The following is a 50,878-nucleotide window of genomic DNA, read 5'->3' as shown; positions in this document are numbered from 1 at the left end:
CCTGGACATCCTTTTCTCGTACAAATAACCTGAGAATACTTTGAAATTGTTAGCCGATACCCATTAAATGCTGATCGATTACAGTGTCTCATTCTAACAACAAGATCATTATGGTCGCCTCTTTTTCTGCCACATATGCATCTGGTATATGCACTCATTCTTTTCCCTTCTCCAGTTTACTCAAAAAGGTATCCTTGGCCTTCTTTTAGTTTAAAATTGGATACTAATAGTTCCTTACCAATAAGCGAATCGGTTTTGGCTAATGAATAGGGGACTTCAACTTCTTTCATATGAAATCCTTTAAAGACATGCCGGATTTGTGGGTGGTCATTAATACTAAGAATGAATTTAGCCTGGATGTTGCTCAAAATATCTGACATCGCCTTATAGTCATCGATACTGGAAAAATTGTACTTATAACAGGGTGCCGAAAAGTAAGGCGGGTCAAGATAAAAGAAATTTTCAGCTTTATCATACCTGATTATAAGATCTTCCCATGACAGATTCTCAATGATTACGTTACTCAATCGAAGATGCACTGCAGATAATTCTTCTTCCATTCGCAATAGGTTGATCCTGTTGCCGCCGGAGGAATCAACACCAAAGGAACGATTAAGAACTCTACCGCCAAAACATAGACGTTGCAGGTAGTAATATCTTGCAGCTCGCTGGATATCAGTCAATCCTGATTTTTCCATCTGGCCTTTGTAATTATCGAATACTTCCCGGCTGGTAAGTAACCACTTAAATTGCCGAAGAAACTCTTCAAGGTGGTTCTGAATCACTCGATAGAGCGATATGAGATCTCCATCTTTATCGTTAAGTACTTCTCCGTTCGAATACTTTTTTCGGAAAAAGATCCAAGCACCTCCTGCAAAAACTTCGATGTAGGTTTGGTGTTCCGGGATAAAATTGATGATTGTATCTGCCAGTTTGCTTTTACCACCGACATAAGCAATAGGACTATTCAACGCTTTACTCCTCATATGAAGCTGCCGATAAAAGTATGGAGTAGCAGCTTCGGTTGTAATTTGCGTTGGGTTAAAACGCGAATTGGTAAGGGTGTTGGTAGCGCCCTTACCTGCTCATTGATCATTTACGTAAGCAACCAAGGCTATAACCAGCGAAGAACGCCAAAAGGATACTACCTGTCCTGGTTAAGACTGTTCGCAGTATTGACTTGTTGGACGATTTCAGCGAGTTTTCGTTGGTTTCTTTCATAATTTTTAACGAGTCCGTTGAGTCGTTCAATATTAGCGTTTCGTTCTCTGTTGATTCGCTCAAGTTCTTCGATGTATTTGTTAAGCTGTTCGATGTTTCCACCAAGTTTGGTAATATCTGAGCTTCGTTCTCTGTTGATTCGCTCAAGTTCTGTGTTGTTTGATTCAAGTCGGCTAATAGTAGCTCGTTGTTTCCTGAGATTCTCACGATTTGCATCCAGGTTTCGAGCGGTATGGTAATATAATCCCCATCCGCAAATGCAGAAACAGAAAAGGATACTAATACCAAAAATGCCGTTAATTTTTTTAGTTGCCACACCTATGTCAACCTTTTGTTGTTGCGATCTTATTAGCTTCGATTCCAGATACAAAAAGTGAGACGACGATCATAAATCCAACACCGATGGAACCATAGACACCATCAAGATTGCGATCATATACCTTTGAAATGATAAAAGCCTCTATACAAAGTAAAGCGAAAAAAATAAGTGCCAAAATGTACCGGCTTTTTCTTATATCTTGGTATTTACCGTCAGGAAGGGACGATGTATCTTTGATCATTTTTACCAGATCAACTCCGAGAAATGATCCGATGATGAATACAAATCCAAGGGAAACAGCCGTCAAGACTGATCCAGACTCAACGAATAATATGAATCCACACATAGCGATAAATGCAATAGCGACCCACAACATCTGTTCCGTCTTAATTTTCATAATACGATATGCCCCCATTTATATAGTTTTCCGACCGGTTTTACATGGCGGAGAAAGTTTTCTTGTGTCATAGACACGTTGTATCCAGAATGGTTTTTATATCCTGTCTTGAAATCGCCCCATGGATCTGCGAGCTTCAATGATATGGCAGAATCTCGTTTTACTCGTCCGACGGCATCGAAGGCGTGCCCATCAATTCCTGGAAACGATCCGGAAGTCATGATTACTTGCCCTGTATCAATTCGATCGACATAGTCATCGAATGTGAGATCAGTCATAAAATCAGATACTCGACGACCACAGACAATCTTGCTAAGGTATGATCCATACATGCCATGAATTTCATTAGGCGGAATGTCCGGCAGAATGTTTCCTTTCTTATCTTTTCGGTTGATTGACCAGGAATATTTTTTTGCGGCAAATTCCCATGCGGCTTTGGTTATGAGTAAAGACGAAAAATAGGCATCGTCTGGAAGTCGCGTCAGATTTGTATATGGGATTTTATTACCGATGAGAAACATTACGTACGCTGTAGGCATGCACTGTGCATTTGCTTTCAACAGATAGTCTTTTTCGCCGTCAATACGAGGATTATCTCCATAGACAAATGGATTGTTTCTCTGTGTGTAATAATCTTCAGGGGCGAGGTTCATAATTTTGTTCATCTTCGCCCCTTCTCATATTGTTCTTTCCGTATTATCATGGCATACCCTCCTAAAACGAGTATCCCACATACAGAGATCAAGACATAATAACCACTGTTTAATTAGTTCATTCTCCTGACATGGTACTTTGCAGAAAGTAGGAGGGGGAATGGATATCGCAAAATTTGTACTTGCTGCAATTGGGACCTTTTTATCCGTCTCCGGATTATCATTTACTGTTTTCACTTATTGGAAAAAGAAGCAAGAAGAAAAGGATGCAACCTTTAGGCAATCAATATCTGAGTTGATCCTTGTTGAGAAGGAAGCACGTATCGAAGACCATCGAAAGTTAGAGAAACGTGTTGATTATTTGGAGAATACTTTACTTAGCGAAATGCAGCGAAGAATGGGTGAGTTCGGAGGTGAACTCAAGGGAATAAAACCGATTTTACAGTCAATACAGAATTGGTTTATCAGCAATACGCCGGGGAAGTAGGAGAAAAGATGGAAACCATTTTTACACCGAATCAGCGGATGCTCATATTGCAGGGTTTGAAGAATGATGCTGGCCATAATCTATCCAATGAAATGCTACAGCGGTTGCTGAAAGAATATGGTCATGCTGTAGGCATATCAGAGGTAAACGAACAGATTAACTGGCTGGAACAAAGAGGATATGTCAAAACCAAAAGGATGGGAGCCACTCCTTTGGTAATCGTTACCATTGCACGGCCAGGGCTTGATGTCGCTGAGGGATTTATTCGGGCAGAGGGGATTGATCCTCCACTGGAGGAATGATGGGACAAAAAAGCGCTATTGACCGATTGCCAGCGCATCTGAGAACCAAGTTGCAGGAGATGCTCGCTGATCCAGCGGTAACACAGACGGAAATTGTCGATGCCATAAACGATGAAGCAGGAGAGAGTCTGGTATCTAAAAGTTCGGTAAATCGTTATGCCAAGAGAATGAAACGATTTGCGGAAAAGAACCGCCAGGCTAAGGAAGTGGCCGATGCCTATATCGAAAAATTTGGTGCCGAGGGCAGGAACAAACTTGGAAAAGTCGTAAACGAGCAGATCCGTCTTGCCGCCTTTGACTTGATATCTGAGATTGATGATCTCAAGGAAGAAGGAGAAATCGCACCGGAACTGGTTACCGATATCATATTCAAAGTTTCCAGAGGGCTCAAGGATTTGGAAACGGCTGAAAAATTGAATGCCGAAAGAGAATCGGAAATCAGAAACCGTACTCTTGCCGAAGCCGCTGAAGTTGTTGATAAAACAGCAAAGGCCAAAGGCCTTACCCCCGCCACGGTGGACCTGATTAAACGCGAAATTTTAGGGCTATGATATGACCGAAGATATTCTTCTGCCCTATCAAAAAAGATGGATAGAAGACGAATCCGAAGTAAAAGTCTGGGAGAAAAGCAGACGAATCGGAGCGTCTTATGTTGAGGCCTTGGCATCGGCTATGGATGCGGCAAAGAGCAAAGAGGCGGGAGGCCAAAGCTCTTACTATCTTTCCTATTCCAAGGAAATGACTCAGCAATTTGCCCAGGACTGTGCGTTTTGGGCACGGCATTTAAATGCTGCCGCATCCGAAGTAGAAGAGGTCGTCCTGAAAGATGAGGATAAAGATATTACCGTTTACCGGGTGCGGTTTGATTCCGGCTTCGAGGTTTGGTGTCTGCCATCCGTACCCCGATCTCTGAGGTCAAAACAGGGCCGGGTAATTCTCGATGAGGCGGCCTTTGTCGACGATTTGTCGGAACTGCTCAAGGCGGCCCTTGCCCTTTTAATGTGGGGTGGATGTGTGAGAATCCTCTCTACGCATAACGGAGACGACAACCCTTTCAATGAACTCATTAAGGAAATACGAGAAGGGAAAAAATCCTACAGTTTATATAAAACAACGCTGGATGATGCCCTGGCCGAGGGCCTGTATAGACGGATATGCCTGGTAAAAGGACGGGAATGGACACCGGCAATAGAGGCTGACTGGAGAGAGAAACTGATCGTCGACTACGGGGATGCTGCCGAAGAAGAACTTTTTTGTATACCGGTAAAAGCGGGAACCAGGTATTTCCCAACCAGTCTCTTGGAATCGGTTGAAGATCCGACCATTCCGATTTTAAGGAAAGTCTGTGATGCCAGCTTTACCTTCCTGCCTAAAGAGAAGCGAATCAGAGAATTTGATAAATGGTTCAAAAAAGAGGTACGGGATATCTTGCTGGCTCATACCGGCCCGGTATACCTGGGAGAGGACTTTGCCCGTTCCGGAGACCTGACCTGTATCTTCCTTGATGAGCTTTTGCCGAATGATAAGCAGCTTACATTTTGTGTTATTGAATTACGAAATGTTTGTTTTGATCAACAATGGCAAACTATCAAAATGGTCATGGAGAATCTTCCAAACTTTTCCGGTGGGGCATTCGATGCCCGTGGTAATGGTCAAATGATAGCAGAAAAAGCAGAACAGGAATGGCCAGGATTTGTTCACCAGGTCATGCTGACCCAATCATGGTATGGGGAAAACTTCCCGAAACTGAAAAGCCGTATGGAAGATGGAATTACCACAATCCCTGGCGATGGCTTTATTCGGGATGATTTCCGGGTCGTTGGATTAAAGGCCGGAATTCCCCGAGTACTTGATCGTACCGGCGGACCGAGAGAACGACGCCATGGGGATGGAGCTATTGCAAAAGTGATGGTCACCTTTGCCCTCTTAGAGGACGAAGACGGTGGATATCAACCATACGATTATGATGCAGTACCGGCAGAGAATATTTTCCGAACGGGGGTGCGAGATCCATGGGACGATTGATCAACCGATTGAAAAAGCCAAGTGAAAAAGATCTAAGGACCGAACAGGCCTATGTTATACATAATTCTAATCGATCGATCTGGAGTGGTGGCCTTGTAGCGGGCCTTACTCCTGATCGCCTTGGTTCGATTCTTAATGCTGTCAGGAATGGTGACTGTCCAGCCGAATATTTGGAATTGGCGCAAGAGCTTGAGGAACGGGACTTACATTATCGATCTGTCTTATCCACACGAAAACATGCGGTTGAGGGATTACCCTTATATGTGGAACCGGCAGGAGATGCTGATCAGGAGCTAAAAATTGCCGAGGCTGTTACCAGGGATATACAAAAACACCCTGATATTATGGATCTAAAGAAAAACGCTCTCGATGCCTTGGGAAAGGGATTTTCTGCCAACGAAACTATGTGGGATACCAGTGGTTCAGTATGGAAACCCGCAGAGTTCCGATTTCGTGATCCCCGCTGGTTTGCATATGAGAGGGAAACGGGCATATTAAAACTCAGAGGAGCCTATGGATCTGATCTGATTGAACTGAAACCATATCATTTCATTATCCATGAACCGAACCTGCTTGCCGGAAAACAGATTACCGGTGGGCTCTCCTTTTCCGCTTTGTTTTATTGGTTGATTAAACACTATGATGTAACGAGCTGGGCAGCCTTTGTTGACCGTTTCGGCTATCCTGTAAGGCTGGGGAAATACGGGAAGAAAGCGACGAAAGAAGATATCAAAACTCTGCGGCGGGCCGTTGCCTCTATCGGAACGGACGTAGGTGCGGTTATCCCTGAATCGATGCTTATTGATATCGTCGAAGCAAAGAATACAGGGACCAATGCAGATGTGTACGAGAAATACGCCGAGTGGGTGGATAAACAGTTTTCCAAGTTAGTACTCGGCCAGACAGCAAGCACGGAAGGAACGCCAGGAAAACTGGGAAATGAAACATCCCAGGAAGAGGTGCGTCAGGATATTCTCAGGGCTGATGCTGCTCAGCTGGAACAAACTCTGAACCGCGACCTGGTAATCCCGTATGTAAAATTAAATTTTGGAGATCAGGAAGTCTATCCGCGTCTCAGACTCAAATACGTTGAAGAAAAGAATGTTGAGCTCATTGTTAATTCAGTAAACAAGCTTGTACCCTTGGGACTACGGGTAAAAAAAGATGAAATGCTCAGCCTATTGAGCTTGTCCGTTCCTGACGAAAATGATGAAGTTCTTGAGTCTCAATCTACATTGCTTTCTCCCGGAGGTTTGAATTCGGCATGGCCGCGGGACCATAGGACTGCGTTAAATACCCAGAGCGTTGCAATGAGCAAGGCCTCGGCCACAGAAGAAGAACTTGTTGATGAAGCTACTAAAAGTGATTTTATCGAAATATCCGATGAAATAGCCTCCATCATAGAGGAGGCATCGAATAAAGCAACCGACTTTAAAAGCTTTCGGATAGAACTGGAAAAACTGGTGACCGAATGGAAACCGGACAAAATTGCTGAATTGATGGCCATCGCATTTTTTAACTCCCGCGCCACCGGAGATTCTGAATTTGATGGTGAGGATGATGGATGAGTTCCCCGAACATGGTGCCAAAGCAGGCTCTTGATTACATAAAACGCAAAAACCTTACCCCGGCATTTAGCTACAAGGATGTCTGGAATGAAGAACATGCCACAGCTTTTACCGTAGCAAAAGCCATGCAGACGGATGTCTTGGCGGATATAAAGGGCGCAGTGGAACAGGCGATCAAGAACGGAGAAACCTTTGATTCGTTCAAAAAGAATCTGGCTCCGACTCTGCAGGGAAAAGGCTGGTGGGGCAAAAAAACAATGACAGACCCCGTAACAGGACGGGAGGTACATGCCCAGCTTGGGAGTGACCGTCGGTTACGTACCATATACAGCACAAACCTCCGGAGTGCATACCAAAAGGGAACCTACGACAGGGCCATGGACAGCCCCGCACACCCATATCTAATGTATCGGCTGGGACCAAGCCATACCCATCGGGAACAGCATGAGGCCTGGGAAGGATTGATTCTTCCGAAGGACGATCCGTGGTGGAATAGCCATTTACCGCCTAACGGATATGGCTGTAAGTGTTATATCACGGCGGTTTCAAAAGCCCGTAAAGAACGGTATGAACGCGAAGGGATAACGATTCCGCCACGGGCGGACGGTACCGGGGGAGGCACTCTGCCGGTAAAAACCACGGCTCCGAAAACCGTATCTAAACAGTATTACAATGAGCGGAAGGGAATTATCGAACACATCCCCAAAGGGATTACTCCAGGATTCAACTGGAATCAAGGATTGACCGGCCGCGTTGCACCGGTATTTGAAGAGGCTCTGAAAAAAGGATCACAGAAATTCCCTGCACAATTTGAGGAAATAGCCCGGTCACTGGTGCACAATACCGTCTTTCAGGAGGCCCATAATAGTTTTGTTTCACGGGCCGCCGCCGGTTCCATTAAAGGTGATTATCTGTCACCGGTTGGGTTTATTGATAGGACAATAGCAAAGTGGATGAAGCAACATAAAAATATTAACGTAGGAGAAACCTCTATTATTAATATGCGTGCCGGTCTTATTAATGGGCCCAAGGGGGCCAGACATGCAAAAGCGGCCGATGCATTAAGTAATCTGGAATGGTCAAGAATTATTGATTATCTATTGGATGCCTCTGTCTATTTTGACCCAGACGGTAAATCTCTGTTATACGTCTATGAACAGGATGCTGAACACTTTGTAAAGATTGCCGTCCAAGCCCAATATAGAAAAAGTTCTCACGGAACTGTTCTAACAGCTGCATCGCTCAGAAGCGCCTATAAAATTGGTATTGATGAGTACAGCAGAATCAGCGCATTGCAAAAAATAAAATAGCAGGTCGCTGTCAACCAGACATATAACCGTTACCAGTCATACCGTTACACCTCTGATCAGCGCCTGCTTTCTTTTAAGATAACGCTTTTAACCATTGTTAGCAAGCTTTCGGGAATGTCTTTGATACTGTTATGGCAATGACGTAGCCATACGATGCCTGGATGTCCCGCAAGCGGACGCGAGCTTGCACCATCTTGGAATAAGGCTGTACACAGTTTCAGCCTTATTCCTTTTTTATTTGGTATCTTCGGAAGTGCTAATGCCCCTCATAGGTAGGCCGTTCAGGATTATCAAGCACTATTGTTCTTGCAATATCTTCAGAGACTAACCAACTTAGATCATCATATATAGCAAATTCGATGTCGCCTCCAGGTTGTGATAATAGATACGCATTATTATCCATCTTAATAAGTACTGCATTTTCTTCATCATTGAGCTCTGTGTAAAACCCCTTTTCCGAAAGAGAATACTGAACAACTGTATAAGATTTTGGTTTTTCATCAAAATTAATTATTTTTTCTAATTTATATGTTCCGTCATCATTGAAGGTGTATTTCCCAACTAAAAAACCATATAGCCGTCCGTCTCTTAAAACCTCCATATGTTCAATTCGATAGAGGGTTTTTCCGCTAAGTTCATCAGAGGAAAGAAGCGTTCCCACCAACAAGAAAAACAAAACTGCCATAACCATTTTTTTCATTTTTTCCTCTCTTAAGTTATTTTCTCCCCTCCCTTGCATCCCGGGAAGTCTATTATCCAATCTCCTTTTTCTGTATAGGTTGACTATCATTTTCAACGTACTGATTTTCTTGTTTGACAATCATTGGTTCCTGATCCCAGACTCTGCGGATAACAGCACGAACAAGTCCTACTACATCATAGATTTGAACTGGTTCTGGTTTTATTTTACTTAATTCGCAATATGCCATATATTGGGAATCTTCTCTTACTAAACGACGAATAACAACCTTGCCATTCAGTTTTATTATATGAATACCTGCCCCATAACAACCAGTTGATTCATAGATAACAATATCACCACTATAAAAAAGAGGAGCCATACGATTATCAGGCACTTCTATTGATCGAAGATTAGGGCCATATCTTTTTAACCAGTCAGGTATTGTGATTTTGATATCAGCATCAAAATGGTCAATAGCTTCCCAATCTGGATCAGGCTTTATTTTAATCACTTCATCAGGCTGTGTAAGAAGGGGAATAATGATATTCGCTTCGTTTGAGGATGTAGCGTTTCCTTTGCCCGTTTGAATCCACAAAGGACTAATACCAAGTTGATTTATTAACGCTAAGGTGAATTCTGAGCCAGGATTTTTTGATTTTCCAGATTTTAGATCTGAAATATATTGCGAACGAACTCCTAAAATTTTTGCTAAATCAGCTTTCGGCAACCCTTTTTTAAGTACTATCTCCTCTGCTTTGTCGATTATTCTTATCCAATCCATATAATATAAGATTTCTCCTTAATATTGGTCGATATTTCTTGATTAATAAAGAAATATCGACGATAATCATTTTATCGACTACTTTCTGCAAAAACTGTAGCAGTCGAAAAAAAGCTGGCGAAGCAACAATTCGCCAGCAAAAAACAACTCCCGAAAATACGGGAAAAGGATGGTATAAGTATGGCACGGAAACGAGTACAAAGCAAGCCGCTCCAAACTGGCCTACTCAGTACTCCAAAGGATGGATGCTGGATTCGGTATCAGCTCAGTCTGAAAGGCTTAAACCTAACGATTATGGGCGAGAGGCTTGGGGTAACTCAGCAAGCCGTCGGCAGAGTTACCGCGGGAAAAAGCCGGTCAAAACGTATTGAATCGGCCATTGCAAAAACGCTGGGATATCACTCCTTTGAAGAAATGCTTGCTGATGCAAGAGGGAAAGGGAACGTGGCATGAATAATCCTATCAGGCGGTACTGCCGTCGACGGCACATAGAGCCCCTTGACCTTGCCTATGCTCTTGATGTCTCACCTTTCGAACTACTGGAAGCTATCTACGATGACGGTCATCGAGCGCTCAAGAATCGGATAGCTGATTATCTGGGTTTTACCTGTTGGTCTGATCTCATCTTTGATAACCAGCTGACCTTGGCCAGGCAGAAAGCAAGCTTTTTGATGTATGTTCCGGCCTCCCCCCGCATTGGACGATCTGATGATGGCATACAGCTGGTACAACGCTATCGGAATATCAACAAAACAGGTAGGGATGAGACGGTCCTGCTTTGGAAGCATGATAGGTGCTGGTATGTAGAACAGAAATCATGCAGACAAGTAAAAGAACGAATTCAGCGTTTCCAAGAAAAAGAGGCGCAGGCTTTGTACGAAAAAAAGGTAAAGGAGATACAAGCATAATGGAATATATGGAAGATGCCCAGGGAAGGCAGGTCCCTATAGACTTGGTATCGGAAATCGACAAGTTACGGGACCAAACGGTAAAAGAAATTGCATCACGGGCTTTAAAAATGCGTGATGTCTTACAGCAATTCAAACAGCACATACGTGATGATATTTTTACCTTCATTTCCTTGAGCGCTGAGAAATATGGGAAAATATATGGAGGGAAAAAAGGTAATATTACCCTGATGAGCTATGACGGAAAATACAAGCTCGTCATTGCCATGAATGATGAAATTGTGTTTGATGAGCGGCTACAGATTGCCAGAGAACTGATTGCTGCCTGCATTAATAAATGGAGTACAGGGTCCCGTGATGAGATCAAGGTCCTGGTCAATGATGCTTTTCAGGTAGATAAATCCGGAAAAATCAACACGGCTCGAGTCCTTGGTTTGCGTCGTTTACAGATAAATGATCCAGACTGGGAAGAAGCTATGCGGGCAATAACTGATAGCATCCAGGTTACAGGCAGCAAGCAATACTTAAGGATCTATGAGCGTAATAGTCAGGGCAAATATACACAGGTGCCACTTGACGTGGCGGCTCTGTAGGAGAGGTCTATGACAGGACGATTATATCGTTGCGCGATAGTGATCAAGGATGCCGGAGTAAAACTCCGATGCGGACTCTTGGTACGATTTGGATTGTTCCTTGAGGAGGCTGCCCTGCATGGAAAAGTTAAATAGTCAGGAACGGATTATTGAAATTGTAAAGTTGTTGGCGAAGAGACACTACAGCGGGATGACCAATAAACAACTTGCATTTGAGATCAACACATCTGAAACGAATATCTGCAGGGACATGGCAATCCTTGAGGGGAAGCAATGGATTATACGAGGCAGCGCTAATGAATGGAGGCTGTCTCCACAATTCGGAGGTATAGCCAACGAGATCATGAAGGCATATCAGACTGCTCGTTTACGACTGACAGAAGAAGAGGCCCGGTATGCCTCTGCCATGCAATAGGGAGGTTATCAAAATGGATATGAATGCTTTAGATAAAAAAACAGCAGAAGCAATACGATCTGTTGGAATACGAGAAAATATCAGGATGTTCAAGAGCGGCATGGGTCTACTCAAAAAGAAAGTCCAATTGAATGATAAAGACTTTGACGTAGTACTCGAAAGCTACAAGCTTACCCGTGAAGAAGCAATAGTAAACATGACCACCGCCATAAGGGCGGCTGAATATTACACCATACACTCTCTGGAACAGTCGTTATGGAGTTGCCATGCGGGAGAGGATGCAGAGTAATGAGTGATGTAATAGAGAATGCAGAATATGAAGTAATGGAAAAACAACCATCCAAAAGAGGCCGCAAGCCCAAGGGTGAGATTAGTAAAGACGTGCAGGGTATAGAGCTTATTGCTGCGGATTTTCAGAAAAAGCAATTGAATGCACAGGAGGCAGATGAGCTATACGGTAATGGTGAAATATACGACCGCGATAGTTGTATGGCTAAGGCCAGATTCTTCATGAGGGTGGCTCAAGAATCCCTTATTGAAGTTGGAAAGCAGCTAATACTTATTAAATCTCATGAGGAGCACGGGGCTTGGTATCCGCTACTTGATCAAATAGGAATCAATTATAGGACTGCTTCACGTGCTATGCATGTCGCACGACGATATGGCAAATCGGACAAATTGACCGATTTAGGATACACACCATTAAGTGTTTTGGAAGATTTTACAGAAGATCAGTTGCAGGATTTAAATGACGGGGAAGAGGCTCGAGGTATTACTATAGATGATCTTCATTGTAGAACAAAAAAAGAGCTTATTGAGAAAATTAAGGCAGACGACGAGAAAAATAAACGTCAACGGGCGGCTCAGGAAAGTGCCATCCGCCAAAAGGAAGAAAAACTTAACGAGCTTGAACAAAAATTGCGGTATAGAGAGCCACCGACAAAGAAGGAATTGGCAGAGGGACAACTCGAACCAATCAGAAGGGCTTTTGCAACGGAAGTGGCATCCGCGGTTGCCTATCTTGAACGGGCACTTGCACGCCTCAAAGAAGGACAGGAAATAGAAGGCATCGAGGTGGACCAGCTTGATGCCTGGATGCAGGAGACCTGGACAGCGGAGGTCCTTGGGCAGCTGCTTGACTTCTACGAAACTCTCGAAGATGAAGTGCAGAACATCCGTCCACTCTGGAAGCCTGGAAGGGAGTAACACATGTATAGCGAATGGATTGATGAATTGTGCCATGCCGATACTGCGAGCCAGAGATCAAACCTTGTTAAAGAGTTCGCCCGCCTCCATGGCCTGAGCCTGCCCACTGCTTACCGAACGTTGGAGGCAGCAGGATGGGATTCTGGGCGGAAAAAACGCCGGGATGCCGGAAGCTCTGCCATAAACCAGGATACCGTCTCGTTGATTGCAGCCATGCTAAAAAGCGGTGTAAGGAAGAATGGGAAGAAAACAATGCATGCCAATGTTGCACGCACTATTCTACAGCAGAATGGCTATGATATCCCTGTGAGTGATTCGACTATTCGCCGTGCATTGCGTAAAGCGAAACTGGATATAGCATCAATGAGTCAGGCCGCTCCCTATCAGCGTCAAAGAACAGAGTATCCAAACCAGGTGCACGAATGTGATCCGTCTCTGGCATTGATCTATTTTACTCCCGGTCAGCAACATCTCCTGCGCGATGATGAAGTGTACAAAAATAAACCCTTTTTGGAGGGGCGGGAAAAATTAAAGTGCTGGCGGTATGTGCTGACAGACCATTATTCCAGTTCTATCTGCGTCCGGTATTACGCCACTGCTGGCGAGAGTGCTGCAGTCTTGTGGGATTTCCTTTTGTACGCCTGGGCGCCAAAGCCTGATCCCATCTATGCCTTCCATGGGTTACCAGACCTTTTGATATGGGACCCAGGAAGTGCAAACAAAAGCAGGGCCATTACACAGGCATTGAAAAGTCTGAAGGTTGATACAAAGCCGCACCTTCCGGGGAATCCACGGGCAAAAGGCCAGGTCGAAAAGGCAAACGATATTGTTGAAACACAGTTCGAAAGTCGGCTACGCCTGGAAGAAGTCCATAGTCTGGATGAATTGAACGATGCAGCAGAACGATGGTGCACGGCATGGAATGCAGACATGATAGATGGCCAGGATTGCCGCCTGACCAGAATGAATAGGAAGATAGGCTCACGATTATCTATCTGGCAGAGGATCAAAGAAAAGCAACTGAGGGAGTTACCTGATCCTGAAATTTGCCGACTTTTGTTAACCACAGGAGTGGAGACGCGCAAGGTCGCTGGTGGTATGAGCATGAGCTATGCCCATCCATCAAAGAAATATAGCCAACAATATAGCTTGCAATCCTGTCCAGGTCTTATCATCGGGCAGGACGTAAATGTACAGCCAGTACTGGTTGGCGGTGGTAGCAGCCTGCTTATCTCTTACAAAAGCAAAGGGGAGATATTGACCTTTGAAGTCGACCCCATCGAGACCGATGAGGTTGGCTTCGACTTATCTGCTCCGGTGATAGGCAAGGAATACAAGCGTTTACCGGAAACGGAAATTGAACAGCACGCAAAAATCCTGGATGAGATCGCACCGGAAAAACAAGGGTTTGTCGCACACAGTTTTATCAAACCGCGGACAGACATTGCACCAAAAAGAAAAATTGGCGTACAGGTGCCTGTGGGTATGGCTGATGTTGTAACATCCCAGGACATTTACCTTTCCCCCATTGAGACAGCAAAACGGATCAAGGCCCGCCTGGGCTATGTACCCGAAGGTTTCGTCCCAGCAATAAAGCGGGATTACCCTGATGGGGTACCTGCATCATTGATCGACGATATCGCTCATGACTATGAAGAAGGTGGGGAGGATACTGCCCTCTCCGTCTAAAGGAGTATAGCAATGTTAAACCAGGAAGCACGGAAAATGTTTGGATTGTTCCGAGATCCGTTTGTTGACGATATCACATCGGCTGAAGATGTATACCTGACAGATACAGCAGCATTTGCAACTGAATACCTCTACCAGACGGCAAAGGTCGGCGGTATGGTGGCCCTAATCGGCGAATCAGGAAGTGGGAAAACAACAATACGTCGTCTGGCAATCGACCGTATGCAGGCGGACGGGCAGAAAGTCCGTATCATCACCCCAAGAATTATTGACAAGGGGCGGCTGAATGCAAGTCTGATTTGTGATGCGGTTATTGCTGACTGCTCAACGGAACGCCCAAGGCGCAGCCTTGAAGCAAAGGCACGACAGATCGAAAAGATACTTACCAATTCCTCGCGTGCCGGCTGGAGCCATGTGCTTATGATTGAAGAGGCACATGACCTGACCATTAGCACGCTGAAATACCTGAAACGGTTCTGGGAACTTGAAGATGGATTTAAAAAGCTCCTGTCCATTATCCTGATCGGCCAGGTGGAAATGAAAGGAAAGCTGGATGAGTCAAAAAACTGGGAGGCTCGGGAATTGATACGCCGTATGGAGATTCTTGAGCTTACGCCGCTTGGCGGAGGAGATGAAGTCAGGAAGTACCTGGATGTGAAATTTAGAAGACTTGGAAAAGAGCGATCTACCATTATCAGTGACGATGCCTGTGAAGCTCTTGCCGCAAAGCTCAGGCGCCAGACAAGAAACAAAATCACCTACTCTGTAGCATACCCCTTGCTTGTCAATAACTGGAGCCGCAAGGCAATGAACCTGGCCGCTGAAATGGGTGTACGGTTAGTTGATGCCGATGTGGTGAACAGTCTGTAAAGGAGAGAGACATGGGGAGGAAAATAACCATAACGGTCGAGGATAGAGAGTATGAGCAGTTGTCGGAAAAGGCAAAGGAAATGGGTTTCGCTCGCGTAGCCGGTTTGGTCCGTTTCTTAACGATTAACGGAAAACCGTCTGAAAAGAAAAACCTATTACTGGTCCCAGTTAACAACTATGAAGAACTGCGATGCTATGTTGAACAAAAGAAGCTTGGATCAGTAGAAACTTTTGCCTCATTCTCTATGGAAAAAGAAATGTCCCGGTATCCGCTGACAGCGGCGCAAAAGAGGCGGGCCGGGTTGTTTGTCGATGAATAGCAATATAAGCCCAGGGCTGTACAGCCCTGGGCCTTTGAGGGGGTTTATCATGTCGGCGGTAGAACAACAAAGCAAGCGATCACGGCTTATTCAACTTATTCATATTGGCAAGTCAGAAATGGGGGTGCCAGAGAAGGAATACCGAAGCTCTTTATACAGAATTACCGGAAAACAATCGTGCACCGAAATGTCTTTGAATGACTTGGAACGGGTCTTATCAGCAATGAAACAAAGCGGCTTTACGATCCGCCCTAAAAAGAACCAATCAGGTATGGCGTCAGAATCGGCTCGTACCTATATCCGTGATTTATGGCAAGAGGTTGCCAGAATTAAAACAGAAAAGGCTCTTTGCTCGTTTACTATGCGGCTGACAGGGATTAGTTCTCCAGATTTTTTGGATCGATATTCCGCTCAAAAGGTGATCTTGGCATTGCGAAAGATGTGCCGGGATGTTGGTATTGATCCTAATAAAGTAAAAAGGAGATATTCATGAGTTTCGAATCAGAATACAGCTTAGTCGCAGAAATGATTGACCTTTGTTCCGGATCAGTACTTGACAGATCGATTGCAGTAGAGGCTATACGACTATTGTGTAAATGGTATGGAGGTCAGCTTTTGTCCATGCCAAAATCACCTGAAGCCGAAACGGCAAAGGAAATTCGCGGAGTCTTGGCGGATGCAATAGGAGATAGCGATGCTGATAAAATCATGGAATCATTGACGACATTTTTTGGAGGATCACAGCTGTACATCCCGATGGAGGCAAGGGCCTTTCGGGACGATATTGCCAATGAAATATATGAACGCTATGATGGGACCATGGAATCTATGCGTGAACTCTGTCGGGAGTATAGAATATCCTACACGCAAGTGTATCGGCTCTACCATTATGCTGCCGAAGAACGCACTCAAAAGTTGTTTGAATTTTAATAACCGTTGTTAAAGGACTGGCAACTGCCATGTGAATAGACTGCCTGTATGAAGCACGGCAGTCTTTTTTTTGCACTAAACATTGAACAAGGCAAAGCTCCCCAGCGTATCCAGCTCTTACCTGCCGGTAATGAGATAAAAGGCAGAGATGGACGGCGGTGGACCAATCCAAATCCAGAAGCTGTCGTTACCGCATCAAATGCAGATCTGCCACGTCTGGTAATCGATGTTAACCATGCTACAGATTATAAAGCGCCAAAAGGAGAAGAAGCCCCGGCCATGGGGTGGTTTTTCAGCCTATCAGTCAATGCATTAGGAGAAACCTGGGCTGACGTTGAATGGAATTCATGGGGCCGCAGTTCAGTTGAAGGTCTTCTTTATCGCTATATCTCTCCTGTTTTTGAGTATGACGAAAACGGTCAGATTACAAAAATAATACGTGCAGCTCTTACCAATGTACCCAATTTGCGTCTTGAGGCGCTTAATTCCGAAATGCCGCCAACCGGGCGGGAGGAGAAAAGTATGAAAGAAATTCTTGCCGCACTTGGCCTCGCTGAGACGGCAACGGAACAGGATGCTGTGCAGACGATCTCTGTCTTAAAGACAGCCAACAATGCACAGGCAAACGGCAACGCGACAGCTCAAGGAGTTGATCTTACCAAGTATGCTCCGCGGGCAGACCTCAACCAGATGGAACAGCGAGCACTCAATGCTGAAAAGCGGTTGAAGGATATTGAGGATTTTCAGCAAAAAGAAAAAGCCACGGCAGCCGTAGACAAGGCTATTGCCGACAGAAAGATATCCCCGGCAAGTAAAAAGGAATATCTTGCCCTGTGTTCCACTCAATCTGGCCTTGATTCCTTTACCAGGATTATGGAAAAAACTCCGGCAATTATCTCCAAAGCCCCGCAGGTGCCTGATGACACCCCACCTGAAGGGGAAACAGCGCTAAATGCCGAAGAGGTATCTGTCTCAAAGTCGGCAGGTTACTCGCCAGAGGAGTGGAAGAAAATCAAGGAGGCTGCTAAATGATTATAACAAACGAAACTCTCTCTTCGTTGCGCACGATGGTGCGCGGCGAATTTCAGAGTCGTCTCACTGGGTTGAAAACTCAGGCACTTTACAAAACGCTGGTGACAATCATTCAGTCAAACTCTTCGAGTAACACCTACGGTTGGCTTGGCAAATTCCCTCAAATGATCGAATGGGTTGGCGAACGGGTCATTAAAGATATGAAAGAAATGGCCTATGAACTGTTTAATAAGAAGTACGAGGCGACCTTAGGCATTGACCGGGCCGATATTGAGGATGATAACCTCGGCATCTACAGGACCCTTTCTCAGTCCTATGCAGATGAGTTTGTTTCGTTCTGCAATAGGAAAGTTTTTGCATTGCTTTCTGGTGGCTTCGAAGGATTGTGTTACGACGGCCAACCTTTTTTCGATGCCGAGCATCCGGTATATCCCAATACCGACGGTACCGGAACGGCAGAATCGGTATCGAATATTCAGGGAGATGTGGCAGCAACCGGGACACCGTGGTTTCTTGTTAATCTATCCGGAGTCCTGAAGCCCTTCATCCTGCAGGAACGCATTGCTCCTGAAATGGAATCCATAACCGACACAAAAAACGATCATGTATTTATGAACGATGAATACCTTTACGGTATTCGTTACCGTGGCAACTTCGGCTATGGATTCTGGCAACAGGCGGTAGCCAGCAAGGAAACCCTGAATGCTGAGAACTACAAGGCTGCCGTGGCAAAAATGAAGGCCTTTAAGCGTGACGGTGGTGACAAATTGGGAATTGTCCCAACACATCTTGTCGTAGGATCATCTCTGGAATCCGCAGGCCGGGAGGTTGTAGAGAAAGAGAACCTGACAGGCGGTGAATCAAATATTAACTACCATACGACCGAGCTGGTTGTTTCTCCCTGGATGGAGTAAAGAAAAAATCATATTGCATTGATCCGCGGGTGATGAGCCCGCGGTATCGATGACAAAAGGAGATACCATGGCAAAAAACAAAGATAGTGAGGAGAAGACTACCGCAGCAGCTTCAAAAGGTGACACTGAGAATACTGAACAGGGAAAGGATGCCAATACTGCGAAAATAGAGGAGAAAAATTCTGCGGCAGAGGGTGCAAATGTGGCTAACGAATTGATCACCATCGTGGTCAGTCACAAGACAAAGAATGAAACCTATCGTCGGGCAGGCCTTGTTCTCAGGAAAAAAGCCAGGGAAGAACAGGTCACACAAGATCAGTATGAGAAACTGAAAAAAGATATCTGGGTTGAGGTGAAAAAGAAGTGATCCCCATACTGAGCGTGGAAGAGCTTGGAAGTCGCATTCCTCCCGATTCCCTTCCGTTTTCCAGTGACGGAGAAACACTGGCAGAAGCGAGGATCGATCTGGCCTTACGTGAGGCTACCGGTATTATTGTGACCCACCTCCCCTGGCTCCTTGACGAGGAGACTGGAGAAGTTACATTGCCGCTTCCCGCCCAGTTTGCTGACACCCTATATGGGATCTGTGTCGATTTGGCTCTGTACCGTCTCCATGATACCGTATCATCAAGCGAGGATGAACGGGAACACTATAAAAGCAATCTGAAGCTTTTGGAAACTATTGACCGAGAACATCAAGGCGGCCTTGCTGGCCCTGATTATCAGGATGCCAGTATTGTCGAGCCATCGGAGGAAGAGAACATCCCCGATACTCGCTATTGGAAAAAAGGAGAGCTCATCTGATGGCTGCCGCTGCCGTATCTTTCGATGTTAGGGATATTGAAAAACTTGCAGACCGATTGTCGAGCCTGAACCTTGACGGAGGAAATCGGCGCGCTCTGTTAATGGCCTTGGGAACGGAACTTGAAGCTCAAACAGTGGAGCGATTTGAAACCAAAAAAGCACCCGATGGAACACCATGGAAAGCGTTAAATGAGCGATACCAGTCGTATCTTGCAGAAAAGTTTCCATATGCCCGTCCTCAATTGGTTGTTTCAGGCGAACTACGAGATACTATCGAATCCCAGGTTGGAAGCTGGAACGTTCTGGCGGGAGCAACAAAGATCTATGCTGCCCGGCAAAATTTCGGATACGAGAATAAAACTTCGGCCCGGCAGTTCGTAGGCATTGGGCCCCAGGATGAAACCGATTTGCTTGGCATTCTGGAAGACTTTATAGAACAGAGGATCATCGAGGCCGCATCATGAGCTTTGTAACATTCGCAGATATTCGAGATACCGCGGTAAATACTCTAAAGAATCTTTTCCAGGATAACAAAAAACTGAAGGTCGAGGCCCATCCCGGTGTCTTTGACCTGGAAGAACTGAAGCGCATAGCAGTCAAGGCACCGGCTATACTGAGCAGTTTGATGGATATTGATTGGGACAATGGTGTCCTGAACTTCTCCACGTTTATTATTGTCAGAGCCAGCACACAAGACAAACTTTTTGATGATACCCTCAAGGTTTTATCTACTCTGCTGCCAGCATTAGAAGCTCTTGATGCAGATTGGAGTATAGGCGGAGGAAAAAATATTAATGCGAAAAATCTCTATAGCGCCTCTACCGGTAGTCTGAATATCTCTCTCTGGGCGGTGAGCTGGGAATGGATGATACGGAGGGGGATCATCGGAGGAATCTTACTGTCTGATGATCTTGAGGATTTTACTGGCTACGATGCAGATACGAATGTCGGTACAGATTCGACACATGAATCGATAACATTGTAAGGAGATAGAGCATGTCTATTGAATTTACCCAGATTCCTGATGAGTTGCTGGTCCCGGGCCAGTATCAGGAGATCGATAATTCGCTGGCTGGTTCCACCGGTGAGGAAAAGAAAGTGCTGGTTATTGGTATAAAAGGCTCAGGAGGAACCGCTGAAGCAAATAAGGTTGTCGCTATTTCCGGTGATGCAAAAGCCCGCAACCTTTTGGAAGAAGGTTACCCTGCTGCCGTGATGGCTATGAACTTCATGGACCTGAACAAAACGGAGAAATTGTATGCTCTTCCTCTAAATGAGGCGGCCGCAGGTACGGCGGCAGTAAAGTCATATACGTTTACTGCATCTCCGATAAAGGACGGAACCTTTGTTCGGTATGTTAATGGGATAAAGGTTTCCATGGCTGTATCATCTGGGGATACTCTTGACGACCTTGCAGCAGCTTTTGTGGCATCTATTAATTCCGTCCGCGACATGGAACTGGAAGCGGAGATTAATGCGGAGAATACGGCGCAAGTATTGCTGGTAGCTCTGGCCAAGGGGGAAAACGGTAATTTGATGACGGTGGAGGCTGGATTATATGGGGAATCCGATCCAGCCGGTATTGCTGCAGGGTTGGCAACTGTCACTGTCGGATCTGGAAACCCTGATATTACCGCCGCCTTGGCGGCCATGGGAGAGACGAAGTACCATTACATTATTACCGATCTTGCGGATGCGGCTAATATCGTACTTTTTTCCGCCGAACTGAAAAGCCGTTACAGCGGCCCACGCCAATGCGACGGCAGGATGTTCCTTGCTCTATCTGGCGAAGACGGTGATGACAATACCACCGGCAGCATGATTGCCCAGGCATCCAGCATCAATAGCCCCCATATTGTCTTGGTTCCTAGGGGCAACAATTTCCAGACACCGGCAGTTTGGGCCGCTCGGTTTGCGGCTCCGCTGATCAGAAGGCTTGCTGATGATCCTGCGGCCAATACATATGACACGGAAATCGATGGTCTTGTTTCCATAGCACAACGGAATGCCAACGCCCGGGAAGCCCTCTTGAGTGCAGGTATTGCTACCTATCGTGTTGATTCCACTGGGACAGTTTTGGTTGAACGAGCTGTTACCAGTTATAACGCGGATTCAGATGGTAACCGTAATACCAGCTATCTTGATGTCCAAATAACGGAAACGATCTCACGGGTCAGAGCTGAAATCAATGCAGAAGCACGGACCAGATATAAGAAATGGAAACTCGCAGCAACAAACGAGAACTTTGGTTCCGGTGCCAAGGTGATGACTGCTGATATCTGGAAAGCATTCTTGGTCGAAATGTACCAGCAGGTTTTCATCCAGGAAAAACAATGGTGTCAGGACCTGGCGAGCTACAAGGACAGCATCATTGTCGAAATTGATTCTGACAGTAAAACACGGCTGAATTATCAGCACAAACCAACCCTAATCGGTCAGTTCTATATTGGGGCTGGTCTAACTCAGTTCGATTAATCGGAGGAGCATGTATGAGATTAGCAAAGGTTAAACGAGTTGTATCATCAACGCTTGGAGAATTGCCTCTGGTTGCCGGAGGTCATTCATTTCGTCCGTCATCTTATAAGCGGGAAACCAAAGATGCTGAAGTCCATGAGAACTTTGGATATCTCGAAACCCCTCAGGCTGCGGAGCTAAAGATAAAACTGCAGGCGATCATGGATGTTTCCGAGTTCAAAGATATCAGTGATGACTCGGTTACCATCTACCTGGATGACGGAAATCAACACATGATGCCAAGAGCCTGGGTAGTCGACGCCGTTGAACTTGGGGATGGTGAAATGAGTGTTACCTATAACAGCGGAAAAAGCGAAAAGCTTTAGGACGGATACCAAAATGATATACAGATTACAGACTCCGGTAAGTCGTGGCGAACGCTCCGTTAAAGAGCTTAATTTTACCGACGAACCTAAGGTTAGGCACCTACTGGGAATGGATACCCAGAGGGATGGCACTGTCGCTCAAATGCTCCAATTGGTCTCCTCTTTAACATCGGAGAGTGTGGAGCTGCTTAGAGAATTAACACCTGAAGATTATGCCCATGTCAGGCAGATGGCCAATGAAATCTATTCAAGGTTCATCATTCCCCAAAATGAAAATGAACCTGAGGATGACAAGAGCGACCCTTCCAAACCGACGGTAAAGAGGGGCTTACCGTCGGAAGATTAGCGGCAATTGTCCGCATTACCTGTGTTGATATCATGTACTTGCTGCATGGTATCTCACTTGATGATCTAAAAGATATGGGCTGGGCAGAATTAACGGCCTGGCAAGATGATGCGATTGATCTTTACCGGAAAACACATGGGTTGAGTGATGAGTAATACAATACGCGCTGGCGTTGATCTTTCTTTGAGAGGTGGTTTTTCATCGGGAATAAAAAAAGCAGGGGCCGAAGCTCAAGCCTTCGGCTCCAAAGTTTCCGGTGCCATGGGAAAGGTTGATGGGCTTTTGTCCGGAACCATGACGAAGATTGGAACGCTCGGAGTTTCTCTTAGCGCCGGTGTGGCGGTCAATAAAGTTATCGATATCCAGGACCAAATGACCAGGCTTGGCATTCAGTCCAATATTTCGGCAGATAAAATCGATCAGTTGAAACAAAAGCTGTGGGACATAGCCCAGGATAAGAATGTAAAAATCAATCTTGATTCTATGACAGGAGCTGTTGGCCAGATAATTGAACGCACTGGAGATATGTCTTTTGCTGAAGAAAATCTTCGCAGTATGGGCCTTGCCATGCAGGCTACTGGCGCTTCTGGTGAGGCTATTGGGGGGTTGTTTGCTGAGTTTCAGAAAATGGGACTTGGGGCCGATGATGCTTTTAAGTCTCTTGATCTGCTTACCGCTCAGGGGAAAATGGGGGCCTTTACCCTGTCCAACTTGGCGGCCTTAGGACCGAGGGTGATAACCGCTTATACCGCAACCGGAAGAAGTGGCGCCCAGGCACTTAGAGAAATGGGGGCTGCGCTCCAGGTTATACAGAGAGGTACCGGATCTCCAGAGCAAGCTGCAACCGCCTTTGAAGGTTTACTAGCAGAATTGGGAGATCCTACAAAGCAAAAGCAATTGAAGAAATTAGGCGTTAGTGTTCGAGATTTAGAAGGAGATTTCCGCCCCGTTACTGATATTATGAAAGATATTGTGACGATGACAAAAGGAAACACAGATGTCATTGGCACAATCTTTGGTAGAGAATCCAAACGAGCCTTTAACTCTCTAACTGCTGAGTATCTGGACTCCGGTGTGATATCCAGTTTGAATAGTTTTATGGATGTTCAGGCCGACGGAAAGGCTATTATGGAGGATGCAGCCAAAGGAGCTTCTACTCTTAAGTCAAATTTGAACAATCTCCAAACCGCTTTCTATCGCTTCGCCGATAATAAGTTGACCGCACCGCTTGAAAAGATAACGGAACATTTTAATGCGCTTGCAGAAGATCCTGAGCGAATACAGAAAGTTTTTACCTCAATGGCTGTTGGTATAGGAACCATTGCTGCCGTTAAAGGATTAGCCACTGTCAGTACCCTCTTGAGTAATTTCAAGAATCTGAGGGCTGGGACAACAAAACTAAACCTTGGGACAGCAGGAGCCGGTGGAACGGGAATGCCAGTCTATGTAACGAACCTTGGATCGAATGGCTTGGGAGTTAAACCACAATCGAACCTGACGGAAAGTGTGACGAAGACCTCTGGTCTTACCACTCAGTCCCCTGGCCTCTTGTCAACGGTAAAGAGGACAGCAGGTCTGTCTGCCGCCACAGCTGCAGCGATAGAGATACCACAGGCGGTGCTCGGGGTCCTCCAGATTGCTCGTAATAAAGAGTTAACAAAAGAAGAAAAATATGAGGAAGGAGGAAAGGTTATTGGAAGCTCTGCCGGAGGTATTGCCGGAGCAGCTGCAGGAGCGGCAGCTGGCGCAGCCCTTGGCTCGGTTATCCCCATTCTGGGCACTGCTGTAGGAGGCTTGATTGGAGGAATGATTGGATATCAAGGCGGTAATAAGGGGGGGGGACTCCTTGGTGGTCTACTGGGCAAGAAGCTTGCCGCTCCTGGAAATTATGCCTCCAATTACGTATCGGAAGAAGCTCTTGAGGCGGCACGGAGCAGAAATAGAAGACGTAGCAGTGGGGCAACCAGAACCATCCCATCACGAGTTCCTGCCGCTGCTATACAAAAAGCTGAACTGACAGGCGAGGCATCATTGAAGGTAGAGTTTTCTGCTGATGTACCGGGAACAGCATCTGTAGAAACACGACGTAATACCATCCCCGGGACAACGGTAGAGACAGGAAATGCACGTACTGTGAGGGCTAATCAATGAGCGATGAATTTAATATAAGCCTACCGGAACCCTATTCTGGTAATTGGCGCTCGGCCCTGCGAAATAGTAACGGAAGTGAGGAGACTCCACGGAGAACAAGTTACCAACCACCAGGAGGGGAGCCCGAAGCATTTAATCTTGTGAAGACAAATGTCTCTGGTGGTCAATCGAATGATATATCTGAGTATTCGGCATTTGGAGGATGGTCAAATAAACCGTTAAATTATCTACCTCAGAAAATAAAAATATCAGGCCGCTTGCTTGGGACCAATTATATTCAATACCGCAACAAACTGGCGGCCGCTTTTAGCGTCGAAACATCGGATGATGAACCGGCATATTTGATCTTACCATTTTGGGGCCGCTTTGCGGTTAATATGGATACTTGGGATATATCGGAAGAAACGTCTGCCCAGGGCGGGTGTGAAATTACTCTCGCAGTAGATAGGGTCGGTCAAAGTGCTGGGGCTCGCCAGGAAAACAATACATCGGGGAATCTTGATGATGCAATAGCTGACCTTGAAGATGCAGCCGTGGCCAGGTTTGAATCGGTTCTCGACGATGATAATCTTTCAGTAAGCGCCTTGGAGACAGGGTTCTCCGCTATCAAAGATAAATTATTGAATATTATTGGTCGTCTTCAGTTGGCACAAAATACTATGAATTCGCTAACCAATGAGGCTCTCAATATCATAAGCCTCATAGAACAAGGAATTACGGCTCCCGGTGATTTTGCTCGTGCACTTTTCAGTTGCATAACCGCCATTACTGCGACATTGATAAGCGATGTGTCTGCTGTTGAAGACTTCTTTTCTTCCGACGAGACAACATCTTCTGGAAATGGAGATTCTATCTATAATGCCACATTGCAATTTATCTCTGCCAAGAGTGAGACAATGAATGAACTATCTCCGTCAACCTTCAAAGAATCAGCTACGAAACAGGCCATGGTTGCCCTTTATCGTCATGCTGCATTCGTAGGAGCAGCTACGACATTGCCAAACGTAGATACAATTTCGGCAGACCAAATCAAAGCCCTGTATTCATTGTTTATGGATCTGGAAGATTCTCTGAATGTAGATGACCCTAATATTTACAAGGCGGTTACAGAAAGCCGTATCGCCGTCATGGAACAGCTGCAGGAAAAAGAAACCTGGAATGAACGGTCCGTGCAGCTTCAGGGAGGGCTACCTATGTTGGTAGTTGCACAACTTTTGGGATGCGATTACGACAAGGTTGAAGAGCTAAACTCCGATATTGATGACCAGCTCATGATAACGGGGGGCATTTTTTATGTCTAAAGTTGATGTCTATGTGAATAATAAACGGACAAATCTGCACTGGTTAAGTGTATACATCCGAAAGTCACTTGACGAAATTTGTCATTATATCGAAGTGGAACTCCCAACCAGTGAACGATCAAAGGTTGAAAAACACCAGCATATTTCCGTCTACTATTCGAACCCCATGGTAAAACGAAATGTCACTATGGGATTCATCGATGATATATCCTTGGATAATACAGCTCGTGATGAAAAACTGGTCGTTACTGCACGATCTGCGGCACGCGATATCATAGATAGTAGCTGGTCGGATGAGATTACAGACAAAACCCTGTTGGGAGTGGTGAAGTATATTGCCGATCGTTTCAGCATCGATGTCAGCTGCATGCCGACGAGCAATGGCGATTTTACGAAGCTGGTCTCGTCTTTTGCATGGGAGAATGAGAGCCCATGGCAAAAACTTATACAAGCTGCTGATAATCAAGGTTTTATTCTCACGTCATCGCAAACAGGGGGACTTTATATCTGGGAGGTTGCAGGCGGGGTCAGAAAGGAAGGGTTTAAACTCATCGAGGGGCAATCGGTACGATCAATAAAGGATTCCGATAAAGGATCGGAGCAATATCATACCTATGTTATAAAAGGACCCGATGGAAATAGTGTTACAGCCTATGATAAAAGTTGTCAGAATAACCGTATTTTGACCCTAAATCTCACGGATCAGACAATTACGAAAGATCAATTATCCAGACGGGCAGAGACAGAAATACGTCGTCGAAGGGAACGGCGCATCACTGTATCAGTAGCTGACTGGGGGCTCTCTCTTGCCCAATTAAAGAAATTAGGGAATCTATCGGGTAAAGAGATATTCTGGGAAACAAATTTTTTAACCCCAGTTAAGCTTCCATCATTAAGTATAGAGGCTAATCTACTAACATCCCAAATCGAATATAAAGCTGATGCAAAATCTATGAGCTGTGATATTCAGTTGGTTCCTCGGGAGGCATATCTTTAATGGGATTACGAGACCTTGCTGCAGCAATTCGGAACCTCGTTGTCGCCGGGCAAATTACCAGACGTGATGGAGCTATTATTCAGGGCACAACACATTATGGACGGACGGTTAAAGGGAAAGAGCAATTCCCATATGGTTTTGCTGCCAGAGGAAAAGAGGGCACAGTGCTGTTTCTTTTTGAAGGTGGAGATGTACGTAATCCCGTTATGCTGCCTGTTGTCGACCAGGATGGGGTGCCAGACTTAGATGAATATGATTCGGCCCTCTGGACAAAAACTGGCGGCTGGATTGTTTGCCGGAACTCTGGATCAGTCGAGCTTTATGGAACCAAATACGGTGGAGTGATTAAGGTCGAAGAGCTAACAACCCAATTAAATAAAATGACAGCCAGGATTGATGGAATAATTAATGCCATTTCTACAGCAGCGGTGGCTTCGGGGGATGGAGGATCAACATTCAAATCAAACATAATAACCGTCCTGTCATCCCTTGTTGATAAGGAAAATTTTTCTGGCCTTGCCTCGGAGAAGGTATTACATGGCGACGGTAGCAATTGAAAATTATATGTCTATTTCGGTATTGGTACAAATGACACTTGGTACAGATCGCGGGAGATGGTGGGCAGACCCTGAATTTGGTAGTGATCTGTGGCTACTTCGGCAGACCGGAAAAACGACTGCAGACCTTCTTACCGACGTCAAACAGGAAATAATCAGGGCTTTATCATGGCTGAAGGATGATGGAATAGCTGAAGATGTTGAATGTGAAACAGAGTTAACAGGAAAAAATCGAATAAATTACAACGTTAAGATTACAAAGCCCTCTGGGGCTTCTGAAATAATAGAAGGGGTGTGGTATGGATTTTGAAAGACCGAGCATCTCTAACCTGCAGGACCGTATAGAAAATGACTACAAATCTCGTTTCACACCCTTATCAAAAACGGTACGCTACGACTTGTTGACGATGATAGGAAAGGTAGATGCCGGAATCTATCACCAATTATATGGTAATCTCGTATATCTGGCTCGCCAGATATTTCCCGACACAGCAAGTAGTGATAACCTCAGAGCTCATTGGAGTGACCGTGTTCCTATTTTGACTGCGCAAAGAGCGTCAGGAATGGTACAGTTTTCTGGTTCCGTTGGGAGATCCATTCCTGCTGGTATCCTGCTCGAGGCGCCAAATGGCCAAGAATACTATTTGCCTGAAGCCTCTGAAATTGGTGATGAAGGAGTTATCAATGCTACGGTTAAGGCATCAACGAATGGGTCTGATGGCAACCAGGATCAGGGAACGGAGCTTACTATCATATCCAATGTGCCTAAAGGCATAGAGGATACCACCATTGTTCTTGAAGACAGTATTACTGGTGGAGTAGATGCAGAATCTGATGACGAATACCTGATCCGAGTACTAAATTATATCAGAAATTCATCTCGATATGGCAAGCCCGGAGACTTTGCAGCTTGGGCGATAGATGCATCAATCGAAGTAGAACAAGCGTGGGAATTCAAAAATTATGGCCCGTTTGGGGCGTTACTTATTCAAGTCGCTGGTGGTAACCATGAAACAGGATTGTCCCAGGTTGTTGATTTGGATATTGTCAGTGACTACATATATCAAAATGCTCCCCCTGTTTTATATACCGTTAAAACGCCTGATATTATCTATGTAAATCCATCAATTGAATTAATAAGTACCGAAGATACTGAAAGTAATCGGAATACCACTGAAATACGCATAAAATCCTGGATGGCGTTAAACATCAAGCCGGGAAGTTCCATAACATCCTATCAACTACGTGATGCTATCGTCGATGGAACCATAATAACTGATGCTTCTGTTACTCTCGAAACTGGCAGCTCTACGATCCTTCAGTTACTTGATTTAGGAGACATCAATTGGCTTTAGTAATACCCTCGTCAGAAGAATACACAATAGCAGTCCAAAAACTTTTACCTCCTGGAGATTTCTGGGATCAGCAACTTGCTGATAAAACGAGTGACATCTATAAATGGAGTGATGCAAAAGGGGCAGAGCTCAACCGCTTTAGAGCCCGTGAGGCGGCTTTGTTGAAAGAGGCATATATAAATACCACCACCGAATTGATTGATAACTGGGAACGGATTTTTAATATCGAAAATGCTAACTTGGAATTGTCGGAAAGAAGAAAGCTGCTCAAATCAACAAAGATAGAAAACATCAACAGACAGGTTTTTATAGATATATGTGCTCAATATGATGCCAATTTCATTAAATATACGTTTCCAGTAAAGCCAGCATTTTATGGATACACCAGGTTTGACAAACGCATAGCAGGACCAGCATGGTTTTCAACCATCTACCTTTATATATCAAATGCGGAGGAATCAATAAGAGCTACTCTTGAGTCCTATTTACTCAGCATTTTACAATCGAATTACATCGTAAGTTTCTTTTATTCCTAGGAGTGAATCATGGGGTTATATCCAAATGAAAGGGCAATAACTATAGATGGAGAGGCGGTATCATTTCCCGGCTTAAAAGATGGGAAATTCACCATCGGGAATCCTGAAAATCCTGAAGAAAAGCCATCTTTTATCGATCCTGAAACAATCAATCTGATACTGGATAATATAGAAGCTTTAATTTCTTCAGCAGGATCGTCTCCTAATAACACAGCTACTGACCAGGTGAAAAATGCCGTTGCTGCTTTAATAAAAGAACATACAGATTTAACGACAGCACACGGGGCTGTCAGCGCGGCAACCGCATCGAGGATGGTGGTCAGGGACTCTAACGGCCGCGCCCAGTTTGCAAATCCATCGGCCTCAGCTGATGCAGCAACTAAAAGCTATGTAGATTCCCAGATATCGGGCCATGACTCGCAGCATGATGATCGATTTGTAAGGCCATCGGGGTCCGGGTTCGCAGACGGCGAGATAGGTTTGTTTGCCGATGCAACAGGCAGATTGATCAAGACGGCCAACATGACGCTGTCGGCATCGGGTACTATGGGTAGCTCCGCGAGCGTTGTCCCGTCTGAGGCAAGGATAAAAGCATATTTGGATGCCTTGGAGACGTCTATCAAAAATGCAGTCTGGCCAGTCGGATCATCCTATGTGCAGCTTCCAGGAGCCTCAGCGCCTGGAAGTCTTGGACTACCCGGGACGTGGACGGCTCTGTTTGAAAATGAAGGGATAACATTCCGTACACCTGGTGGAAATGCATTGGCGTTTGGCAGTGGTATACAAGAAGATCAATTCCAAGGATTTATTGTTGAACTCTTATGTCAAACGTTAGGTTATACCGGTGAAGCGACAGGGAGGACGGGGGCTGATTCAATAACATTCAGGGGCACAACCGCTAATTCTCAAACAGGCTATTACAGCAAAACCGGAATATCAGGGGAGAATTACATGGGGGATTTTGTAAGCGATGATGTGAATGGGACTCCTAGAGTCGGTAGCGAAACACGTATGAGAAATAGAACGTTCCGCGTGTGGAAACGTACAGCATAAGGAGGCGGCACGAAAATGATCTATGCAATCATTGATGATGACAATGTAGTTCAATCAATAATTTCGAGTGTGACAAAACCGGATGGTTCCATAGCATACCCCGACAGTGCAGAAATCCACCAGGGGTGTGATGCACGGTTTTTTGACAGTACAGGCTGCCGTATTTCTGTGGAGCAGGCCGTGGACAAGGGGCTGATCACCTCTGTAGGTGAGAATCAAACAACAGTTTGGGAAGACGGAAAGTACATAATCAAATCTGACTATACCGGTGTTCCCTACTGGGACAAAGCAACTGGAAAATCTGTACGCCTGTCTCTTGGTGAGGAACCCGATGAAAGTATGACCGATATAAAGCCGCCGGACCCTATGGCTGTGTGGAGTGAAACGGGCTGGATAGTCCCCGATGAGGTACTCGCAGAACGGGTTCGCTTAGAACGAGACAGGCTACTTTCAGAGAGTGACTACATCATGATGGCCGACTATCCCCTATCCGATAAAACGGCCTGGAAAACCTACCGACAGGCACTCAGGGATCTTCCATTGCAGCCAGGCTTCCCGCAGGAAGTCTCCTGGCCAGGGAAACCTGCTGAAATAACAGAGAAATCTGATTCTATTTCTTGAACGCTATGTTGTAATTGATTTTCATAGTTTGTAATTAACAGCATAGATATTTTCTTGCAAAAACCGTGTTTTTTTCTTGCGTTGTTTCAACAAGCACCCGGGAAAAGCGTCTACTAAAGAAATGGTACGAACTATCCTATTTTTCACCGCTTTTTGGGTCATGATGCTCCTGTCCATGCTTTTTCTCCTGCCCATTCCCTTTCTTTATCTCTTTGCCACTGTAAAGCGCCGGGTTTACGTCCTTGCTATTACCAGAGCCTGGGCACGCATCCTGGTGTACAGCTGCGGAATCGACATAGAGGTACAAGGCCTGGAACATCTTCCGGAAGCGGACAATCTCTGCTTCGTCTCGAACCATCAAAGCTACCTGGACATACCGGTCATCATGGCGTCCGTGCCGAAAATCATCGGTTTTGTGGCAAAGAAAGAACTTCGCTATGTTCCATTTCTCAGTAGCTGGATGAAGCAGATCGGCTGCATCTTTCTCGACAGGAAAAATCCGAAACAGGCACTGAGGCTTTTTGATCTCGGTGCCGAGGATATCCGAAGCGGCCATGCCAAACTGATCTTTCCCGAAGGAACGAGGAACAAAGCATCGGGGATGGGCCCGGTGCGGGCCGGGGCCATGAAGCTTCCCTTCAGGGCAGAGGCACTTATTGTCCCCATAACCATCGACGGAACCAGAAGGCTTCTGGAAGCCGAGGGAAAGGTCAGATCGGGGAAGGTGCATCTTACCATCCATCCTCCGATACCAAGCAAAGGGCTCGCAAGAGAGGAACAGAAGCGATTAACCGAAGAAATCGTCGGGCAGATAGCCTCGGCTCTTCCCCGGTAGGGCACGCTATAGGAACCCTTACAAAAAGTGGATTTCCGTCTCTTTCAGATAGAGCTCTTCAAGGATTTTCTCCATTTTTCTGACAATGGTTCTACGTAGCTCCATCTCAACCGGGATATTGGGATCCTGATGAGCCTCGTTGATTTTCGTCCCGACCAGAAAGTGAACGGAATCGCTGTCGAGAAGCAATTCCAGATAAGATCGCACCGGCCCGGGGGAGAGAGAAGAGGGATCGACCCGCTTTTCAAGGGCAAGGGAGACCTTGCTCAAGGTGATAAGCCCTTCGGTCACCAAATCGGCCCCTTCCATGGTGGAGGCGGGGGGTACATCGTCACAGCCGCTGTGAAGTCTCACCGTTACCTGGCGCCCCAGCTCCCGTGCAACCAGGGAAGCGGTACTTCCTCCGCTTATGATTCGTTTCCCATCGAATTTGTCGAAAAAGGAGGCCATCCAGGAATCCTTGTCAGGATCCACAGGAGGGCCGGTAACGATCAGAAGCTGCCTGGGTTTACGAAAATAGACGACGGCGCAGGTAATATCGTCCCTGGCGGTAAAACCGTCGTTCCGCCTCGCCCGATTACAAATGGCATGAGAGAGCTCCCGTGCGCCGATATCGGGTTGTGAGGCCACTATTTCCTCAACTGCCTCAATCAAAGCCCCTCTCCTCCAGCCCAGAGGAAAGGAAGGGCTTCCCATGCCCGACTGGGTGACCCCGTCGCTCATGAAAAGAAGACGGTCTCCCACCTCAAGGTTCAATTCAGAAAGCACAAGCTGTTCCTCTTTCATGGCCCCTTCCCGCTTCAGGGAAATGGTCTGTTTGTGAGGATCGAGCAAGCGCCCCCCCCTCAGATAGAGAAAGGGGGGATTATCGTATTCAATGATCCTCGCCCTTCCGTCTGCAGTAATATCGGCGATGGAAAAGGTGGAGTAGCTGATCTTTCGCACCGCACAGACCGGCAAGGTGTTCATGATAATGGTTGCGCTGGTTCTCACATCCAGCCTCTGGGTAACGAATCGCTGCGCCATGGTGGCCGTCAGGTTCGCCAGCACGTTGGCTTTCACCCCGCTGCCGAGACCGTCTGAAAGGGTACAGACAATCCTTCCGTCCTCTTTTTGACGGGAAAGGAGGAAGACATCGCCTCCTATTCGCTCACCCGCCTTGAAATGTTGTCCGTAGTCGACCTCGATAAAGGAATTACCTGCCCTCACCGCCACCTCCGGAACTCTTAAAGACATCGATAAGGCTGGAAAGGATGATCTCGGTCTCGGCGGCGCTTTCACCGAGGAGACCTGCGATCTGCTGGACCGTTGCAAGGTTCTTCGCGATGACGGCCTCGGCGTTTTTGATCACCGTGTCCCTCCGTTTGGTGAGGCTCGTCACATCTTCAAAAAGGACCCCGGTAAAACGGTCCCGTTCGATGATGAATATCAGGACCTTCATGATCCGTCCCCGATACTCAAGCCGTTTTTCCACCAGTTCCCGCTCTCCCCCTTGAATTCGCCTGATTCCCTCTGTCTCGGGAAGAAAACGAGCAGCGGGCCTGCCGACCATGTTGTCGATAATGACCTCATCGATCTCTTCGGGAGGAAAGTCGGAAAAGAATTCGAGGAATTTTCGATTACACTCGACCACATTCATCTCGTCATCGACGATGACGACCCCCAGAGGGATCGCCTTTATGATGGCGTTCATCTTTTTTTGGGCAATCCGGCGCATCGAAGCGACACACATCGCCTTTTCTGCCTTTCCTTCTATCCATGCCGCGGCAAAATCGGCACAGGTGTGATAACCGCAGCCCCCACAGTTGAGGCGATCCTCCTTACGTTCTTTTCCCAAACGAATAAGGGCCGATTCAATCTCCTCGGAAGAAAAGTGCCGACGATCAACTCCCCGATCGGCTTGCCACCGCTTGGAAAGCTTCTCATCTCCGACAGGCGCCAAGCTTGATGCAGCCTCCCCCTCCTCGCTTCTTCGGGCGGCAGTCTCTATGACCCGAAGCCGTTTTGAAACAAGGCTCCGCTTTTTATCGGTTGCCGGACCGTTGATGCAGCCCCCCTTGCATGCAAGGAACTCAAGGAAAAGGGGTCTTCCGGAGGCCTGTTCCCCAAGATCATCAAGGCTTCGCATGATCGACTCCGTACCGGAAAGAGAGATCATCGTGGCATCGATAATCTGTGCCTTCTCTTTTATGGAAGCGATCATACCGCCATCCACGGGGTAGAGGGATCCGCCCCGGGAGGCCATTCCATCGAAGGAGGCGGGTTCAATACTTCGAAGATCGATTCCTGCATCGTCAAACCATCGTCGAAGCTCGTCGAAGGTAAGCACCACATCGACACATTCTTCATGCTTATCCCCCTCCTGCTTCTTTGCAATACAGGGACCGGCAAAGACGATGCCGGCCTTATCGCCGTAACGCTGTTTCAGCATCAATGCATGGGCAAGCATCGGGCTTTTCCAGGGAGAAAGATGGGAAGCCAACCGGGGATAGTACTTTTCCACCAGTTCGGTCACGGCGGGGCAAGCGGTAGAGAGAGAAAGGGAACTGGAAAACGAACGACGAATGGCCGAAGAAACCACCTCCGCTCCAATACTGGTCTCACCGGCAGAGCGAAAGCCGAGGGCAAGGAGGGCAGCCGCCATTTGACCGGGAGAACAGGCAAATTCGGAAACCCAGCTTGGAGCGATGGAGATGTGGCAGGATTCCCTACGGGCAAGGAGGAGTTTTGCCCTCGGCAGGTCCTCCCGCATCCGTTTCGCCCCGACGGGACAGACCGTTACACAGTGACCGCAGTAGAGACATAAATCCTGTACAACCACGGCATGGCCGTCTTTCACCTCAATAGCCTTTACAGGACACTCTCTCACACATTTATAGCAGTCCTGACAGGCCGCCTGTTCGGTATAAATCGCTGGTTTCATTATCCTTCCGTTTTCGCCCCAAACCGACTTCGAAGCAGATCGATAATACTCCCTGGGGCAGCCTCGTGATAGATCTCACCATCTATAATAACGTTGGGCCCCTGCCCACAGCAATCGGTGCACAGACACCCTTTAAGAGCGACCCGATCAGAAAGCCCTTCTGTTTCGAGAAATTGTTCCAACGCCGCCAGCAGGTCCCGATTTCCCCGTACATAACAGGAGCTTCCCATACAGATCTCTATGGTCATAGCCACTCCTTTTTATCGGTATTTTTTTACCGATAAAATATAATCTATTATGCAAAAACCTTCAAGCCTGCAGCACTTTTTACGATTAGCTCACAGGATTCTCACACAATCCTTAGATACTGGCTGCAGGCTACAGGCTGGAAGGGGCAATAGATGAAACACATTGGCATTATGCAGATACCGGAACTCCTACCGAGCCAGGCTCTCGGTAAGATTGCATCGAGCTTTTACTACGTACATTACGAAACATTGGTAGAGGAACTGCTGGAGTTCATCAGAGAACAGGGTGAAGATATTCCCGCTTTCGGGGTCGTAAACGACAAGATGGAACCAATAGGCCTGATCGACCAGAATCAGTTGACAAGCCTCTTGAGCCGCCCCTTCGGCCGCGACGTCTTAAAAAATCGATCGGTAAAAAAGATTACCATGCAGCGCCCCTCCTTCAAGCTTCGGGAACATATCCTGGTCGTCTCCGAATATCTCGCGGAGGCCCTTTCAAGCAAAGAGGAATCGGTCTTCATCATCATCGATGAAGCCGGCCACTTTTGCGGTACCTTCTCGACCCTCGATCTTCTGACCTTTCTTTCCGACCTGTCGAGACAGGATATCGATCTTGCACACAATGTACAAAAGCGCATCGTTCAGGAACGGCAAGCCGTTCTCACCACCCATCTCGAAGTGGTTGCAAGCTCAACCACGGCAAAGGGAGTCGGAGGCGATTTCTACGCGGTAAAGAAGATCGGCGGCAGCACATGGTTCATCACGATTTGTGATGTTTCGGGCAAAGGGGTCGCGGCCTCTATTGTCACGGCTATGCTGCACGGAAGTGTCGAAACCTTTGATTTCTCCCGACACAACCTGGTCGATTTCGTCACCCATGTAAACCGATCGGTCTTTTCAACCTTTGAAGGAGACAAATTCCTCACGGGAATCTTTCTGGTTTTCGATGAAAAGAGCGGCAGGATCACCATCCTCGACATGGGGCACTCCTATTTCGGGCTTCTACGGGGAGAAAAATTGCTGAAGGTGATCACCTCGAACGAGAATCTCCCCATAGGCATTACCCCGCAGATCGAACCGAAACCGAGTACCTTTACCCTCCTTCGAAAGGATATCCTCATCCTCGTCACCGATGGCCTGACCGAACAGCAGAACCTTGATGGCCAGGAATACTCCATGACACGCCTCTTTTCCGTGATAAAAACGTATCGGGAGGAGGGACCGGAATCCATCAGAGACCATATCCGAAAGGACTTCAATCGCTTTCGGGGGGACGCTCCCTACCACGACGATGTAACATTCCTCATTTTTCGCTATCCCGACGCAAAAGAAGTGGAAATGGACCTATCTCCCGAACAAACCATGCAATGGGAGATAGCATAGCCCTCAGTCGTAACTGCGGGCAACCGCAACACAATTGCCGGCCTCGCTGAAGACGACCCCTCTGTTCCAGAACTCGACAGCGGCAAAGAGGGCGTTGCCTCCATCGTCATCGCGGCTCGTGCTGGTGCGAAAAGAGACATAGTTCATCATCGCTTCAAAATCATGCTTCTCGAACGCCTCCCGTTTTTTCGCGTAAAAGCTGTTCCACTCCGCGATATTCCTAAAGCCTTCGCCCTCGTCTTCTACGATGAGGTGAGCCGAATGGGTGGAAAAACGGAACCAGACGCCGATTTTTTTATTCGGATCATTTTTATTTCCGTGCCGGACGCCGTTCTTAATCAGCTCACTGATCTGTTGTTCAAGGAGATTGAAATCCCTGATTTCGGTCGGAGCCTTTTGCACAATCAGCTGACTGAGGTGACGGACCTTCTTCAGATCGAGATGAAAGTCCTTGTGGAACATCCCTTCCCGCTTGAGTAGCGGGTGATTATCATCCTGAAGAATCCATTTCTCGTCATGGCCCTCCTGTTTTTCACTGTCGGTACCGGAGGCGGCAAGCAGAGACAAAGCCTCTTCCCGCACTTCGACCATGGGAAGGAAGCCGGTAAGCTTGGTATATTCGATAACCGATCGTACCGTTCCGTGGATACCGCACAAGAAAAGCGGTGCCTTCATACGGTGAGCGGTGGTGAAGACCGAAATAAGCACCCCCACCCCGCTGGAATCGATATAACTCAGCTCCCCGCAATCGATAAGGAAACGGCGAAAACCCGCTATTCGCTGTTTGTCAAATTCCGTCTTCAGAATCGATGCCGAATAGAGATCCATCTCCCCTTCGAGAATGAAAATGGCGATTGAATTATGCCGTTTACTTGTGCAGGTCATGGTATACACACTCCTTTGGACAAAGCATGCAGAAAATTGATCAAGCATTGGTAAGTATTCTGTAAAAAAGGGGTTCAATTGTGTATACTCCTGGCCATGGAACTTTTCAGTGCTGCCGAATCGAACGAAAAAGCCCCCCTCGCCTACCGGATGAGTCCCCGAAACCTCGACGAATACATCGGGCAGTCTCACATCGTCGGTCCCGGCAGGCTTCTGAGACGGGTCATTCAGGCGGACAGGCTCTCCAGTCTCATCTTCTACGGACCTCCGGGCTGTGGAAAGACCGCCTTGGCACGGGTAATCGCAGGAACGACGAAAAGCGCCTTCGATACCCTGAACGCCGTACTCTCCGGGGTAAAAGAGCTTCGTCAATCTATCTCCTCGGCAAAAGAACGCAAAGAACTTTACGACAAGCGGACCATCCTTTTCGTGGACGAGGTACACAGGTGGAACAAGGCACAGCAGGATGCTCTGCTTCCCTGGGTGGAAAACGGTACGGTGATTCTCATCGGCGCAACCACGGAAAACCCCTTTTTCGAGGTCAATCCGGCCCTGGTCAGTCGTAGTCGAATCTTTCAGCTCAAGCCCTTGCGTAAAGATGATTTGTATGCGGTGGCCCACCAGGCCCTTAACGACCGGGAAAGGGGATACGGCAAGTGGATGGTACGTTTCGAGGAGGGTGCCCTGGAGCACCTCATTGCTGTGGCTTCAGGGGATGCCCGAAGCCTGCTTGGAGCCTTGGAGCTTGCGGTGGAGACCAGTGTCGATTCTTTCCCGCCGCCGGAGGGAACGGAGCTCTTCGTTTCCACCAATGCGGCCGAAGAGAGCATCCAGCAAAAGGTGGTACTCTATGACAAAGACGGTGATTATCATTTCGATGTGGCAAGTGCCTTTATAAAATCGATTCGGGGCAGCGATCCCGACGCGGCCCTCTACTGGATGGCACGAATGGTCCGGGCCGGTGAGGATCCGAGGTTTATCTTCCGAAGGATGCTGATCAGCGCCTGTGAAGATATCGGCCTTGCCGATCCCCATGCCCTCGGTGTGGTAGAGTCGGCGGCCGCAGCCTTCGACAGGGTCGGCATGCCGGAGGGACGATTCCACCTCACCCACGCGGTGCTCTACCTTGCCACCGCTCCAAAATCGAACAGTTCCCTCGCCTTTTTCGATGCCCTTAAGGCGGTGGAAGAGGATACCAAAAGCGAGGTGCCGAACCATCTTCGGGACGCCAACCGCGACAAGGAGGGTTTCGGCCACGGCGAAGGCTACCTCTATCCCCATGCGTATCGGGACCACTGGGTTGCCCAGCACTATCTCCCCGAGCAGATGCGAGGCCGCCTCTTCTACCGCCCATCGTCTCAAGGCTATGAGGAGCGGGTCAGAGACCAGGTGACCAGAAGACGGGAGGCACAGCTGGCTTTGGGCCAGATGGAGGATCCCGGCGAAATTCTCAGCTTCGGTAAACCCGGCGGGAAAGAGGCACGATGGCTTGCACGCCTGGCCGACAATGCCTCGGAAAACCTTATGATGCTCAGAAAGGCTATCTTCGACGAAGCAAAACCGGCTCGTCATGAACTGGTCCTCGACCTTCGGGCCGACGACGGATTGCTGCTCTGGGAGGCGTGCAGAAAGAGCCCCGAAGGCGGGGTTTGGGGAGCGCTCAGGAGTCGGGAGGCGCTCCAACGGCTGGAAGGCTATGCATCCACCCTGGACGATCCCGGTCGTCCCTCGCTTTTTATCGCGGGATCCGAGCCGCTGAGGAAAGGGATTCCGGAGGAGATCTCCTTTGAGGTGGTGATAGGAAGAAACCACTTTCTCAGGCTCCCGGAAAGTGAGCATCCCAGGGAAATGGAAACCATCTTTTCCGTCCTAAAGCCGAAAGGCCGATTCGTCGTCGCCGAGACCATTCCCAAATACGGAATGAGACTCTCCGATGCCGTTGTAAGCATCGCACCTCAAGAACGATCGCTGATCGAACTTTTGGAAAAGGCGGAAGAGAGCATATATGAAACAGGGACGAATGATGCAACCTCCTGGGATGAGAAGAGTCTCACGGACCATGCCGCTGCGGCGGGTTTTCAGGTCGACACCCCCCGCTTTTTTCCCCTTGAGGAGGAGCGCACCATAGGAAGCAGAGAACTCAAACGCTGGCTTTCCCCATCCACCGAAGGCGGATACGGAGCATGCATCTCCCAACTGAATTTGGCGGACATCAGGGAAACGGAAAAACGTCTTACAACGATTCTCGCAGGTCATCCCATTCCCTGGCGAAGAAAGCTCGCACTTTTGAAATTCCACAGGTAAAACAGAAGCGTCGGCGGGTTGACATTTTCTCCAAATCATTTATGATGTTCCCACCAATCGGATCTTGTCTGACCGAAACGTTGAGCGGTATTGACAAAAAGCGTGAAATGATGCAGATTTCCTCCTGCACAATTCACGGTGGGTATAGTTCAACGGTAGAGCGCCAGATTGTGGTTCTGGTTGTTGCGGGTTCAAATCCCGTTACCCACCCTACGCGATATGCGTCCGTAGCTCAGCTGGATAGAGCGCCGGACTTCGAATCCGTAGGTCGCAGGTTCGAATCCTGCCGGACGTATTACAGTTTAATCATTGGGCCGTTAGCTCAGCTGGGAGAGCAGCAGACTCTTAATCTGCGGGTCGAAGGTTCGATCCCTTCACGGCTCAATTCGAAATGTGCTCTTGACGAAGAAGGGCGTTTCGTGTTAATCACTGCGAGAGTGGTGAAATTGGCAGACACGCCAGACTTAGGATCTGGTGCCGAAAGGCGTAAGGGTTCAAGTCCCTTCTCTCGCAAAGAAAGGGGCAAGAATCAATTTCCGGCGAGAGTAGCTCAGCGGTAGAGCTCCACCTTGCCAAGGTGGATGTCGCGGGTTCAATTCCCGTCTCTCGCTCTTTTCCAAGGCGATCTGGAGCCATTCCGGGTCGCCTTTTTTTATTCCTCCCTCCCGTGGCGGTTTGCTAAAAGAGGGATTTTGTGTATATTCAACAAATACGACGATAGAGAGGTTAGGGAATGATCGCAAATAAAGAAGTGCAGCATCTTGAAAACTCTGCGGTAAAGCTTACGGTCACCGTGGAAAAAGATGCGGCAAAAAAACAGTATCAGGATCTTCTTGCCAATTACGCAAAACATGCTCAGATTCGCGGGTTCCGAAAAGGAAAAGCACCGGCAAAGATACTCGAGCAGAAATACGGCGAAGGGATCAGAGAAGAAGCAACCGTAAAACTGATCGAGGAAAGTCTGAAGCAGGTTTTTGAGGAAATTGAGGAAAAACCCCTTCCCTACTCTCAGCCTGAATTAGCGGACGAAAAAGAACTCGGAAAAATCGAAGACGGAGAAGATTTTACCTTTGCCGTTGTCTATGATGTTTACCCCGATGTAAAGCTGGGCAGCTACGAGGGTTTTGAAATTGAGGTCCCCGAAGTAAAGGTAACGAAAAAAGATGAAGACCGCGAACTCGAGAAGATCCAGGAGCAGAACTCCATGGTCGTCGAAAAAGCGGAAGGAGCCAAGGCTGCGAAAGACGACATCGTAACCGTCAACTACGTCGAACTGGACGAAGAGGGAAAAGAAAAGGACGAAAGCCGCAGGGAAGACTTCGTTTTCACCGTCGGAACTGAATACAACCTCTATAAATTCGATGACGATATCATCGGGATGGCCAAGAATGAGGAAAAGCTGATCGAGAAGAGCTTCCCCGAGGATTACGACTACAAAGAACTCGCCGGTAAAAGTGTCAAGCTTAAGGTCCTCGTTACGGCAATAAAAGAAAAACAGGTTCCGGAACTTGACGATGAGCTGGCGCAGGATGTAAGCGACAAATACGAAACCCTCGCCGATCTTCGAAAAGATATTCGCAGGCAACTGGAAGAAAGCCTCGAAAAGAAGTTTCGTGAAGTAAAAAGTGAAGCGATCTTCGACAAGATCATCGAAGGATCGGAGCTTGCTGTTCCCGCTTCCATGCTTACCGCGGAATTGGAAAACTCATGGCAACGTTTTGTCCAGCAATCAAGGATGCCTGAAGAGCAGCTGGTACAATTTCTTCAAATTCAGGGGAAAAGCAAGGAAACCGTTTTTGAGGAATGGAAACCCCAGGCAGAACGGAGCCTAAAGGTTCAGCTTTTGATGGAAAAAATAATAGAAAAGGAATCGCCGGAAGTTACCGATGATGAAGTAGAAGCCGAGATCCGAAAACAGGCGGAAGAGAACGGACAGGAGTTCGATGAGCTGAAAGAGGCCTTCGAGAAGAATGGCCTTATGGAAATGGTAAAGAACGATCTGCGCAATAGAAAGGGGTTTGACCTCTTGATAGAGAAAAACAAGATAAAGACGGGGAAAAAGGCCGATTATCTGGACTTCATGCAGGATAAACAGTAAGTTGGATAAAGGTTCACAGATGAGGGGAGCAGGAATGAAGGAACAGATGAACAACCTTGTGCCGTATGTTGTTGAGCAAACGGGAGTCGGAGAGCGAAGTTACGATATTTTTTCCCGGCTTCTGAAAGATAGGATTGTTTTCCTTGATGGAGAAATTAATGATGCAACCGCGGACCTTGTGGTGGCTCAGCTGCTTTTTCTTGAATCTCTTGATCCGGAGCGGGACATCAGCCTTTACATTAATTCTCCAGGAGGAAGTGTAACGGCAGGTCTCGCAATCTATGACACCATCCAATACATCAAGCCCGATGTACAGACCATTTGTATGGGACAGGCGGCAAGCATGGCTGCCCTTATGCTTACCTGCGGAAGTGCGGGAAAGCGCTTCGCACTTCCCTCTTCAAGAATTCTGATCCACCAGCCCTGGGGAGGCGCTCAGGGCCAGGCGGTTGATATCGGTATCCAGGCAAAGGAAATTGTTCGCCTTAAACAGCTGACCATACGTTACTTTTCCCAGCATACGGGAAAAGGCGAAGAAGTTATTGCACGAGACTTGGAACGTGATTACTTTTTATCGGCCGAAGAGGCTGTGGCGTACGGGATTATCGATAAAGTTCTCGTGAGGGAGAAAAATGGCGAAAAACAAAAATGAATCCAATAAGGTGTGTTCCTTCTGCGGAAAAAGCAGCGAGCATGCCAGACGATTGATTGCAGGCCCCGGGGTATTCATTTGTGATGAATGTGTTCATGTCTGCATGCGTATTTTAAATGATGAGGATGAGGTTGTTTCGAGCGATTTTCTCGAAGATGTTCCCACTCCCCAGGAAATTCATAAATACCTGGACGAATACGTTGTCGGTCAGGAGACCGCAAAGAAGGTCCTGTCTGTTGCTGTCTATAACCACTACAAGCGAATCGCGCAGCGTGGAAAGATAGAAGACGATATCGAAATCGAAAAAGCCAATGTCCTTTTGCTTGGTCCCACGGGAACGGGTAAAACCCTCCTTGCAAAAACCCTTGCCAGGAAATTAAAGGTTCCCTTTGCAATTGCCGACGCCACTACGCTCACCGAAGCGGGATATGTTGGCGAAGATGTGGAAAATATCCTCCTGAAGCTGATACAGGCAGCCGGTAATAATATTGCCGCCGCCGAACGGGGAATCATCTATATCGACGAGATAGATAAAATCAGCCGAAAGGGTGAAAATGTATCCATCACCCGTGACGTATCGGGAGAAGGGGTGCAGCAGGCCCTGTTGAAAATCATCGAAGGGACCATAGCTTCCGTCCCGCCCCAGGGGGGAAGAAAGCATCCGAATCAGGAAATGATACGGATCGATACCACAAATATCCTTTTTATTGTGGGAGGCGCCTTTGTCGGCCTCGACAGAATCATTGAACAGCGGGTTGCCCAGCATCCCCTCGGTTTCGGTGCCAATGTTATGGCAAGCAGTGAGAAGGACCTCTCCGCTCTTTACAGCAAACTCCATCCCGATGATTTGGTGAAATTCGGACTCATACCGGAGTTCATCGGCCGTTTGCCCATTCATGTGACACTTTCCGATCTCTCGAAAGAGGACCTGACGAGGATCGTTTCAGAACCGAAGAATTCCATTCTGCGCCAGTATCAGGCGAGCCTGAAGCTGGATGAGGTCAATCTTGTGTTCCAGCCAGGTGCAGTGGAGGCCATCGCGGAAAAAGCGCTTGAGCAGAAGACCGGCGCAAGAGGATTGCGGGCCATTGTTGAGAATGTCATGCTTGATATTATGTACGAAATTCCCTCCATCGAAGGAGCTAAGCAGGTCGTTGTCACCCGCGACGTAATCGAAAAGTCGGAAACTCCGGAGATTATACTAGACAAGAAAAGTGCATGAAGCTGAAAGATTTGAGCCTGAAAAATGGTAAAAAGGAGCTCCCTCTGGTCCCGCTGAGGGAGCTCGTTGTTTTTCCCCACATGGTGGTTCCCTTCTTTGCAGGAAGGGCCGAGACTATCAGCGCCATTGAAGCGGCCATGGGAAATGATCGAATGGTTTTTCTTGCCTGCCAACGACGGGACATTGAGGCACCCACGGAAGACGACGTTTTTGAAGCCGGAAGCATAAGCAAAATCCTTCAGATGCTGAAACTGCCCGATGGTACCCTCAGGGTACTGGCAGAGGGAATGGAGCGAGGAAAGGTGGTACGATTTTTAAAGAAAAAGGAGTACCACCGCGTTCAGGTTGAGCCGATTATCGATGCCAGGGAAGTTGGTAAGGAGAGTGTCCCCCTCATGGCGGCGGCACGAGACGCATTCAGACGCTACACAAAACATCAGAAAAAAATCGGTCCGGAGATCCTTGCTGCCGTCGAAAAGGCAGAATATCCCGATAAACTTGTCGATCTGATCTGTGCAAATGTGCAGATTGCGCCCGAGAAAAAGGTGGAGATCATTGAGAAAGATCATCCCAATGAACGGCTTGAACTGCTTGCCGTGACCCTCGAGGCCGAAAACGAGATGCTGGAGCTTCAAAACAAGATCAATTCCAGGGTCAAACAACGGCTTGAAAAAAATCAGCGGGAATACTTTCTCAATGAGCAGCTGAAACAGATCAACAAAGAACTCGGAAAAGAGGACGATGACGGTTCTGGTTCAAAGGAGCTTCGAAAGCGTATCGAAGCAAGGGAAATGCCAACAGAGGTGTGGGAAAAAGCGGATAAGGAGCTTGCGAGACTTGCGCGGCTTCAGCCCATGAGTCCCGAGTCGGGGGTTTTACGAACCTACCTCGAATGGATAGCGGATCTCCCATGGAGTGAGGCAAGTGAAGATAACCACGATATCGACCTGGCGCAAAAGATCCTGGATGAGGACCACTATGATCTGAAAAGGGCAAAAGAACGTGTCCTCGATTTTCTTGCGGTCAGACAACTGCAGGGAAAAGGGAAAGGACCTATCATCTGTTTTGTGGGACCTCCCGGTACAGGAAAGACCAGCTTAGGCAGATCCGTAGCCAGGGCCCTTGGACGAAAGTTCGTACGAATCAGCCTCGGCGGAATCAGGGATGAGGCGGAAATTCGGGGCCACCGCAAAACATATGTAGGGGCCCTTCCCGGTAAAATCATCCAGTCGATGAAAAAGGCACAGGCCGTCAATCCTGTTTTCCTCCTTGATGAGATCGACAAAATGAGCAGTGATTTTCGGGGAGATCCGGCATCGGCCCTTCTTGAAGTACTCGACCCGGAACAGAACGGAACCTTTGTTGATCATTACCTTGAGGTTCCCTACGACCTTTCCCGGGTCATGTTTATCACCACCGCGAACAGTGTCCACACCATTCCCCTCCCCCTGCGGGATCGAATGGAAGTCATCGAAATACCCGGATATACGGACTACGAGAAAGTGAGAATTGCCAAGGACTTTATTATCCCCAAGCAGCTCAAAGAAAACGGCCTGCCGTCCGATTCGATAAGCTTTCGAAAAGAGGCCCTTACCACCATCATTCGAAACTATACCATGGAATCAGGGGTGAGGAACCTTGAGCGGGAAATCGCCTCTATCATCAGGAAAACGGCTCGGGAAGGACTCAGCAAGGGGGTCCTGCTCCCCCGGCTCCAGAAGCCGGACGATGATACAGAACCCAAAGAGGCTCTGCAGCAATCGGAAACAAAGGCCTTCTCGGCTATCATCACTCCCAAAACTGTGGAGCGTTATCTTGGCGTTCCCCGCTTTGAAAACGATCTTCTCTATCGAAATGGGAGACCCGGACTTATCAACGGCCTGGCATGGACCGAGTTGGGAGGAAAGCTGCTACCGGTCGAGGTTGCCCTGCTTCCGGGAGACGGCAAACTCATCCTAACAGGCAACCTCGGGGATGTCATGAAAGAAAGCGCCAGAATAGCCCTCAGTTTCATCAGCTCCTGCGCTCATGAGTTCGGGGTCGAACCTTCTGCACTCAAGGAACAGGATATCCATGTTCATGTTCCGCAGGGGGCCATTCCTAAAGACGGTCCATCGGCAGGCATCACTATAACCACGGCAATTCTTTCGGCCTTAACCGGCCGCATCGTTGAACGGCATATAGCCATGACCGGAGAGATAACCCTAACAGGGAGAATTCTTGCAATCGGCGGTTTAAAAGAGAAGAGTCTGGCCGCACGAAGGAACGGGATGACTACAATTTTGCTTCCTGAAGACAACAGAAAGGACGGAGGCGAGCTGCCAAGAGAAGTAAAGTCGAAAATCGAATTGGTCTATGTCGCCACGATCGGAGACGCTCTTCGCTTTTTATTCCCGAACGACTAATTACCGACCTCTAAGAAGCTTTTTTGCTTGATTTTCATCGTTCGGAAACGATATACTCTATACCAGGATTGTCTACAAGGAGGAAGTGTCTTGAAAAAAGCCATAACCATTACCCTTCTCGCCGCACTATTAACAATTGTAGCTCTGTCGTCTGTGGCGGCTGAAGAATCCCCATATTTCGTCAAGACCGTTTCCATTTCCAAGGTCTATAACCACAGGCTTGGTTATCGTGTCGTTTACATGACGAACGACTTTCAGTTCAAGGTTCTTTATATCCCGCAGGCTTGGTTTGCCGTCGCCGGTCAAAGCGGCGAAATCCCGAAAGCGGAATTGGTATTGGGAAACGACCCTGCATACCCCTACTTTTCCATTTTCTGGAAAGACGGCCAATTTGATCACATACGACTCTATCTTAAAAAGGATTTGAACGATACCTCGTGGGGAGACGCCAGTACTCTAGGGGATATCGATAGCAACTTCAATGTGGAAACGCTTAGTCTGGAGTTCTAAGTCTCCAGATGTATGGCCTACGGTCAAGTCGGCCGTGAACCGCCCCCCGGGGCGGTTTTTTATGTATAAGGAGTATCTATGCCGATAGGATCCATACCGGACCCTTTCCTCTTGGTTTTCCAAAGTTTTGACGAATTTCTGATTATCGGTCATGAAGATCCGGATGGGGATTGTCTCGGAAGTCAGATTGCTTTGGCATCATTTTTGAATAGATCGGGGAAACGGGCCAGGGCCCTCTCATCGGGCCCTTTTCGAAGGGCAGAAATCAACGACCTTGCAGATAGGGTTGCCGATCATGTGCCGCCAATGGAAAAAGGTTCGAAACGGGCAGCCGTAATCGTTGATTGTTCAAGCATCGACAGGATCGGCTATCTTGCAAAAGAGATCTCGGGACTGCCGACCTTGGTCCTTGATCACCATGCCTCCGGTGGTGATCCGGTAGGTAGCGCTGCATCCTGCATCGACCCGGGAGCTCCTTCGGTAACCTATTTGACACTTCTTCTGATTGAAGGGCTCGGGGGAATTCCCACTAGCGAGGAAGCCCGGCTGCTGCTTTTCGGCCTTGCAACCGATACCGGTTTCTTCAGACATGTAACACATGGCGGCGAGGAAATCTTCAGCGTCGCGTCCAGACTCTGCCGCTATGGAGCCGTTCCCAAGGATGCATATCAAACGATGTACGGGAACAGAAGCCTTGTTTCGAAGAAGTTGATAGGAAGAGTGCTTGACAGGGCTCAGCCTCATATCGGGGGCAAGGTTCTCACAAGCTACCTTACCGTCGACGATGAAAAGGAACTTGGCTTTGGTGAAAGAGATTCCGACACCATATACGGGCAACTTCAGGCCGTTGCCGGGGTTGATGCCGTTCTATTCTTCCGCGATGAGGAGCCCGGGGAAATCTCCGTCGGACTTCGATCGAATCTTGTGCTGGATGTCGGTGCAGTCGCCCAGCAGTTCGGCGGAGGGGGCCACAAGCATGCGGCAAGTTTTCGCAGTAAAGAACAAAGGGATCAGCTGGAACGTAAGCTTTTGTCAGTTATCGAAACAATGTATTCTTAAGATTCGTTAAGGAACTTTCATAATTTACATGTAAACGCCTTCTTTTTTGGAACACTTTTTGCATAATGCCTCAAAAAAACCCAAAAGGAGTCGTAATGAAAAAAGATGAGCACAAAACCTTAACCGAATTGTATCTTCTTCATCAGAAAGGCATGGTTCCCTGGAACACATTGAAGAACGAAACCGAAATCTACTGCTACGAGATAGCATGTCGTATGTTTAGGGACCAAGATGCATGTATGACCGCCTTCGTTGAGCAGGTCTTCGACAAAATTCCGGCAATGCTTCAAAAATTCCAGTACAAAGGTCACCCCCTGGAACATTATCTGTCCAAAACAATAACCTTGCGTTGCAAAGCAATCCGCTGCCGGGTGGCGAGGAAACGGCAGAGGGAGCTCCTGTGCCGATGCTATCATTACGCCTCCTTTGAGAACGACCTCAAACGTGAATGGTTTGCTGCCGAATATACGAATCAAAACGCTTTTTTTATTGAGGAAACGAACGACTACGACGGCTCCATCAGAAAAACGACATCCCCCAAGAAAATACTATTGCTGGCCTTGCGGGAGGCGGAGATGCTCGACGATCCCCTCATCGGGAAGCTATCCGAAATAACGGGAAAGAGTGTAGATACGTTAGTTGATATGGTCACCCAATTGCGGGCATGCATCGAAAAACGGAAAAGCCGGTATCATCAGCTTAAAGAGCGAAGAAACAGCGCCTTCGCAAAAATGATCGAACTGGAAATAAAGCTGTGGGAATGTAACGATCCGGCAGAACGAACGTCCTTACGGGAAGCGATTGTACACCAACAAGAGCGTATTCGAAAACTGGATGTTCAGCTACGAAACAAGCACTGGCACCCTACCCAGTCGGAGATTGCCGAGGTGATAGGCATTCCCAAAGGGACCGTGGGTTCCGCCATTCACTACCTTCACTGTTCGTTTGAGAATTTCTTTTCGGTCGACGATGAAAGTGATGGTGAGTCCAGCGCCGCATGAGGCAGGATCCACTTTCTTGCACAAAAGCTCCCGCTGCGTTACTGTTTGCTCATGAATATTTTTGTGGCAACCAATAATATGCACAAGGTAAGGGAACTTTCGGCTATCTTAGCCGGCTGGCAGCTCAAACTTCCGGCAGAGGCGGGAATTCGTTTTGAACACGAAGAGATCGGTTCAAGTTTTATGGAAAACGCACTGGGGAAGGCTCAAGCCCTTTTTACTCAGCTGAAAAAACCCGTTATTGCCGATGATTCGGGATTGGTGGTACCGGCCCTGGGAGGAGAACCCGGAATCTACTCGGCCAGATATGGAAGCCGTCCGGGAGAAGCGAACATGGAAGCCGCTGAGCGCAACAACTACCTCCTTCAGAAAATGCAAGGGATGCAGGAACGGCGCGGCTTTTTTGTCTGCTGCATGGCACTGATCGTTGGAGAGGAAAGGATTTTTACCGTTCAGGAAATTTTTCCGGGAGAGATAGCAGAAGCGCCTTCCGGTGAGGGAGGGTTTGGCTACGACCCGATCTTTTTCCTTCCCGAATACGGGAAAACGGCGGCACAGCTCTCCGACGATGAAAAGAACAGGATCAGTCATCGGGGCCGTGCAGGGGTGCGAATGGCCGCCATTTTGGATTCATTACGAAACAACACATAAGGAGACCTTTATGAGCAGTGAACAACGCAATACGATACCAGAGCGGTCCGCGATACCTGAGACCGACCAGTGGGATCTCTCTTCCCTTTTCTCGGACCAGAAGGGCTGGGATGATGCCTATGCAAAATTGGAAGCAGGGCTCTCCACCCTGCAATCTTTTAAGGGAAGCCTCGGAACGGGCCCGGAACAACTGAAGCGCTACCTCGATACCATCACCGAGCTCGAGCTTCTTGACGAACGGCTTGGCTACTGGGCCCATCTGAGGACCTGCGAAGATGCGGGAAACAGCGGACATCAGGAGCGCTTTTCCCGTTACATGGCCCTGGCAACCCGATTTGCTGCGGAAACAAGCTTTTTTACGCCTGAGCTGCTGACAATCGATCAGGAAAAGATCTCCGCCTGGCTTGAGCTCGATGATTTTGCCGATTATAAAATCGCCCTTGAAAAGATTCTTCGATTTCGGGAACATACCCTCTCGGAGCCGGAAGAGCGGCTGCTTGCAATGCAGGCCGAGGTCCGGCAGACCCCTAGCCGGGCCTTCTCCAACCTCTGTGATGTCGACTTCGATTTCGGAACTATAGAAACCGAGCAAGGGGAAAAACCTCTCAGCCAATCCACCTTTGGTTCATTTCTTATAGACCCCGACAGAACAATCAGGGAACAGGCCTATCGTCAGTTCTATTCGGTATATAATCAGCATAAAAACACACTGGCAACCCTCTATGAAGGCAGCATTCAGCAAGACATCTATCTTGCCAGGGTGAAAGGCTACGGTTCGGCCAGGGAAAAGGCTTTATTTCCCGACCAGGTACCCGAAGCGGTCTACGATAATTTGCTTGCAACGGTCAGAGAAAACCTTCCCCTCCTCCACCGCTATTACGCGCTCAAAAGAAAGGCCCTGGGCCTCCGGGAATTGGCCCACTGGGATGTCTATACCCCGATCATCGGCAATATCAAAACGGATTACCCCTATGAAAGGGCCGTCGAGACCGTTACACATGCCCTTAGTCCCCTTGGCGAGGAGTATTGCACCACCATTAAAAAGGGACTTCTCGGGGGATGGGTCGACCGCTATGAGAATAGAGGAAAGCGCTCTGGGGCCTTTTCCGCCGGGTCATATGCGGGAGATCCCTATATCCTTCTCAATTACAAACGGGAGGTGCTTAGGGACCTCTTCATCATAGCCCATGAGGGAGGGCATTCCATGCACTCCTGGTATTCGGCGGCCAACAATCCCTTCGCTCACTATCAATACACCATCTTCGAAGCAGAGGTGGCATCAACCTTTAACGAGCAGCTCTTGGCCCACTACCTGACCGAGCATGCAGAAAACAGTCAGATGGTTGGTTACATAGCGGCAAAACAAGCGGACGACATAGTAGCCACCCTCTTTCGGCAAACCATGTTCGCTGAATTCGAATTTTTGGTGCATCAGCGGGTGGAAAGCGGAAAGCCGCTAAGCCTCGACCAATTTCGGCATATATACCGAGGGCTCTTGAGCGACTATTTCGGTCCGGAC

General features: G+C 47.6%; 58 protein-coding genes and 5 tRNA genes (1 of these 63 running past the window's edge). 53 read left to right on the top strand and 10 right to left on the bottom strand.

The annotated features are described in order from the left end of the window. Nucleotides 1-176: 176 nt before the first annotated feature. From F459_RS22310 to F459_RS0112860, 4 genes are all read right to left on the bottom strand, one after another. On the bottom strand, nucleotides 177-971 hold the full coding sequence (locus F459_RS22310; RefSeq protein ID WP_020613133.1) for a DNA adenine methylase: 795 nt from the start codon (nucleotides 969-971) through the stop codon (nucleotides 177-179). A 173-nt stretch (nucleotides 972-1,144) separates the two neighbouring features. After that, the gene (locus F459_RS0112870; protein ID WP_020613132.1) at nucleotides 1,145-1,537 is read right to left on the bottom strand and encodes a hypothetical protein; all 393 of its coding nucleotides are present in this window, start codon (nucleotides 1,535-1,537) and stop codon (nucleotides 1,145-1,147) included. A gap of 7 nt (nucleotides 1,538-1,544) precedes the next feature. Next, a complete protein-coding gene (locus F459_RS0112865; protein ID WP_020613131.1) occupies nucleotides 1,545-1,937 on the bottom strand; it encodes a hypothetical protein in 393 nt (130 codons plus the stop codon). After that, entirely contained in the window at nucleotides 1,934-2,602 is a 669-nt protein-coding gene (locus F459_RS0112860; RefSeq protein WP_020613130.1) for a hypothetical protein, read from the bottom strand. The genes F459_RS0112865 and F459_RS0112860 overlap by 4 nt, the downstream gene beginning before the upstream one ends. A 148-nt stretch (nucleotides 2,603-2,750) precedes the next feature. Here F459_RS0112860 and F459_RS0112855 point away from each other — a divergent pair, with 148 nt between their 5' ends. Genes F459_RS0112855 through F459_RS0112830 form a run of 6 tightly spaced genes read left to right on the top strand, consistent with a single transcriptional unit; the run spans nucleotide 2,751 to nucleotide 8,282 of the window. Then, nucleotides 2,751-3,077, top strand: a complete 327-nt coding sequence (locus F459_RS0112855; RefSeq protein ID WP_020613129.1) for a hypothetical protein — start codon at nucleotides 2,751-2,753, stop codon at nucleotides 3,075-3,077. Nucleotides 3,078-3,085: 8 nt separating this feature from the next. Further along, nucleotides 3,086-3,379, top strand: a complete 294-nt coding sequence (locus tag F459_RS0112850; protein WP_020613128.1) for a VpaChn25_0724 family phage protein — start codon at nucleotides 3,086-3,088, stop codon at nucleotides 3,377-3,379. Next, a complete protein-coding gene (locus tag F459_RS0112845; RefSeq protein WP_020613127.1) occupies nucleotides 3,379-3,930 on the top strand; it encodes a DUF3486 family protein in 552 nt (183 codons plus the stop codon). The genes F459_RS0112850 and F459_RS0112845 overlap by 1 nt, the downstream gene beginning before the upstream one ends. 1 nt (nucleotide 3,931) lies before the next feature. Continuing rightward, complete coding sequence (locus F459_RS0112840; RefSeq protein WP_020613126.1) at nucleotides 3,932-5,404, top strand: terminase large subunit domain-containing protein; 1,473 nt, start codon at nucleotides 3,932-3,934, stop codon at nucleotides 5,402-5,404. Next, the gene (locus F459_RS0112835; protein WP_020613125.1) at nucleotides 5,392-6,972 is read left to right on the top strand and encodes a DUF935 domain-containing protein; all 1,581 of its coding nucleotides are present in this window, start codon (nucleotides 5,392-5,394) and stop codon (nucleotides 6,970-6,972) included. Before F459_RS0112840 ends, F459_RS0112835 begins: the two co-directional genes overlap by 13 nt. Continuing rightward, nucleotides 6,969-8,282: a phage head morphogenesis protein gene (locus F459_RS0112830; protein ID WP_020613124.1), complete on the top strand. Its 1,314-nt coding sequence runs from the start codon at nucleotides 6,969-6,971 to the stop codon at nucleotides 8,280-8,282. The genes F459_RS0112835 and F459_RS0112830 overlap by 4 nt, the downstream gene beginning before the upstream one ends. A gap of 256 nt (nucleotides 8,283-8,538) precedes the next feature. Here F459_RS0112830 and F459_RS0112825 read toward each other — a convergent pair whose 3' ends face one another. Further along, nucleotides 8,539-9,042, bottom strand: a complete 504-nt coding sequence (locus F459_RS0112825) for a hypothetical protein (protein WP_154651685.1) — start codon at nucleotides 9,040-9,042, stop codon at nucleotides 8,539-8,541. Further along, nucleotides 9,035-9,745 carry an XRE family transcriptional regulator gene (locus tag F459_RS0112820; RefSeq protein WP_020613122.1) on the bottom strand — a complete coding sequence of 237 codons (711 nt, stop codon included), beginning with the start codon at nucleotides 9,743-9,745 and terminating at the stop codon, nucleotides 9,035-9,037. Before F459_RS0112820 ends, F459_RS0112825 begins: the two co-directional genes overlap by 8 nt. 180 nt (nucleotides 9,746-9,925) lie before the next feature. Here F459_RS0112820 and F459_RS0112815 point away from each other — a divergent pair, with 180 nt between their 5' ends. The 31 genes from F459_RS0112815 (at nucleotide 9,926) to F459_RS0112670 (ending at nucleotide 32,018) form a co-directional block, all read left to right on the top strand. After that, entirely contained in the window at nucleotides 9,926-10,198 is a 273-nt protein-coding gene (locus tag F459_RS0112815) for a hypothetical protein (protein WP_020613121.1), read from the top strand. After that, nucleotides 10,195-10,653 (top strand): hypothetical protein, encoded by a 459-nt coding sequence (locus tag F459_RS0112810; protein ID WP_020613120.1) that lies wholly within the window; start codon nucleotides 10,195-10,197, stop codon nucleotides 10,651-10,653. Before F459_RS0112815 ends, F459_RS0112810 begins: the two co-directional genes overlap by 4 nt. Beyond that, complete coding sequence (locus F459_RS0112805; protein WP_020613119.1) at nucleotides 10,653-11,246, top strand: DUF3164 family protein; 594 nt, start codon at nucleotides 10,653-10,655, stop codon at nucleotides 11,244-11,246. Before F459_RS0112810 ends, F459_RS0112805 begins: the two co-directional genes overlap by 1 nt. A 9-nt stretch (nucleotides 11,247-11,255) precedes the next feature. Continuing rightward, a complete protein-coding gene (locus F459_RS24555) occupies nucleotides 11,256-11,381 on the top strand; it encodes a hypothetical protein (RefSeq protein WP_281167844.1) in 126 nt (41 codons plus the stop codon). Beyond that, nucleotides 11,365-11,661 (top strand): hypothetical protein, encoded by a 297-nt coding sequence (locus F459_RS0112800; protein WP_020613118.1) that lies wholly within the window; start codon nucleotides 11,365-11,367, stop codon nucleotides 11,659-11,661. Before F459_RS24555 ends, F459_RS0112800 begins: the two co-directional genes overlap by 17 nt. 13 nt (nucleotides 11,662-11,674) lie before the next feature. Further along, nucleotides 11,675-11,950, top strand: coding sequence for a hypothetical protein (locus F459_RS0112795; protein ID WP_020613117.1), 276 nt, complete (start codon nucleotides 11,675-11,677; stop codon nucleotides 11,948-11,950). Continuing rightward, nucleotides 11,950-12,867, top strand: coding sequence for a hypothetical protein (locus F459_RS0112790; protein WP_020613116.1), 918 nt, complete (start codon nucleotides 11,950-11,952; stop codon nucleotides 12,865-12,867). Before F459_RS0112795 ends, F459_RS0112790 begins: the two co-directional genes overlap by 1 nt. Nucleotides 12,868-12,870: 3 nt before the next feature. Then, the gene (locus F459_RS0112785; RefSeq protein ID WP_020613115.1) at nucleotides 12,871-14,556 is read left to right on the top strand and encodes a DDE-type integrase/transposase/recombinase; all 1,686 of its coding nucleotides are present in this window, start codon (nucleotides 12,871-12,873) and stop codon (nucleotides 14,554-14,556) included. Nucleotides 14,557-14,592: 36 nt separating this feature from the next. Continuing rightward, a complete protein-coding gene (locus tag F459_RS0112780) occupies nucleotides 14,593-15,426 on the top strand; it encodes an ExeA family protein (protein WP_245540171.1) in 834 nt (277 codons plus the stop codon). Between the two features lie 11 nt (nucleotides 15,427-15,437). Beyond that, nucleotides 15,438-15,746 carry a hypothetical protein gene (locus F459_RS0112775; protein WP_020613113.1) on the top strand — a complete coding sequence of 103 codons (309 nt, stop codon included), beginning with the start codon at nucleotides 15,438-15,440 and terminating at the stop codon, nucleotides 15,744-15,746. A 49-nt stretch (nucleotides 15,747-15,795) separates the two neighbouring features. Further along, entirely contained in the window at nucleotides 15,796-16,239 is a 444-nt protein-coding gene (locus F459_RS22305) for a regulatory protein GemA (protein ID WP_070415628.1), read from the top strand. Next, the gene (locus F459_RS0112765) at nucleotides 16,236-16,676 is read left to right on the top strand and encodes a Mor transcription activator family protein (RefSeq protein WP_020613111.1); all 441 of its coding nucleotides are present in this window, start codon (nucleotides 16,236-16,238) and stop codon (nucleotides 16,674-16,676) included. The genes F459_RS22305 and F459_RS0112765 overlap by 4 nt, the downstream gene beginning before the upstream one ends. A 48-nt stretch (nucleotides 16,677-16,724) precedes the next feature. Then, complete coding sequence (locus F459_RS0112760; RefSeq protein ID WP_020613110.1) at nucleotides 16,725-17,708, top strand: phage protease; 984 nt, start codon at nucleotides 16,725-16,727, stop codon at nucleotides 17,706-17,708. Next, complete coding sequence (locus F459_RS0112755) at nucleotides 17,705-18,622, top strand: Mu-like prophage major head subunit gpT family protein (protein ID WP_020613109.1); 918 nt, start codon at nucleotides 17,705-17,707, stop codon at nucleotides 18,620-18,622. Before F459_RS0112760 ends, F459_RS0112755 begins: the two co-directional genes overlap by 4 nt. A gap of 67 nt (nucleotides 18,623-18,689) precedes the next feature. Next, the gene (locus tag F459_RS0112750; protein WP_020613108.1) at nucleotides 18,690-18,989 is read left to right on the top strand and encodes a hypothetical protein; all 300 of its coding nucleotides are present in this window, start codon (nucleotides 18,690-18,692) and stop codon (nucleotides 18,987-18,989) included. Beyond that, nucleotides 18,986-19,426, top strand: coding sequence for a phage protein Gp36 family protein (locus F459_RS0112745; protein WP_020613107.1), 441 nt, complete (start codon nucleotides 18,986-18,988; stop codon nucleotides 19,424-19,426). Before F459_RS0112750 ends, F459_RS0112745 begins: the two co-directional genes overlap by 4 nt. Then, on the top strand, nucleotides 19,426-19,890 hold the full coding sequence (locus F459_RS23225; RefSeq protein ID WP_020613106.1) for a phage virion morphogenesis protein: 465 nt from the start codon (nucleotides 19,426-19,428) through the stop codon (nucleotides 19,888-19,890). Before F459_RS0112745 ends, F459_RS23225 begins: the two co-directional genes overlap by 1 nt. After that, on the top strand, nucleotides 19,887-20,411 hold the full coding sequence (locus F459_RS22295) for a hypothetical protein (protein WP_020613105.1): 525 nt from the start codon (nucleotides 19,887-19,889) through the stop codon (nucleotides 20,409-20,411). Before F459_RS23225 ends, F459_RS22295 begins: the two co-directional genes overlap by 4 nt. 11 nt (nucleotides 20,412-20,422) lie before the next feature. Continuing rightward, entirely contained in the window at nucleotides 20,423-21,901 is a 1,479-nt protein-coding gene (locus F459_RS0112730) for a phage tail sheath subtilisin-like domain-containing protein (RefSeq protein ID WP_020613104.1), read from the top strand. Nucleotides 21,902-21,915: 14 nt separating this feature from the next. Beyond that, entirely contained in the window at nucleotides 21,916-22,266 is a 351-nt protein-coding gene (locus F459_RS0112725; RefSeq protein WP_020613103.1) for a phage tail tube protein, read from the top strand. A 13-nt stretch (nucleotides 22,267-22,279) separates the two neighbouring features. Further along, nucleotides 22,280-22,612 (top strand): phage tail assembly protein, encoded by a 333-nt coding sequence (locus F459_RS0112720; RefSeq protein ID WP_020613102.1) that lies wholly within the window; start codon nucleotides 22,280-22,282, stop codon nucleotides 22,610-22,612. Between the two features lie 147 nt (nucleotides 22,613-22,759). Continuing rightward, the gene (locus F459_RS0112715) at nucleotides 22,760-24,763 is read left to right on the top strand and encodes a phage tail tape measure protein (RefSeq protein ID WP_020613101.1); all 2,004 of its coding nucleotides are present in this window, start codon (nucleotides 22,760-22,762) and stop codon (nucleotides 24,761-24,763) included. Then, the gene (locus F459_RS0112710) at nucleotides 24,760-26,064 is read left to right on the top strand and encodes a hypothetical protein (RefSeq protein WP_020613100.1); all 1,305 of its coding nucleotides are present in this window, start codon (nucleotides 24,760-24,762) and stop codon (nucleotides 26,062-26,064) included. Before F459_RS0112715 ends, F459_RS0112710 begins: the two co-directional genes overlap by 4 nt. Then, nucleotides 26,057-27,061: a hypothetical protein gene (locus tag F459_RS0112705; RefSeq protein ID WP_020613099.1), complete on the top strand. Its 1,005-nt coding sequence runs from the start codon at nucleotides 26,057-26,059 to the stop codon at nucleotides 27,059-27,061. Before F459_RS0112710 ends, F459_RS0112705 begins: the two co-directional genes overlap by 8 nt. Beyond that, on the top strand, nucleotides 27,061-27,618 hold the full coding sequence (locus F459_RS0112700; protein WP_020613098.1) for a hypothetical protein: 558 nt from the start codon (nucleotides 27,061-27,063) through the stop codon (nucleotides 27,616-27,618). Before F459_RS0112705 ends, F459_RS0112700 begins: the two co-directional genes overlap by 1 nt. Continuing rightward, complete coding sequence (locus F459_RS0112695) at nucleotides 27,599-27,928, top strand: phage GP46 family protein (protein ID WP_020613097.1); 330 nt, start codon at nucleotides 27,599-27,601, stop codon at nucleotides 27,926-27,928. Before F459_RS0112700 ends, F459_RS0112695 begins: the two co-directional genes overlap by 20 nt. Then, nucleotides 27,918-28,973: a baseplate J/gp47 family protein gene (locus F459_RS0112690; protein ID WP_020613096.1), complete on the top strand. Its 1,056-nt coding sequence runs from the start codon at nucleotides 27,918-27,920 to the stop codon at nucleotides 28,971-28,973. Before F459_RS0112695 ends, F459_RS0112690 begins: the two co-directional genes overlap by 11 nt. Continuing rightward, nucleotides 28,964-29,509 carry a putative phage tail protein gene (locus F459_RS0112685; protein ID WP_020613095.1) on the top strand — a complete coding sequence of 182 codons (546 nt, stop codon included), beginning with the start codon at nucleotides 28,964-28,966 and terminating at the stop codon, nucleotides 29,507-29,509. The genes F459_RS0112690 and F459_RS0112685 overlap by 10 nt, the downstream gene beginning before the upstream one ends. A gap of 9 nt (nucleotides 29,510-29,518) precedes the next feature. Then, the gene (locus tag F459_RS23220) at nucleotides 29,519-30,562 is read left to right on the top strand and encodes a hypothetical protein (RefSeq protein ID WP_020613094.1); all 1,044 of its coding nucleotides are present in this window, start codon (nucleotides 29,519-29,521) and stop codon (nucleotides 30,560-30,562) included. A 15-nt stretch (nucleotides 30,563-30,577) separates the two neighbouring features. After that, nucleotides 30,578-31,183, top strand: a complete 606-nt coding sequence (locus F459_RS0112675) for a tail fiber assembly protein (RefSeq protein WP_020613093.1) — start codon at nucleotides 30,578-30,580, stop codon at nucleotides 31,181-31,183. Between the two features lie 121 nt (nucleotides 31,184-31,304). Next, nucleotides 31,305-32,018, top strand: a complete 714-nt coding sequence (locus F459_RS0112670) for a lysophospholipid acyltransferase family protein (RefSeq protein ID WP_026295022.1) — start codon at nucleotides 31,305-31,307, stop codon at nucleotides 32,016-32,018. An 18-nt stretch (nucleotides 32,019-32,036) separates the two neighbouring features. Here the strand turns inward: F459_RS0112670 and F459_RS0112665 are convergent, their stop codons facing one another. Genes F459_RS0112665 through F459_RS0112655 form a run of 3 tightly spaced genes read right to left on the bottom strand, consistent with a single transcriptional unit; the run spans nucleotide 32,037 to nucleotide 35,189 of the window. Next, nucleotides 32,037-33,227, bottom strand: a complete 1,191-nt coding sequence (locus F459_RS0112665; RefSeq protein ID WP_020613090.1) for a SpoIIE family protein phosphatase — start codon at nucleotides 33,225-33,227, stop codon at nucleotides 32,037-32,039. Continuing rightward, a complete protein-coding gene (locus tag F459_RS0112660) occupies nucleotides 33,214-34,941 on the bottom strand; it encodes a [Fe-Fe] hydrogenase large subunit C-terminal domain-containing protein (RefSeq protein WP_020613089.1) in 1,728 nt (575 codons plus the stop codon). The genes F459_RS0112665 and F459_RS0112660 overlap by 14 nt, the downstream gene beginning before the upstream one ends. Next, nucleotides 34,941-35,189, bottom strand: a complete 249-nt coding sequence (locus F459_RS0112655; protein ID WP_020613088.1) for a (2Fe-2S) ferredoxin domain-containing protein — start codon at nucleotides 35,187-35,189, stop codon at nucleotides 34,941-34,943. The genes F459_RS0112660 and F459_RS0112655 overlap by 1 nt, the downstream gene beginning before the upstream one ends. A 153-nt stretch (nucleotides 35,190-35,342) precedes the next feature. On the opposite strand from F459_RS0112655, the gene F459_RS0112650 reads away from it, so the two are divergent. Then, nucleotides 35,343-36,572, top strand: a complete 1,230-nt coding sequence (locus F459_RS0112650; RefSeq protein WP_020613087.1) for a SpoIIE family protein phosphatase — start codon at nucleotides 35,343-35,345, stop codon at nucleotides 36,570-36,572. A gap of 3 nt (nucleotides 36,573-36,575) precedes the next feature. Here the strand turns inward: F459_RS0112650 and F459_RS24755 are convergent, their stop codons facing one another. Beyond that, nucleotides 36,576-37,457: an anti-sigma factor antagonist gene (locus tag F459_RS24755; protein WP_020613086.1), complete on the bottom strand. Its 882-nt coding sequence runs from the start codon at nucleotides 37,455-37,457 to the stop codon at nucleotides 36,576-36,578. 96 nt (nucleotides 37,458-37,553) lie between these two features. Between F459_RS24755 and F459_RS0112640 the strand changes: the two genes are divergently transcribed. The 15 genes from F459_RS0112640 to pepF all read left to right on the top strand — a co-directional run. After that, nucleotides 37,554-39,761 (top strand): AAA family ATPase, encoded by a 2,208-nt coding sequence (locus tag F459_RS0112640; RefSeq protein ID WP_020613085.1) that lies wholly within the window; start codon nucleotides 37,554-37,556, stop codon nucleotides 39,759-39,761. Between the two features lie 138 nt (nucleotides 39,762-39,899). Further along, nucleotides 39,900-39,971: transfer RNA gene (locus F459_RS0112635), tRNA-His, on the top strand. 11 nt (nucleotides 39,972-39,982) lie between these two features. Then, a tRNA-Arg gene (locus F459_RS0112630) sits at nucleotides 39,983-40,056 on the top strand. A gap of 16 nt (nucleotides 40,057-40,072) precedes the next feature. Further along, nucleotides 40,073-40,145 (top strand) — tRNA-Lys (locus F459_RS0112625). A 47-nt stretch (nucleotides 40,146-40,192) separates the two neighbouring features. Continuing rightward, nucleotides 40,193-40,274: transfer RNA gene (locus tag F459_RS0112620), tRNA-Leu, on the top strand. Nucleotides 40,275-40,300: 26 nt separating this feature from the next. After that, nucleotides 40,301-40,372, top strand: a tRNA-Gly gene (locus F459_RS0112615). Nucleotides 40,373-40,494: 122 nt separating this feature from the next. Continuing rightward, nucleotides 40,495-41,859 carry a trigger factor gene (tig, locus tag F459_RS0112610; protein WP_020613084.1) on the top strand — a complete coding sequence of 455 codons (1,365 nt, stop codon included), beginning with the start codon at nucleotides 40,495-40,497 and terminating at the stop codon, nucleotides 41,857-41,859. A gap of 34 nt (nucleotides 41,860-41,893) precedes the next feature. Beyond that, complete coding sequence (clpP, locus tag F459_RS0112605; protein ID WP_020613083.1) at nucleotides 41,894-42,511, top strand: ATP-dependent Clp endopeptidase proteolytic subunit ClpP; 618 nt, start codon at nucleotides 41,894-41,896, stop codon at nucleotides 42,509-42,511. Next, nucleotides 42,492-43,733, top strand: coding sequence for an ATP-dependent Clp protease ATP-binding subunit ClpX (clpX, locus tag F459_RS0112600; RefSeq protein WP_020613082.1), 1,242 nt, complete (start codon nucleotides 42,492-42,494; stop codon nucleotides 43,731-43,733). The genes clpP and clpX overlap by 20 nt, the downstream gene beginning before the upstream one ends. After that, nucleotides 43,730-46,138, top strand: a complete 2,409-nt coding sequence (lon, locus tag F459_RS0112595; protein WP_020613081.1) for an endopeptidase La — start codon at nucleotides 43,730-43,732, stop codon at nucleotides 46,136-46,138. Before clpX ends, lon begins: the two co-directional genes overlap by 4 nt. Before the next feature lie 90 nt (nucleotides 46,139-46,228). Then, nucleotides 46,229-46,648, top strand: a complete 420-nt coding sequence (locus tag F459_RS0112590) for a hypothetical protein (RefSeq protein ID WP_020613080.1) — start codon at nucleotides 46,229-46,231, stop codon at nucleotides 46,646-46,648. A gap of 78 nt (nucleotides 46,649-46,726) precedes the next feature. After that, nucleotides 46,727-47,707 carry a DHH family phosphoesterase gene (locus F459_RS0112585; protein ID WP_020613079.1) on the top strand — a complete coding sequence of 327 codons (981 nt, stop codon included), beginning with the start codon at nucleotides 46,727-46,729 and terminating at the stop codon, nucleotides 47,705-47,707. A gap of 95 nt (nucleotides 47,708-47,802) precedes the next feature. Further along, nucleotides 47,803-48,708: a hypothetical protein gene (locus F459_RS0112580; RefSeq protein WP_020613078.1), complete on the top strand. Its 906-nt coding sequence runs from the start codon at nucleotides 47,803-47,805 to the stop codon at nucleotides 48,706-48,708. A 51-nt stretch (nucleotides 48,709-48,759) separates the two neighbouring features. Next, the gene (gene rdgB, locus F459_RS0112575; protein WP_020613077.1) at nucleotides 48,760-49,359 is read left to right on the top strand and encodes an RdgB/HAM1 family non-canonical purine NTP pyrophosphatase; all 600 of its coding nucleotides are present in this window, start codon (nucleotides 48,760-48,762) and stop codon (nucleotides 49,357-49,359) included. 10 nt (nucleotides 49,360-49,369) lie between these two features. Further along, on the top strand, nucleotides 49,370-50,878 hold the 5' portion of the coding sequence (gene pepF, locus F459_RS0112570) for an oligoendopeptidase F (protein WP_020613076.1). The gene runs 297 nt beyond the window's last position; only the first 1,509 of its 1,806 coding nucleotides appear in the window; the start codon lies at nucleotides 49,370-49,372; the stop codon falls past the right edge of the window.

Source organism: Sediminispirochaeta bajacaliforniensis DSM 16054, from assembly GCF_000378205.1.
GTDB classification, from domain to species: Bacteria; Spirochaetota; Spirochaetia; order DSM-16054; family Sediminispirochaetaceae; genus Sediminispirochaeta; species Sediminispirochaeta bajacaliforniensis.
Note: the sequence above shows the minus strand (reverse complement) of the source record. Positions and strands in the feature narration are given on the sequence as shown.

What these genes read in the sequence shown, in the direction of transcription:
- F459_RS0112790 (WP_020613116.1), top strand. Translation starts at nt 11,950, where the DNA reads ATGAGTGATGTAATAGAGAATGCAGAATATGAAGTAATGGAAAAACAA.
- F459_RS0112780 (WP_245540171.1), top strand. Translation starts at nt 14,593, where the DNA reads ATGTTTGGATTGTTCCGAGATCCGTTTGTTGACGATATCACATCGGCT.
- F459_RS22295 (WP_020613105.1), top strand. Translation starts at nt 19,887, where the DNA reads ATGAGCTTTGTAACATTCGCAGATATTCGAGATACCGCGGTAAATACT.
- F459_RS0112715 (WP_020613101.1), top strand. Translation starts at nt 22,760, where the DNA reads ATGAGTAATACAATACGCGCTGGCGTTGATCTTTCTTTGAGAGGTGGT.
- F459_RS0112865 (WP_020613131.1), bottom strand. Translation starts at nt 1,937, where the DNA reads ATGAAAATTAAGACGGAACAGATGTTGTGGGTCGCTATTGCATTTATC.
- F459_RS0112785 (WP_020613115.1), top strand. Translation starts at nt 12,871, where the DNA reads ATGTATAGCGAATGGATTGATGAATTGTGCCATGCCGATACTGCGAGC.
- F459_RS22305 (WP_070415628.1), top strand. Translation starts at nt 15,796, where the DNA reads ATGTCGGCGGTAGAACAACAAAGCAAGCGATCACGGCTTATTCAACTT.
- F459_RS0112655 (WP_020613088.1), bottom strand. Translation starts at nt 35,189, where the DNA reads ATGACCATAGAGATCTGTATGGGAAGCTCCTGTTATGTACGGGGAAAT.
- lon (WP_020613081.1), top strand. Translation starts at nt 43,730, where the DNA reads ATGAAGCTGAAAGATTTGAGCCTGAAAAATGGTAAAAAGGAGCTCCCT.
- F459_RS0112720 (WP_020613102.1), top strand. Translation starts at nt 22,280, where the DNA reads ATGATATACAGATTACAGACTCCGGTAAGTCGTGGCGAACGCTCCGTT.
- F459_RS0112840 (WP_020613126.1), top strand. Translation starts at nt 3,932, where the DNA reads ATGACCGAAGATATTCTTCTGCCCTATCAAAAAAGATGGATAGAAGAC.
- F459_RS0112820 (WP_020613122.1), bottom strand. Translation starts at nt 9,745, where the DNA reads ATGGATTGGATAAGAATAATCGACAAAGCAGAGGAGATAGTACTTAAA.
- F459_RS0112800 (WP_020613118.1), top strand. Translation starts at nt 11,365, where the DNA reads ATGGAAAAGTTAAATAGTCAGGAACGGATTATTGAAATTGTAAAGTTG.
- F459_RS23220 (WP_020613094.1), top strand. Translation starts at nt 29,519, where the DNA reads ATGGGGTTATATCCAAATGAAAGGGCAATAACTATAGATGGAGAGGCG.
- F459_RS0112690 (WP_020613096.1), top strand. Translation starts at nt 27,918, where the DNA reads ATGGATTTTGAAAGACCGAGCATCTCTAACCTGCAGGACCGTATAGAA.
- F459_RS0112765 (WP_020613111.1), top strand. Translation starts at nt 16,236, where the DNA reads ATGAGTTTCGAATCAGAATACAGCTTAGTCGCAGAAATGATTGACCTT.
- F459_RS0112860 (WP_020613130.1), bottom strand. Translation starts at nt 2,602, where the DNA reads ATGAACAAAATTATGAACCTCGCCCCTGAAGATTATTACACACAGAGA.
- F459_RS0112760 (WP_020613110.1), top strand. Translation starts at nt 16,725, where the DNA reads ATGAAGCACGGCAGTCTTTTTTTTGCACTAAACATTGAACAAGGCAAA.
- F459_RS23225 (WP_020613106.1), top strand. Translation starts at nt 19,426, where the DNA reads ATGGCTGCCGCTGCCGTATCTTTCGATGTTAGGGATATTGAAAAACTT.
- F459_RS0112650 (WP_020613087.1), top strand. Translation starts at nt 35,343, where the DNA reads ATGAAACACATTGGCATTATGCAGATACCGGAACTCCTACCGAGCCAG.
- F459_RS0112725 (WP_020613103.1), top strand. Translation starts at nt 21,916, where the DNA reads ATGAGATTAGCAAAGGTTAAACGAGTTGTATCATCAACGCTTGGAGAA.
- F459_RS0112805 (WP_020613119.1), top strand. Translation starts at nt 10,653, where the DNA reads ATGGAATATATGGAAGATGCCCAGGGAAGGCAGGTCCCTATAGACTTG.
- rdgB (WP_020613077.1), top strand. Translation starts at nt 48,760, where the DNA reads ATGAATATTTTTGTGGCAACCAATAATATGCACAAGGTAAGGGAACTT.
- tig (WP_020613084.1), top strand. Translation starts at nt 40,495, where the DNA reads ATGATCGCAAATAAAGAAGTGCAGCATCTTGAAAACTCTGCGGTAAAG.
- F459_RS0112755 (WP_020613109.1), top strand. Translation starts at nt 17,705, where the DNA reads ATGATTATAACAAACGAAACTCTCTCTTCGTTGCGCACGATGGTGCGC.
- F459_RS24755 (WP_020613086.1), bottom strand. Translation starts at nt 37,457, where the DNA reads ATGACCTGCACAAGTAAACGGCATAATTCAATCGCCATTTTCATTCTC.
- clpX (WP_020613082.1), top strand. Translation starts at nt 42,492, where the DNA reads ATGGCGAAAAACAAAAATGAATCCAATAAGGTGTGTTCCTTCTGCGGA.
- F459_RS0112850 (WP_020613128.1), top strand. Translation starts at nt 3,086, where the DNA reads ATGGAAACCATTTTTACACCGAATCAGCGGATGCTCATATTGCAGGGT.
- F459_RS0112675 (WP_020613093.1), top strand. Translation starts at nt 30,578, where the DNA reads ATGATCTATGCAATCATTGATGATGACAATGTAGTTCAATCAATAATT.
- F459_RS0112730 (WP_020613104.1), top strand. Translation starts at nt 20,423, where the DNA reads ATGTCTATTGAATTTACCCAGATTCCTGATGAGTTGCTGGTCCCGGGC.
- F459_RS0112695 (WP_020613097.1), top strand. Translation starts at nt 27,599, where the DNA reads ATGGCGACGGTAGCAATTGAAAATTATATGTCTATTTCGGTATTGGTA.
- F459_RS0112640 (WP_020613085.1), top strand. Translation starts at nt 37,554, where the DNA reads ATGGAACTTTTCAGTGCTGCCGAATCGAACGAAAAAGCCCCCCTCGCC.
- F459_RS0112835 (WP_020613125.1), top strand. Translation starts at nt 5,392, where the DNA reads ATGGGACGATTGATCAACCGATTGAAAAAGCCAAGTGAAAAAGATCTA.
- F459_RS0112700 (WP_020613098.1), top strand. Translation starts at nt 27,061, where the DNA reads ATGGGATTACGAGACCTTGCTGCAGCAATTCGGAACCTCGTTGTCGCC.
- F459_RS0112750 (WP_020613108.1), top strand. Translation starts at nt 18,690, where the DNA reads ATGGCAAAAAACAAAGATAGTGAGGAGAAGACTACCGCAGCAGCTTCA.
- F459_RS0112710 (WP_020613100.1), top strand. Translation starts at nt 24,760, where the DNA reads ATGAGCGATGAATTTAATATAAGCCTACCGGAACCCTATTCTGGTAAT.
- F459_RS0112815 (WP_020613121.1), top strand. Translation starts at nt 9,926, where the DNA reads ATGGCACGGAAACGAGTACAAAGCAAGCCGCTCCAAACTGGCCTACTC.
- F459_RS0112660 (WP_020613089.1), bottom strand. Translation starts at nt 34,941, where the DNA reads ATGAAACCAGCGATTTATACCGAACAGGCGGCCTGTCAGGACTGCTAT.
- F459_RS0112670 (WP_026295022.1), top strand. Translation starts at nt 31,305, where the DNA reads ATGGTACGAACTATCCTATTTTTCACCGCTTTTTGGGTCATGATGCTC.
- F459_RS0112855 (WP_020613129.1), top strand. Translation starts at nt 2,751, where the DNA reads ATGGATATCGCAAAATTTGTACTTGCTGCAATTGGGACCTTTTTATCC.
- F459_RS24555 (WP_281167844.1), top strand. Translation starts at nt 11,256, where the DNA reads ATGACAGGACGATTATATCGTTGCGCGATAGTGATCAAGGATGCCGGA.
- F459_RS0112845 (WP_020613127.1), top strand. Translation starts at nt 3,379, where the DNA reads ATGGGACAAAAAAGCGCTATTGACCGATTGCCAGCGCATCTGAGAACC.
- F459_RS0112810 (WP_020613120.1), top strand. Translation starts at nt 10,195, where the DNA reads ATGAATAATCCTATCAGGCGGTACTGCCGTCGACGGCACATAGAGCCC.
- clpP (WP_020613083.1), top strand. Translation starts at nt 41,894, where the DNA reads ATGAAGGAACAGATGAACAACCTTGTGCCGTATGTTGTTGAGCAAACG.
- F459_RS0112705 (WP_020613099.1), top strand. Translation starts at nt 26,057, where the DNA reads ATGTCTAAAGTTGATGTCTATGTGAATAATAAACGGACAAATCTGCAC.
- F459_RS0112795 (WP_020613117.1), top strand. Translation starts at nt 11,675, where the DNA reads ATGGATATGAATGCTTTAGATAAAAAAACAGCAGAAGCAATACGATCT.
- F459_RS0112580 (WP_020613078.1), top strand. Translation starts at nt 47,803, where the DNA reads ATGAAAAAAGATGAGCACAAAACCTTAACCGAATTGTATCTTCTTCAT.
- F459_RS0112830 (WP_020613124.1), top strand. Translation starts at nt 6,969, where the DNA reads ATGAGTTCCCCGAACATGGTGCCAAAGCAGGCTCTTGATTACATAAAA.
- F459_RS0112585 (WP_020613079.1), top strand. Translation starts at nt 46,727, where the DNA reads ATGCCGATAGGATCCATACCGGACCCTTTCCTCTTGGTTTTCCAAAGT.
- F459_RS0112775 (WP_020613113.1), top strand. Translation starts at nt 15,438, where the DNA reads ATGGGGAGGAAAATAACCATAACGGTCGAGGATAGAGAGTATGAGCAG.